We start from the raw sequence: 56,564 nt of genomic DNA, 5'->3' as shown, positions 1-56,564 counted from the left end.
ATCCGGTTTCCGGCCTGAAATGCTTGGGCCGGTTGTCCTGTTTCAGGGCGTGACCGCCAGCTGAGCCTGATGGCCCCTGCCGCTGCCGCTTCCTTTCGAGCGCGCGTCCCTGTCGGCCCCCGAGCGGGCAGGCACGCGCGGTCAGCGGCTCACCCTGACAGTTTTGACTTGCCTAGCAGGGTCCGCGCCCCCTAGCCTGCGCTCCGGACCGGAACATGGGCGCACCTTTTACGCCGCCTCGAAGGTGTGTCGGGGGCGACCCCGGGAATGAAGTAAAGCGGCAGGTCAGACCACATGGATATCGACTTTCTTCTCAACGGAGAGAGTGTCACGCTTCGAGGCGTGGAGCCCACGCGCACGCTGCTTGACTGGCTGCGCGAAGAGCGCGGGCTGCGCGGCACCAAGGAAGGCTGCAACGAAGGCGACTGCGGGGCCTGTACGGTCATGGTCACCGACGACCGTGGCGCGCGGGCGCTGAACGCCTGCATCCTGTTCATGCCGCAGCTTCAGGGCAAGGCGGTGCGCACCGTCGAGGGGATCGCCGGCCCGAAGGGCGAGCTGCACCCGGTGCAGCAGGCGATGATCGACCACCACGGATCGCAATGCGGGTTCTGCACGCCGGGCTTCGTGGTCTCGATGGCGGTGGCGCATCTGAACGGCGACACCGGGCACGACGACGCGCTGGCAGGCAACCTCTGCCGGTGCACCGGCTACGCGCCCATCGTGCGCGCGGCCGAGGCGGCGGCGGATCAGCCTGTGCCCGACTGGATGCGCGAGCTGCCCGAGGGGCTGATCGCCGATCCCCAGCACGCGCCCGAAAGCGCAGACGCGCTGGCCGAGCTTTACGAGGCGCGGCCCGAGGCCACGCTGGTGGCGGGCGCGACGGACGTGGGGCTTTGGGTGACGAAGCTCATGAAGGAGCTGCCGGATCTCATCTTCCTCAACCGCTGCAAGGACCTGCAGGAGATCGAGGAAACGGCGCTCGGCCTGCGCATCGGCGCGGGCGTGACCATGGACCGGGTGATGGAGGCGGTAAAGACCCGCTTTCCGAGCTACGCGGGCATGATCCGGCGCTACGGATCGGCACAGGTTCGCAACGCGGCCACCATCGGCGGCAACATCGCCAATGGATCGCCCATCGGGGACAACCCGCCCGCGCTGATCGCGCTCGACGCCACGCTGCACCTGCGCAAGGGCGATGCACGGCGCGAGATGCCCATCGGGGAGTTCTTCATCGACTACGGCAAGCAGGACCGGCAGCCCGGCGAATTCGTCGAGGCGGTGACGATCCCGGCGCAGGCGGACCGGCTGAAGGTCTACAAGCTGTCGAAACGCTTCGACCAGGACATCTCGGCCGTCTGCGGCGCCTTCCGGATCCGCGTTGAGGAGGGCCGCGTCAGCGAGGCGCGCATCGCCTTCGGCGGCATGGCGGCGGTGCCCAAGCGGGCCACGGCGGTCGAGCGCGCCATCACCGGAAAGCCCTGGACCGACGAGACAGTCATGGGCGCCTGGGATGCCTGGGAAAAGGACTTCGCGCCGCTTTCGGACATGCGCGCCAGCGCCGAATACCGGCTGGATGCCGCGCGCAACATGCTGTCGCGCTACCTGCTCGAGGACCTCGGCGCACCGTCGAACGTGCTGGAGGTGATGCCATGAGCGTGGCCAAGCCCCTGCCGCACGACGCGGCGAAACTGCACGTCACGGGCGCGGCGCGCTACGTGGACGACATGCCGGTGCCCGCCGACTGCCTGCACCTGGCCTTCGGGCTGTCGACGGTTGCGGCGGGGCGGATCACGTCGATCGACTTCGACCCGGTGCGCGACTATCCCGGCGTGGTAGGCGTCTGGCGGGCGAAGGACCTGCCCGGGCCCTGCGACTGTTCGCCCTCGAACCACGACGAGCCGCTGCTGGCGGGCAACACGATCCGCTACCTCGGCCAGCCGGTCTTTCTGGTGGCCGCGACCTCGCATCATGCGGCGCGCCACGCGGTGCGGGCGGTGAAGATGGAGGTGCAGAAGCGCGACGCCATCCTGACCGTGGACGAGGCCATGGCGGCCGAGAGCCGCTTCGAGGAAGGCCCCCGGATCTGGAAGCGTGGCGACGCGGGCGAGGCCATCGACGCGGCCCCGCACCGGATCGAGGGCCGCATCGAGATGGGCGGGCAGGAGCATTTCTACCTTGAGGGACAGGCGGCGCTGGCCTTCCCGCAGGAGGGCGGCGACATGGTGGTGCACAGTTCCACCCAGCACCCCAGCGAGATCCAGCACAAGGTGGCCGACGCGCTGGGGGTGCCGATGCATGCCGTGCGCGTCGAGACGCGGCGCATGGGCGGCGGCTTCGGCGGCAAGGAGAGCCAGGGCAACGCGCTGGCCATCGCCTGCGCCGTGGTGGCGCAGGCCACCGGGCGGCCGGTGAAGATGCGCTACGACCGCGACGACGACATGACCATCACCGGCAAGCGCCACGATTTCCGGATCGACTACTGCGCGGGCTTCGACGATGAGGGTCGGCTGCTGGGCGTGGAGTTTGAGCAGTTCACGCGCTGCGGCTGGGCGCAGGATCTGTCGCTGCCGGTAGCCGACCGGGCCATGCTGCACGCCGACAACGCCTATTACATCCCTGCCATGCGGGTGGAGAGCCACCGGCTGAAGACCAACACCCAGAGCGCCACCGCCTTTCGCGGTTTCGGCGGCCCGCAGGGGATGCTCGGCATCGAGCGGGTGCTGGACCACGTGGCCCATACCCTGGGGCGCGATCCGCTCGAGGTCCGGCGGCTCAACTACTATGCGCCCACGAAGGGGGGCGCTGCCCCCCGCCCGCCTGCGGCGGACTCCCCCCGGGATATTTTGGCCAAGAAGAAGGAACTGGAGGCGCATCCGGACGAGGATCTAACCTCGCGCGGGGCGCAGGACGTGACGCCCGACAGCAGCCCCGCGCCCACTGTGCCCGAGGGCGTGCAGACCACGCATTACGGCCAGCCGGTCGAGGATTTCATCCTGCACGAGATGACCGAGCGCCTGGCCGAGAGCTGCAACTACGCCGAGCGGCGGCGGGCGGTGGCGGCCTGGAATGCCGAGAACCCGGTGCTGAAGCGCGGGCTGGCGCTGACGCCGGTGAAGTTCGGGATCTCGTTCACGCTGACGCATCTCAACCAGGCGGGCGCGCTGGTGCATGTCTACCAGGACGGCTCGATCTCGATGAACCACGGCGGCACCGAGATGGGACAGGGCCTGTTCCAGAAGGTGGCGCAGGTGGCGGCGACATCCTTCGGCGTGCCGCTGGAGAGCGTGAAGATCACCGCGACCGACACCGGCAAGGTGCCCAACACGTCGGCCACGGCGGCGTCCTCGGGGTCGGACCTGAACGGCATGGCGGTAAAGGCCGCCTGCGACGAGATCCGCGAGCGGATGGCCGAGCACCTGGCCAAGCTGCACCAGGACAACCCGCGCGACGTGCGCTTCGAGGAGGGCATGGTGAAGGTCGGCGGGGAGCGCATCCCCTTCGCCGAGGCCGCACAGCTTTGCTACATGGGGCGGGTGAGCCTGTCGGCCACGGGCTTCTACAAGGTGCCTAAGCTGAACTGGGACCGGTTGAAGGGCCAGGGGCGGCCGTTCTTCTATTTCGCCTACGGCGCGGCATGTTCCGAGGTGGTCGTCGACACGCTGACCGGCGAGCACCGGACGCTGGCGACGCATATCCTGCATGACTGCGGCAGCTCGCTGAACCCGGCGATCGACCGCGGCCAGGTGGAGGGTGGCTTCGTGCAGGGTGCGGGGTGGCTGACCTCCGAGGAGCTGGTCTGGGACGAGACCGGGCGGCTGCGCACGCATGCGCCCTCGACCTACAAGATCCCGGCCTGTTCGGACCGGCCCGACGTCTTCGAGGTGGAGCTCTGGGACGGGCGCAACATCGAGGAGACGATCTATCGCTCCAAGGCGGTGGGCGAGCCGCCCTTCATGCTGGGGATCTCGGTGCTGATGGCGTTGTCGGACGCGGTGGCCGCCTGCGGCACGGGCTATCCCTCGCTCGATGCGCCGGCCACGCCGGAACGGGTGCTGGCGGCGGTGCGGAAGCTGCGCGATGGGGTTTGACCTTGCCGCCCTGCGCGCTGCCGTCGCCGCGCATGGCCGCGCCGCCCGGGTGGTCGTGGCCGCGGTCGCCGGCTCGGCCCCGCGCGAGGTGGGCGCGGCGATGCTTGTGTGGGAGGGCGGGCAGAGCGGCACCATCGGCGGCGGCGTTCTGGAGTATCGCGCGGCGGAACGGGCCCTGTCGGCGCCCGGCCTGACGCGGCACCCGCTGGGACCGGAACTGGGCCAGTGCTGCGGCGGGGCGGTGACGCTGCTGACCGAGGTCTTTGACACAGACACAGTGGCAGCGCTGGAAGGCCACGAGGTGATCGCGCGCGGCCCGGGCGAGATGCCGCTTTCGGTGAAGCGCCTGCTCGACGGCGCGCGCGCCCGGGGCGAGGCCCCTGCCCCGCAACTGGTGGACAACTGGATGGTGGAGCCGGTGGCGCGCCCCTCCAGGCCGCTCTGGATCTGGGGCGCGGGGCACGTGGGCCGGGCGCTGGTCTCGGTGCTGTCCCCCCTGCCCGAGATCGCGATCACCTGGGTCGACACCGCGCCCGACCGCTTTCCCGAGGCAGTGCCCGACGGCGTCACCGTGGTGCCCGCCGCCGATCCCGCGCGGCTGATGGCCCATGCCCCGCAAGACGCGGAACACTTGATCCTGACCTACAGCCACGAGCTTGACCTGCAGCTTTGCCACGCGGCACTGAGCCAAGGCTTTGCCTTCTGCGGGCTGATCGGGTCGGATACGAAGTGGGCGCGCTTCCGAAAACGGCTGGCGACGTTGGGTCATGGCGATGCGCAGATCGCGCGCATCTGCTGTCCGATTGGGCACAAAGCGCTCGGCAAAGATCCGCAGGCCATTGCCATCGGCGTTTCGGCCCAGCTACTCAATGTCCAAAACAGGGACAGAACCGCGTGGACAACACCCTCCTCAGCCTCCGGGGCCTGACCAAGACCTACCCGGGCGTGGTCGCCAACGACGATGTGTCCTTCGACATCGGCAGGGGCGAGATCCACGCGCTGCTGGGCGAGAACGGCGCGGGAAAATCCACGCTGGTCAAGATGATCTACGGGCTCGTGGCACCGGACAAGGGCGAGATGACGCTCGCCGGCGCGCCCTACCGGCCCGCGAAACCGTCGGAGGCGCGGCAGGCGGGCGTCGCCATGGTGTTCCAGCACTTCTCCCTCTTCGATGCGCTCGACGTGGCCGAGAACGTGGCGCTGGGGATGGAGGATCCGCCCAAGTCCCGCGACCTCGCGAAGCGCATCCGCGATGTCTCCGAAGCCTACGGGCTGCCGCTCGATCCCTCGCGCGTGGTGGGCACGCTGTCGGCGGGCGAACGCCAGCGGGTCGAGATCATCCGCTGCCTGCTGCAGGAACCGCGGCTTCTCATCATGGACGAGCCCACCAGCGTGCTGACGCCGCAGGAGGTCGAGATCCTCTTCGAGACGCTGCGCAAGCTGAAATCCGAGGGCACCTCGATCCTCTACATCTCGCACAAGCTCGAGGAGATCCGTGCGCTCTGCGACACGGCGACGATCCTCCGGCTGGGGCAGAAGGTCGACACGACCACGCCGTCCGAGACCACGGCACGCCAGCTGGCCGAGATGATGGTGGGGTCGAGCTTTGCCGCCCCCGAGGCGCGGCACACCGAAAAGGGCGATGTCGCGCTCGAGGTGCGGGGGCTGTCGCTGCCCGCGCCCGGCGCCTTCGGCACACCTCTGCGGGACCTATCCTTCGAGGTCCGCGCCGGCGAGGTGCTGGGCATCGGCGGCGTCGCGGGCAACGGGCAGGACGAACTTCTGGCGGCCCTCTCGGGTGAACGGACCTGCCCCGCCGGATCGGTCTGGCTCAAGGGCGCGGACGTGAGCCGGCAGGGCCCCACCGCGCGCCGCGCCGCGGGGCTGCTTTCGGCGCCCGAGGAACGGCTGGGCCACGCCGCCGCGCCGAACATGAGCCTCGTGGAAAACGCCGTGCTGACGGCGGGCAAGCGCAAGGCGCTGGTGAGGAACGGCATGATCGGCTGGTCCCGCGCGCGCGACTTCGCCGAGGAGGTCATCACCCGCTTCGACGTGCGCACCCCCGGCCCCCACGTGGCAGCGCGAGCGCTCTCGGGCGGCAACCTGCAGAAATACGTGGTCGGCCGCGAGATCCTGCAGGATCCAGAGGTGCTCATCATCAACCAGCCCACCTGGGGCGTCGACGCCGCCGCCGCCGCCGCGATCCGGCAGGCGCTGCTCGACCTCGCCGCGGGCGGTACCGCGCTCGTGGTCATCAGCCAGGACCTCGACGAACTGGTCGAGATCTCGGACCGTTTCGCCGCGCTCAACGAGGGACGGCTGTCGCCCGCCTACCCCGTGGCGGATCTCGACATGGAACGCATCGGCCTGATGATGGGCGGCGCCCACGACATGGAGGCCACCCATGCGCCCTGACGCCCCCGCTTCTTCTTGGTTCAAATATTCCGGGGGAGTCCCGCAGGGACGGGGGCAGAGCCCCCTCTCACGCACCACCGGGGCCACGCCATGATCCGGCTGGAACGACGCCCCGAACCCTCGAAGCTCTGGACGGCGGTCACGCCCGTCCTTGCCGTTCTGCTCACAATGGTCGTGGGCGGTATCCTCTTCGCCTTCCTCGGGGCCGATCCGGTGGGCGCGATCCGCACGATCTTCTGGGACCCGCTCTTCAACCCGCAGTTCGCGGGCTTCACCCGGCCGCAGCTGCTGGTCAAGGCCGGTCCGCTGATCCTCATCGCCATCGGCCTCTCGATCGGCTTCCGGGCCGGGATATGGAACATCGGGGCCGAGGGCCAGTACATCATGGGCGCCATCTGCGGCGCCGGCGCGGGCCTCGCCTTCTATCCCTCGGAAAGCGTCCTGATCTTCCCGCTGATGATCGTCGCGGGCGCGCTCGGGGGCTGGGCCTGGGCGATGATCCCGGCGGTGCTGAAAACCCGCTTCGGCACGAACGAGATCCTCGTCTCGCTCATGCTGGTCTACGTGGCCGAGAACATCCTCGCCTCGGTTTCCTCGGGCCTCTTGCGCAACCCCGAGGGCCGCGGCTTCCCGGGCTCGCGCAACCTGCGCCAGTGGGACGCGGCGGCCAACCTCGAGCTCATCCCCGACACCGGCATGCACTGGGGCGTGGTCTTCGCCTTCATCGCGGTGATCGGCGCCTACGTGCTTCTGACGCGCCACATCCAGGGCTTCAACATCCGCCTGACCGGCGAGGCGCCGCGCGCGGCGCGCTTCTCGGGCGTGATCCCGGCGCGGATCATCCTGCTCTGCCTCGGCATCTCGGGCGCGCTGGCGGGCCTCGCGGGCTTCTTCGAGGTCTCGGGACCGGCGGGCCAGATCAGCATCGACTTCAACTCGGGCTACGGCTTCACCGCCATCATCGTGGCCTTCCTCGGCCGGCTGCACCCGGTGGGCATCCTGCTGGCGGGCCTGCTCATGGCGCTGACCTATATCGGCGGCGAACTCGCCCAGCTCATGCTCAACCTGCCCGGCGCGTCGATCCAGCTGTTCCAGGGGATGCTGCTCTTCTTCCTGCTGGCGACCGACGTCTTCACCAACTTCCGCATCCGCATCGGCACGGGAGAGACGGCATGACCCCGCGCCGCGCCCCCGTTTCTTCTCGCCGAAAATACCTCGGGGGGGCCGCCGCAGGCGGCGGGGGCAGAGCCCCCGGCATCCACCGCCACAGGAGAGACGCCCGATGGACCTGAGCTCGATCTCCCCCACCCTTCTCGTGGCCTCGATCATGGTCTCGGCCACGCCCATCCTGCTCGCCGCCATCGGCGAGATGGTGGTCGAGAAATCCGGCGTGCTGAACCTCGGGGTCGAGGGCATGATGATCACCGGGGCCGTGGTGGGCTTTGCCGTCGCGGTCGAGACCGGCAGCCCCTCGATGGGCTTCGTGGTGGCCGCACTCGCCTCGGCGCTGCTGTCGATAGTCTTCGGCGTGCTGACGCAGCTCCTTCTGTCGAACCAGGTGGCCACGGGTCTGGGCCTGACGCTGGCGGGTCTGGGCCTTTCGGCGCTGATCGGCAAACCCTACGAGGGCATGCGCTCGCCCACCCTGCCCCGCATCGACATTCCGGGCCTGTCGGACATCCCCTTCTTCGGCCGGGTGCTCTTCGGGCATGACCCGATGGTCTACTTCGGCCTCGGCCTCGTGCTGGCCGTCTGGGCCTTCCTCAAGTTCACGCGCGCGGGCCTGATCCTGCGCGCCACCGGCGAAAGCCACGACAGCGCCCATGCCCTTGGCTACAAGGTGGTGCGCATCCGGCTGGCGGCGATCTTCTTCGGCGGCGCCTGCGCGGGGCTGGGCGGGGCCTACCTCAGCCTCGTGCGCGTGCCGCAATGGACCGAGGGCATGACGGCGGGCGCGGGCTGGATCGCGCTGGCCATCGTCGTCTTCGCCTCGTGGCGCGCGGGTCGCGTGCTGATCGGGGCTTACCTCTTCGGGGGCGTGACCGTGCTGCAGCTGAACCTGCAGGCCGCCGGCGTGCAGGTGCCGGTCGCGCTGCTCTCGGCCTCGCCCTACCTCGTGACGATCCTCGTGCTCGTCATCATCTCGGCCCGAGGCCAGCACGGGGCGCCCGCCTCGCTCGGCCGGCCGTTCCACGCATCCAACTAGGGAGAAAAAGAACATGTATCGCAGAACGCTTCTCGCCTCTGCCGCGGCGCTGGCCATGGCGGCCCCCGCCTACGCGCAGGACGAGCCGGTCACCGCCGGTTTCATCTACGTGGGCCCCGTCGGCGACGGCGGCTGGACCTACGAACACGACCAGGCGCGCCTTGCCGTGGAAGAACACTTCGGCGACCAGGTCGAGACCATCTACCAGGAGAACGTGCCCGAGGGTGCGGACGCCGAGCGCGCCATCACCCAGATGGCCCTGTCGGGCGCCGACATCATCTTCACCACCTCCTTCGGCTACATGGACCCCACCATCGCCGTGGCCGAGAAGTTCCCGGACGTGAAGTTCGAGCACGCCACCGGCTACAAGACCGCCGAGAACGTCGCGATCTACTCCTCGCGCTTCTACGAGGGCCGCGCTGTGCTGGGCACCATCGCGGGTGCGATGACCGAGACCAACCAGGTGGGCTACATCGGCTCCTTCCCGATCCCCGAGGTCATCCGCGGCATCAACTCGGCCTACATCCACGCCAAGAAGGTGAACCCGGATGTCGAGTTCAACGTGGTCTGGGCCTACACCTGGTTCGATCCGGCGAAAGAGGCCGACGCCGCCCGCGCGCTGATCGAGAACGGCAACGACGTGATCCTGCAGCACACCGACTCCACCGCGCCGCACTCGGCCGCGGAAGAGGCCGGTGACGTGGTGACCTTCGGGCAGGCGTCGGACATGTCCGAATACGCGCCCTTCCCGCGCGTCTCGTCCATCATCGACAACTGGGCGCCCTACTACATCGACCGCGTGCAGGCCGTCATCGACGGCACCTGGGAAAGCACCGACACCTGGGGCGGCATCGACAGCGGCATGGTCGGCATCGGCGAGATCACCGACGCCGTGCCCGAAGAGGTGCGCGCGCAAGCAACCGAGGTGATGGAAAGCATCGAGAGCGGCGAATACCACCCGTTCACCGGCCCGCTGAACAAGCAGGACGGTTCGGTCTGGCTCGAGGAAGGCGAGACCGCCTCGGACGAGGACCTGCTTGGCATGGACTTCTACGTCGAGGGCATGACGGGCGAAATCCCGAACTGATCCGCGAATCTTTCGCGGCACGGCAAGGCCCCGCTCCGGCGGGGTCTTTTCGTTCCGAAGCTGGGCAGAGCGTTGTTTTTTCCGTGACGGGCCGGTCGCGGCTCGACCCCGGCGGCAAGGCGGTCTAGGCGGGGGCCGTCGATGCCTCCGGAGCCCACATGATCACCATCACCTTCATCCTCGTCGCCGGGGCCGTTCGTTTTCTGTCGCTGGGGGTCTCGATCCGCAACGAGCGGCGGCTGAAGGCCGAGGGAGCGGTGGAACATGGTGCTGGCACCTCGGCGCTGCTCGCGGCAGTTCACGTGGTCTACTACCTCGCGGCCTATGCCGAGGGGCTGGTGCGGATGCCGCCGGTCGACTGGGTGACGCTGGCGGGCATGGCGGTCTGGGGCTTCTCGATCTGCGCGCTCTTCTGGGTCATCGGCGTTCTGGGACGGTTCTGGACGGTAAAGCTGATCGTCGCCAAGGATCACGCGCTGACCGAGAACCGGCTGTTCCGCTGGCTGCGGCACCCGAACTATTTCCTCAACATCCTGCCCGAACTGGTCGGGCTTGCGTTGGTGCTGCACGCATGGTGGACGCTGGCGATCGGATTTCCGGTCTACGTCGTGATCCTCGCCATGAGGATCCGGCAGGAGGAGCGCGTAATGGCGGAGACCTTCGAGAACTATTGAGTGCGACGCCAGCGACCTGCCCGTCGCGCTACGCCCTTCCCTCCCGGCCGGGACCGTGCAACGATCCGGAGCATGACACCTGATCTCCGAACCCTTTCGGGTCATTCCATCGGCCGGTTCTCCTTCGGCACAATGCAGTTCGGCGGGCGCGCCTCCGAGGACGAGAGCGCCGCCATGTACGATGCCTGCCGTGCCGCGGGCGTCGTGCATTTCGACACCGCGCATGCCTATACCGACGGCGCGTCCGAGCGCATGCTCGGACAGTTCGCCGCGTCGGAGCGCGAGCGGGTCTTCATCGCGACCAAGGTCTCGTTTCCCGGTGGCAACTCGGCGGGAAGTATCCGGTCGAGCGTCGACGAAAGCCGTCAGCGGCTGGGGATGGACGTGGTTGATCTGCTCTACCTGCACCGCTTCGATCCCGAGGTTCGGCTGGAGGAAAGCCTCGCCACGCTGGCCGAACTGCGCGAGGCGGGGCATATCCGGCATATCGGGGTGTCGAACTTCGCCGCGTGGCAAGTGATGAAGGCGCAGGCGATCGCGGCGGGGCTGGGCATCCGTATCGACGTGCTGCAGCCCATGTACAACCTCGTGAAGCGGCAGGCCGAGACCGAGATCCTGCCCATGTGCGACTCCGAGTCGATCCTTCCTTGCACCTATTCGCCGCTCGGTGGCGGGCTGCTCACGGGCAAATACGCCACGGGCGGCAGCGGGCGGTTGAACGAAGACGACCGCTATGCGCGGCGCTACAGGCAGGAGGCCATGCACGAGGCCGCACGCGGGCTTGCCAGCCTTGCAGCCGAACGCGAAGTGGACGCCGCGACGCTGGCGGTGGCCTGGGTGGCGCGCCGGGCAGTGCCGATCCTGTCGGCGCGCAACGCCGAACAGCTTGCCCCCTCGTTGGCGGCGATGGACTTCCCGCTGGACGATGCGCTCTATGCCAGGCTCTCAGCGCTCTACCCTGCGCCGCCGCCGGCGACGGACAGGCTGGAAGAGGCGGGCTGACGGAGGCTTGCGCCGGGGCGCGTTCTGTCTCAGACACGCGGAAATATCCATCAGATCTACGGGCCCCGCCATGTCAGACCGCAGCTTCATCCGTCACGTCGTCTTCTTCAGCGCGAAGGACAAGGCCGACGTCGCCCGCATCCGCGAGGGGCTTTCGATCCTTGGTGGCATTCCCCATGCCTCGCATTTCGAGGTCTGCGAGAACTCCCGCGCCGATGGCCTTTCGGGCGAGGTGGACGTCATCGTCTACGCCGAGTTCCCCGACCGCGCCGCGCTCGATGCCTACAAGGCCGATCCGATCTACCAGCAATCGATCGACCGCGTGCGCCCGCTGCGGGACATGCGCGTGGCCGCCGATTTCTGAGCCGCGATGGCGCGTGTTTCCTTTGACCGCGGCCCGCTAGGCAGCGGCACGCTCTTCGCAGATCCCGTCCGGCTGATCTCGGCCCAGACCGCGCGCGAGGTGCCCGCGGCCTTTGCCGCGCTCGAGGCGGCGCGGCGCGAGGGGCTGTGGCTGGCGGGGCTTGCCAGCTACGAGTTGGGTTACGCGCTGGACGCCAAGCTGGCCCCGCTCATGCCACCCCCGGGCGAGGTGCCGCTGATGCTGTTCGGCGCCTTCAAAGCCCCCCTACCCGCGCGGCCCGAGGCGCCGGGCCAAAGCCGCTTCACCGCGCCCCGTCCGCTCTGGGACGCCGCGCGCTATGCCGAGGCCTTCGGGGTGGTGCATGACTACATCTGCGCGGGCGACATCTATCAGGCGAACCTAACCTTCCCGATGGAGGCGCGTCACGAGGGCACCGCGCGTGCACTCTATGCCCGGCTGCGGGCGCGACAGGAGGTCCCCTACGGTGCGCTGGTGGATCTCGGCGGCCCGGCGATCCTGTCCCGGTCGCCCGAGCTGTTCTTTTCGCTCGATACGAAGGGCACGCTCACCACGCGGCCGATGAAGGGGACCGCCCCGCGCGGAGCGAACCCGGAGGCGGATGCCGCGCTGGCCGAGGGGCTGCGCCGGTCCGAGAAGAACCGCGCCGAGAACCTGATGATCGTCGACCTGCTGCGCAACGACATGAGCCGCGTGTCCCTGCCCGGCAGCGTGAAGGTGCCCGAGCTTTTCACCGTCGAGCGCTACGAGACACTGCACCAGATGACCTCGCGCATCACGTCACAGGTGCGGCCCGGCACCGGGGTGGCCGATCTCTTTGCCGCGCTCTTTCCCTGCGGGTCGATCACCGGCGCGCCCAAGATCCGCGCGATGGAGATCCTGCGCGATCTCGAGGAAGGCCCGCGCGGGGCCTATTGCGGCGCGGTGGGATGGATGGCGCCCGACGGGGCGATGACGTTCAACGTGGCGATCCGCACGCTGACCTGCTTCGCCGATGGGCGCGTGGACCTGAACGTGGGCGGCGGCGTGGTCTACGACAGCACCGCCGAGGAGGAATACGCCGAGGCGCTGCTGAAATCGCGCTTCGCGAACCTCGACTGAGCGCGCAACCCGTTTCACCTTTGTTCGCGGCGCACTATCTGGGGGGCATGTCCGTCCTGCCCCCTTCCCTGCAAGGCTGGTTCGATGCGCGCGGCTGGTCTATCCACCCGCACCAGCGTGCCATGCTCGACCGCGCCGAGGCGCCCGCCATGATGCTGATCGCCCCCACCGGCGGCGGCAAGACGCTGGCGGGCTTCCTGCCGACGCTGGCGGAACTGGCCAAGGCGCCGCGCGGGGGGCTGCACACGCTCTACATCAGCCCGCTCAAGGCGCTCGCCGCCGACATCCGGCGCAACCTGACGACGCCGATCTCGGAGGCGGGGCTGGACATCCGGGTCGAGGACCGCACCGGCGACACGCCGTCGAGCCGCAAGAAACGCCAGCGCGCCGACCCGCCGCAGATCCTGCTGACCACGCCCGAAAGCCTCGCCCTGCTGACCAGCTACGAGGATGCGCCGCGCATGTTCGCGGGGCTGCAACGGGTGGTGGTGGACGAGATCCACGCGCTGGCCGAATCCAAGCGCGGCGACCAGCTGATGCTGGCGCTGGCGCGGTTGCAGGCGCTTGCCCCGGGCATGCGCCGCGTCGGGCTGTCGGCCACGGTCGAGGATCCGGCAGGCATCGCCCGCCTGCTGGCCCGCCATCCCGACCCCTGCGAAATCATCGAGGCCGACCCCGGCCCCGATCCCGACATCGCCATGCTCGACACCGAAGCCGCGCCGCCCTGGTCGGGGGGCGGCGCGAAACACGCAATCCCCGAGGTGCTGGAGCAGGTGAAGCGGCACAAGACGACGCTGATCTTCCACAACACCCGCGCGCAGGCCGAGATCTTCTTTCACAACCTCTGGCTTGCCAACGAAGAGGCGCTACCCATCGGCATCCACCACGGCAGCCTCGACCGGGCACAGCGCGAAAAGGTCGAAGCCGCGATGGTGGCGGGGCAGCTGCGGGCCATCGTCTGCACCGGCTCGCTCGACCTCGGCATCGACTGGGGCGACGTGGACCTCGTGATCCAGGTGGGCGCGCCCAAGAACGTGAAGCGGCTGGTGCAGCGCATAGGGCGGGCCAACCACCGCTACAACGCGCCGTCGAAGGCGCTGCTGGTGCCCGCAAACCGCTTCGAGGTCGTGGAGTGTGTCGCAGCCCTGCAGGCGGTGCGCGAACGGGATCTGGACGGCGAGGGGCGCGGTCGGGGGCCGCGCGACGTGCTCTGCCAGCACATCCTGATCGCGGCCTGCGCAGGGCCCTTCGACGCGGGCGACATCTACGCCGAGATGACCACCGCAGGCGCCTACGCCGATCTCACGCGGGCCGAGTTCGACGATTGCCTCGATTTCGTGGCCACTGGCGGCTACGCGCTGCGCGCCTACGATCAGTGGCAGCGGCTGAAGCAACGCGCCGACGGGTTCTGGCAGCTGCGCGACCCACGCAGCGCCGCCCGCATCCGCCAGAACATAGGCACGATCCAGGACAGCGACACGCTCAAGGTGCGCTGGCGCGGGCGCGGCGGGTCGACCCTGGGCGAGGTCGAGGAAGGCTTTGCCGCCTCGCTCACCAAGGGCGACACCTTCCTGATCGGCGGGCAGATCGTGCGCTACGAAGGCCTGCGCGAACTGGTGGTCGAAGTGACTCGCGATCCCGGCCGCAAGCCCAAGATCGCCACCTTCATGGGCTCCAAGTTCTCGACCTCCACGCAGCTGTCGCAGCGCATCCTGCGCATGTTCGAACAGGAGCGCTGGCCGGAGCTACCGGGGCACACCGCCGAATGGCTGGCCCTGCAGCGCGAGGTGTCGCGCCTGCCGCAACCGGGGCGCCTTCTGGTCGAGACCTTTCCCCACGACGGGCGCCAGCAGATGGTCGTCTACGGCTTTGCCGGGCGCAATGCGCAGCAGACGCTCGGGCTCTTGCTGACCAAGCGGATGGAGGAGATGGGGCTTGCCCCCATGGGCTTTGTCGCGACCGACTATGCCACGCTGATCTGGGGGCTGGACCAGGTGGTGGACCCCGCGCCGCTTTTCGAGCTCGCCGCGCTCGAGGCGGGTTTGGACGACTGGCTCGCGGGCAACGCGGTGATGAAACGCACCTTCCGTGCCTCGGCTACCATCGCGGGGCTGATCGAGCGGCAGGTGGGCGGCCAGCGCAAGAGCGGGCGTCAGGCGACCATGTCCTCGGACATCCTCTATGACACGCTGCTGAAATACGACCCCGACCACCTGCTCATGCGCATCACCCGGGAAGAGGCCATGCGCGGGTTGGTGGATTTCGCCCGCATCCGCGAGATGAGCGCACGGGTGGGCGACCGGATCGACCACGTGGCGCTGTCGCGGATCACGCCGCTGGCCGCGCCGCTCTTCCTCGAACCGGGCCGTGTGCCGGTGAACGGCTCGGCGGACGAGCGCATCCTCGAGGAAGAGGTCACGCGGCTGCTGGACGAGTCGGGTCTGGCGCAGGTGGAACAGGGCCACGTCTGGCGCGTGCCGTGGTAGCGCTTGCCGGGACAGGACCGTGACCCGGCCAGAACCGCCATTTTGACGCAATGGTATGCCGAAAAACGATCCTTCCACAGATGTATCCACAGCGGGCGCGCCGCATCCTCCGCTTGATCCCGCCCCGCGCCTGCGGCAGGAACGGGGCATGAACACCCACGGCTTCACCTTCCACGGAGCGCGGCTCGCCGCCCTGCCCTCGGGCGCGCTGCACTGGTCCGACGAAGACATGCTCGTGGTCTCGGACCTGCACCTGGGCAAGGCCGCGCGGCTGAGTTCGCAGGGCGGCGCGCAACTGCCCCCCTACGAGGCGCAGGAGACGCTGTCGCGCCTCGAAGCCGACCTTGCCGCCACTGGCGCGCGCCGGGTGATCTGCCTTGGCGACAGCTTCGACACGCTTGAAATCGCGGCCGGATTCCCCGAGGCCGAGGCAGCCCGCATCACCGCGATGCAGGCCGGGCGCGACTGGACCTGGATCGAGGGCAACCACGATCCCGGCCCGCTGGAACTGGGCGGCACGCACCTGCGCGAAGCCCGCATCGACCCGCTTGTCTTCCGTCACATCGCCAGCGACGACAGCGCCGAAGTGTCGGGGCACTACCACCCCAAGGCGCGGTTGATCGCGCGCGGACGCAGCCTCAGCCGGCCCTGCTTTCTCGTTGATTCCCGGAAACTTGTGATGCCATCTTACGGCAGTTTCACCGGCGGGCTGCGCACCGACAGCCCCACGCTTTCGACCCTCATGGGCGAAGATGCGCAGGCCATTCTCACCGGGGCGCGGCCAGTCGCCATTCCCATGCCTCGCCGCACCACCGCCTGAGGGGATCCCTGTTTCGGAGCCGCCGTCGTCCGCCTGCCCGAAAGGACGGGGGCTGGCGGCGCGATGAAGGGAAATTGCCGAGGGGCCCCGCTCCGCGGGGAGACGGCCATTTCGCTTGAGCGGGACGGCTGGCCGCGTCTGGGCAGAAGGCGGGTAACGGGGGCTCCGGTACGGGGATCCCTGTTCTGGTGAGCCCGAAGCCTGCCCTGCCCGACACGCAAAAGGCGACGCGCCCGGGAATGACGCGTCGCCTGCGAGATGTCGGAATGAAAGCGCGCGGTAGCGCGCCGCTGGATCAGACGGCCAGCCCCTCGGGCTCGGGGAAGCCGTTGGCGCGGCAGCAGGCGGTGACCGTGTTGGCCAGAAGGCAGGCGATGGTCATGGGGCCGACGCCGCCCGGCACGGGCGTGATCGCGCCCGCCACCTCGGCACAGCTGTCGAAGTCAACGTCGCCGACGAGCCGCGTCTTGACGGTGCCGTCCTCGCGCAGGCCCTTCTCGGGGGCGTCGATGCGGTTGATGCCCACGTCGATCACCGTGGCACCCGGCTTGATCCAGTCGCCCGGCACCATCTTCGGACGTCCCACGGCAGCGACGACGATGTCGGCACCCCGCACCACCTCGGCCAGGTCCTTCGTGCGGGAATGCGCGATGGTCACCGTGCAGCTTTCGCCCAGCAGCAGCTGCGCCATGGGTTTACCCACGATGTTCGAGCGGCCGATCACCACGGCGTTGAGGCCCGACAGGCTGTCGTGAACGTCGCGCAACATTAGCAGGCAGCCAAGCGGGGTGCAGGGCACCATGCTTTTCTGCCCGGTCCCCAGAAGACCCACGTTGGAGATGTGGAAACCGTCCACATCCTTCGACGGGTCGATGGCGTTGATCACCAGGTCGCTGTCGAGGTGATCCGGCAACGGCAACTGCACGAGGATGCCGTGCACCTCCGGATCGGCGTTCAGCTGGTCGATGAGGCCCATGAGCTCCTGCTCGGTCGTGTCCTCGGCCAGCCGGTGCTCGAAGCTCTGCATGCCGGCCTCGACGGTCGCCTTGTGCTTGTTGCGCACGTAGACGTGGCTTGCCGGGTCGTCGCCCACCAGCACGACGGCAAGGCCCGGGGTCACGCCGAGACCGTCCTTGAGCCGTGTCACTTCCTGCGCGACGCGCCCCCGCAGCGTTTCGGCGAATGCCTTGCCGTCGATGATCCTTGCCGTCATGTCGAACCTCCTGGGCTGCGGGCGCTGCCCGCCTGCGTGTCTGTCGTCCCTGATCTGCCCGCCGATACCGCGCAGGGCAAGGGGACGGGATCGTGAATCCGACGCATGCACGCCCGATCCCGGCGCCTGTCCATCCGGTCAGGGGCACCGTGACGTGGATCGGAAACGCCGCTTTATGGAACAGTCCCCCCGGTGGGTGGTGTTGCAGGGGCACGAGACAAGGCGGACAGCCGCCGCCCCAACCCACCGAGACAGACCAGAGGAGGGCCTGTCATGCGTACCACCGCACTTGCCACCGGGATTCTTGCCCTGACCGCCACCCCGCTTTTCGCGCAGGAAAATGAGGGCAGCCTTGGGGCCGACCAGATGCAGGCAGATCTGTGCGAGATGGGCTATGCCCGCTACGACAGCAACGGCGACGGCCAGCTGTCGCCGTCTGAACTGTCCGAGGGCAGCACCGTGGCCTTCGGCCAGCTCGACGCCGATTCCAACAACGCGATCAGCCGCAGCGAATACGTCGATTGCGTGAACAAGATGGCGGGTACGCAGTCCGCCGGCGCCGACCGCAACGCCGACAACATGGGCACGATCGATGCGAACGGTGATGGCGCGCTGAGCCAGCAAGAGTTCATGCAGGCGACCTCGGCCTCCTACGAGGCGATGAAGCAGGGCGACGCGGAAGCCAATGGTGATTTCCGCCGTCTCGTCTTCGTGCCCGTCAGCGCTGGCCCCGAGGTCTACGACAGCATGACCATGGAAGACGCGGCAGCCCGGAGTGCGATCCTGTTCATGGCGCTGGACACGGACCAGAGCGACAGCGTCAGTGCGTCGGAATGGGAGGAGAGCACGCCGGAAGCCCGGAATCGTTCCGAGGCGGCAGGGGCCGAGTTCGACGCGGCCGACACCGACGGTTCTGGCGATCTGAGTGCCGCCGAATACGAGCGCATGTCGCTGGAGAACGCCAAGAGCGCGATGGAGGACGTACAGCGCGACGCGGGCGACAACGAGCAGAGCGCCTCGAACCAGAATTCGCAGGAGGGAGGCAACGTGAGCCCCGACGTGCCCGTGGTCTACTACACCTACGACAGCATGATGTGAGGGCCTCCCTGCCCCGGCAGACCATCGCCCCGGCCTTCGTCGGGGCGTTTTCATGTCAGGGCTGCCAGGCCCGCTGGCCGGGAATGTGCAGACGCAGAGTATCGCCGAGCTTGACCACGCCCTCCCGCGCGACCGAGGCGGTCACCCCACGCCGCCCTTCCGCCGCGCGCTTGAAGGCCTTGCCGTGACCAGGGCTCACATGTTCGATGCTGCGTGCGGGCAACTGGCAGGGCTGATTTTCCATGTCCACGGTCACGGTCGCACCCGAGGGCGCCTGCAGGCGTGCCGAGGGCGGAACGTGGCTGAAATCCGGGATGCCCTCGATCACGATCGAAGCGCCGAGCCGCGCGGGATCGAGGCTTTCGACCCCCATGATGCGCGCGATCTCGGCCAGTTCCTCGACGCTGATGATGCTGAGCTGGCGTTCGTTCCGGATCTCGGTGCCCTTGGGATACTGCGACACCACGCGCGAGCAGGAGGGCCGCGTGGCACCGCCGTGCACCGATCCCGCGATCCCCTCGAAGCGCAGCTCCAGCATCTCGCGCGCTTCGGCCAGAAGCTCCTTGCGATCGGGGCTGGTGACGGTGCCAAGCCAGGTGACGGTGGCGGTATAGTCGGTGGGGATCAGCGCGGGCATGTGTCTCTCCTTTCAGGGCATCTTGCGCGGCCGGAACCGCCCTGCAACCCGAAACAGGATCAGTCCGCGCGCCTGAGCGTGAAGAAGAGACGCCGCAGCGGAAATAGCACGCTGCCGTCCCGTGCTGCCGGATAGGCGCTGCCAATGACGCTGTCGTAGGCCGCCACGAGCCGCTCGCGCTCGGTCGGGTCCAGGATGCCGAGGATCGGGCGCGCGAAGGCGGCCTCGGTGAAGTGCCGCACGGGGTGGCCGGGCCCCTCGGCGGGCAGTTCCTGATAGTAGTCCGTTTCCCATAGCGAAAGCTCGCCCAGCGGCGCCAGCAGGCGGTGGTAGGCCGCGGCATCAAGTGCGCCGGGCAGGGTGTGATGATCGAGACGACCGGGGAAGAGCTCATCGCAGAGCTGGACCCAGAGCCTGTGCGAGGGCGCATTGTTCTGGTGCGGCATCTGCACCGCCAGCACCCCGCGGGGCACCGGCATCGCGGCGAGACGCGGCAACAGCGTCGCGTGGTCGGGCAGCCAGTGCAGTGCTGCATTGGAGTAGATCAGCGCGGGCGCGACGTGCGGCTCCCAGTGGCCGATGTCGCTATTCATAAGCGCATCGTAGACGCCGGCCTCGTCCGCCACGGCGAGCATCGTGGCACTGTTGTCGACGCCGACGAGCGGGTGACCAAGCCGCTTGAGTGCCGCCCCCGCGGCGCCGTTGCCGCAGCCGAGATCCACCAACGGTCCGTCGGGTATCTCGGGCAGCGCGCGGATCAAATCGAGCGCGGGCCGAAGACGATGACCCCGGAACCTGTCGTAGGTCCCGGGGTCCCAATCGGTCATGCCTTGAGGTGTCGCGCTCATGCGCTTGGTTCAGGCTCCATGCCGCCCTCGCCCGAGGTCTTGCCCTTGGGTTTGGTCTTCGGAATGGCGGTGACGCTTGGTGTGTCGTCTTTCTCGGGCGAGGCTCCGTCATTGTCACCCGAATGGGGCGGTTCACCACGGATCACGCGCTTGATCTCTTCACCCGTCAGCGTCTCGTACTCGAGCAGCCCCTGTGCGAGACGCTCCCACTCGTCCTTGCGGTCGGTGAGGATCTGGTAGGCGCGATCGTAGGCTTCGTGGATGAACCGGCGCACCTCGTCCTCGATCAGCTCCTTCGTGTGGGCACTGACCGAAAGGCCGGCTGTGTTGCCCTGATAGCCCTCATGCGCCTCGGCGTAGTCGATATTGCCGATCTTTTCGGACATGCCCCAGCGCAGGACCATGGCACGGGCCAGTGCGCTGGCCTGCTGGATGTCGCCGGCGGGGCCGTTCGACACCATGCCGTCACCGTACTTGATGATCTCGGCCGCCTTGCCCGCCATGGTCATGGCCAGCTTTTCCTCGCATTCGGACTTGTGCCAGTTCAGGCGGTCGATCTCGGGCAGCGAGACGACCATGCCGAGCGCCCCTCCGCGCGGGATGATGGTGGCCTTGTAGACCGGGTCGCACTGCGGAAGCGTCAGGCCGACGATGGCGTGACCGGCCTCGTGGTAGGCGGTCTTTTCCTTCTGCTCGTCGGTCAGGACCATGCTGCGGCGCTCGGCGCCCATCATGACCTTGTCCTTGGCGTTCTCGAAGTCCTCCATCGTGACGAAGCGGCGTCCGACACGGGCGGCCATGAGCGCGGCCTCGTTCACGAGGTTGGCAAGATCCGCCCCCGAGAAGCCGGGCGTGCCGCGCGCGATGATGCGCAGGTCGACGTCGGGGCCGAGTGGCGTCTTGCGGGCGTGCACGCCGAGGATCTTCTCGCGGCCCTTGATGTCGGGGTTCGGCACCGTGACCTGACGGTCGAAGCGGCCCGGACGCAGCAGCGCGGGGTCGAGCACGTCACGACGGTTGGTCGCCGCCACGATGATGACGCCCTCGTTCGATTCGAACCCGTCCATCTCGACCAGCAGCTGGTTCAGCGTCTGCTCGCGCTCGTCGTTGCCGCCGCCGTAGCCCTGGCCACGCGCGCGGCCCACGGCGTCGATCTCGTCGATGAAGACGATGCAGGGCGCGTTCTTCTTGGCTTGCTCGAACATGTCGCGGACACGGCTGGCGCCGACACCCACGAACATCTCGACGAAGTCGGAACCCGAGATGGTGAAGAATGGCACGCCCGCCTCGCCCGCGATGGCGCGCGCAAGCAGCGTCTTACCGGTGCCCGGAGGACCAACAAGCAGCGCACCCTTGGGGATCTTGCCGCCGAGGCGCGAGAACTTCTGCGGGTTGCGCAGGAATTCCACGATCTCCTCGAGCTCCTCCTTGGCCTCGTCGATGCCGGCGACATCGTCGAAGGTTACTCTACCATGCTTTTCGGTCAGCAGCTTGGCCTTGGACTTGCCAAAGCCCATGGCGCCGCCTTTGCCACCACCCTGCATGCGGTTCATGAAGTAGATCCAGACCCCGATCAGCAGGAGGAACGGCAGCAGGCTCAGCAGGAAGGCCTGGAAGCCCGACTGTTCCTGTTGCTCGGCCCGCACGGGGATGTTGTTGTCGATCAGCATCTGCGTGATCTCGGCATCCTCGGGCTTGACCGTGACGTAGTCCTGCCCGTCGTTCGACCGGTAGCGGATCTGCTCACCGTCGATGGTGGCAGAGCTGACCGACTGGTCCTCGACCGCCCGGACGAATTCGGAATAGCTGATTTCACGGCTTTGCAGCGTGGAGCCGCCGCCGGAGAAGAGGTTGAACAGCGCCAGGATCAGAAGAAACAGCACGACCCAGAATGCGATGTTGCGCGCGTTGCCCAAGGCGGAACTCCTTTGAATGCGTGCGTGCGCCCGTGAAAGGCGCTGGACTGTAACATAGAGATTGCCCGGCGCGGTTCAATGCGAAAGCAGAAAGCTCTCAAGGTTGTCGGCGCGTCCCGGCGCAAGTGTCGCGGTGGGGGCATGACCGACCCGAAGCGCATCGCAGGCCACCAGCCTGTCGCCCCTCCAAAGCGACGGCAGACTGCGAGCGGCATGGAAGGGCGGCGCCCCCTCGGGGCGTTCCGGCACCTGGCGCCAGCCCGTCTCCCCCAGCGGCGCGACCGTCAGGTCCAGCTCGGGCGGCGTGATCCGCCAGCGGGTGTCCCAGGTCCCGAGATCGGCAGACGCAGGGGCCAGTGCCGCGCATTCCCGGAAGAGGCGCAGGTGGTCGCGTTCGACGCGCAACTCGCAGCCGTGGAGCGTTCCGCCGCCGCCGGACAGCACGCGGTCCAACAGTGCCTCGAGCGGCTCGGACCGCGGGCGATAGGCGGCGGAGGCCACGTATTGCAGCCCCCCGGCAAGAATCCGAAGCTGGGTGTCGCGCTCGACAGCCGCAAAGCCGTCGCGTGCGATGAGGATATCGCCTGTCGCCCGGTTCTCCTGCCCGATCTCGCGCCAGACCTGGGCCGCCCGGGCCCGCAGCGCCTCTCGGGCGCGCGCCATGCGCTGCGCCGTGCCGGCCAGCGCCTCGGTCCCCATGCCCTCCTCCGAAAGCAGCCCACGCAGACGGCGGATGCGGGCCCGGTCGTAGTGTGGGTCCTCGTTGGTCGGGTCCTCGACCCAACGGCCCTTCAGGGTGCGCAGGTAGTGGCGCAGCTCCTCCCGCCCCATGTCCAGGCAGGGGCGCAGCAGGCGCATGGGGGCATGGCCCGGCAGCACTCGTGCCGGCTGCATGGCCGAAAGCCCCTCGACCCCCGATCCCCGGCGAAGGCGCATGAGAAAGGTCTCGGCCACATCGTCGCGGGTGTGGGCGAGAAGGACATCACGGATCTCGCCGCGCCAGCGGTCGATCACCTCGATCCGCCCGCGCCGCGCCGCGTCCATGACGTTGCCCTGCCCCTTCCATTTCCAGCTCAGCGTCGCGTGCGGCCAGCCGAGCAGCGCGCATTCCTCCGCCACCATGGCGGCCTCCTCCGCGGACTCGGGCCGAAGACCGTGATCGACGGTCACCACGTGCAGCCGCACGCCCCAGTGGCGGGTCCAGTTGTGGGCCAGGGTCAGCATGGCCATGCTGTCGCCCCCGCCCGAGACGGCAAGGGCGATATCGCGGGGAAAATCGGGACCGAGCAGCTGGCCCATCGCCTCGGCGAAGCGCTGGTCGAGGCTCGTCACGGGCACACCGTGGTCAGGTATCGAGCGCGCCCGGGGCTTCTTCTTGGCCCAAATACTCCCGGGGGGACGGCCGAAGGCCGTGGGGGCAGAGCCCCCCTCTGCCCGCCGGCCATCGCAGGTCTCACTGCTGGCAGTTGAGGTCGCCCATGCTCGAACGGGCCTCGTTCACGTAGCTCGATTGCGGGTAGCGCTCGCCAACCTCGGCCAGGGTCACGCAGGCCTCGGCGACGCTGCCGAGCTCCGCCAGAGAGGTGCCCAGCCGCCAGAGCGACTCGGGCGCGACCTGGGCCTCGGGGTAGCCCGAGTAGACGTCGAGATAGCGGCGCGCGGCACCGCGCAGATCACCGGTCCCCTCGAGCGCGAGCCCCTCGCCCACCAGCGCCTCGGGCTCCAGCGGTCCCTGCGGATAATCCGCACGGAAGGTGGCAAAGAGCTCCGCCGCGCGGCGGAACTCGTTGTTTTCAAGCGCCTGCTGCGCCGCGCGGTAGTCCTCTTCCTCGCTCACGGCAAGCTGCGCGCCGCCGGCAAGCGGCCCGCCGGTGCCCGATGCGGATCCCGAAGACATGCCGGAGCCGCCACGGCTGCTGCCCTGCTCAGGCACGGCATCGCCGCCGAGCCGGGGCGTGTCGCCGAGGCTGCCGATATCGCAGTTCGGCTCCAGCTCGCAGAGACGGAAGTCGAGATCCCCCAGACGGTTGGTGCCGTCGTTGACCACCTGCTCGATCCGGAACTCAAGCTCCTCGGCCTTGCCGGTCACGCGCTGCAGCTCGGCCTCGATCGTGTTGATCCGGTCGAGCGCGCTGCCCGAGATCTGCATGTCGCTGAGCCCGGTGGTGTTCAGCTCCTGCCGGAGGCGCTGGAGCTGGGTGTAGAGCACCGACATGTCCTGCTTGATGTCGGCCAGGGTCTGGCTGTCCTGCGCCGAAGCGGCGGCAGGGGCCATCAGGAGAGCAAGGCAGAGCGTGAGCGCGCGGCGCATGGTGTTATCCCGTAAGCGCGGAGGAGGAGATGATGGTCACGGCGCGGCGGTTGCGCGAATAGCAGCTCTCGTCCGAGCAGACCGCGACGGGGCGTTCCTTGCCGTAGCTGACAAAGTCGAGCCGGCTCGGCGCGATGCCCTGCGAGGTGAGGTATTCCATCACGGCGTTGGCGCGGCGCGCGCCGAGCGCGACGTTGTATTCGCGGGTGCCCTGCTCGTCCGCGTGGCCCTCGATCACCGCCTGGTAGTCGGTGTTGCGCATCAGCCAGTCGGCCTGAGCGTCGAGCGTGGCGCGTGCCTCGGGGCTGAGCGTCGACTGGTCGACGGCAAAGAAGACGCGGTCGCCGATGCTCTCGCGGAAGTAGGCGGGCGATTGGGGGTCGCTGGCGCTGCCGGGCACGACACCGCCGGCTCCGGCGCCCGCGCCGGCACCGCCGTCCATGCCGCCGCCGGGGCCGAACCGCGAGGGGTTCGCACAGGCGGCCAGCCCGAGTGCCGCGACGATCAGAAGGGCCTTGGAGATATGGGTCATTGTCCTGTCCTGCTCTTGTCTTGACGCGACGCTATCACACGCGCCGGGGAAGGGAAATCGAGGGTCTTACTGAAGGGGGCCCCAGCTCGGGTCCGAGCCCCCCGAGGGCGTGCGCACGCGCTGGAGGTTCCGCCCCGAGATGTCGACGGAATAGAGCGAGGAGGAGCCCTGCGCACCCTGCGTCTCGCGCGAGAACATGATGACACGGCCGTTGGGCGCCCAAGTCGGGCCCTCGTCGAGGAAGGAGGCGGTCAGCAGGCGCTCCTCGCTGCCGTCGGTGCGCATGACACCGATGTGGAAGCGGCCCGCGTTCTGCTTGGTGAAGGCGATCATGTCGCCGCGCGGCGACCAGACCGGCGTGCCGTAGCGGCCCTGGCCAAAGCTGATGCGCTGCGCCTCGCCGCCCGAGGCCGGCATGACGTAAAGCTGCTGCGTGCCCGAGCGGTCGCTCTCGAAGACGATGCGGCTGCCGTCGGGGCTGAAGCTGGGTGCCGTCTCGATCGAGGGCGTGCTGGTCAGGCGCCGCGACTGGCCGGTGGCTATGTCCATGGCGAAGATGTCGGTGTTCGAGCCTTCGGACTGGGAATAGACCACGGTCTGTCCATTGGGCGAGAAGCGCGGCGAGAAGGTCATGCCCTGGCCCACCTGAAGGTTGCGGCTGCCGCCGTCGCCGACGCTGAGCACGCGGATGCTGGGCGAGCCGCTCTCGTAGCTGGTGTAGAGCACCCGGTCGCCGGTGGGCGAGAAGCGCGGCGCCAGCACGATGGCGTTGCCGTCGGTCAGGTAGCGCACGTTGGCGCCATCGTAATCCATGATGGCCAGCCGCTTGGAGCGGTTGTCCTTGGGCCCGGTCTCGGACACGAAGACGACGCGGCTGTCGAAGTAGGGATCTTCGCCCGTGATGCGGGTGTAGACCTGGTCGGCCACCTTGTGCGCGAGGCGACGCAGGCCGTCGGTGCCGGCCGAGAACTGCAGCCCCTGCCCCAGTTCCTGTCCTGCGAAGACGTCCCAGATGCGGAACTTGACCACGACGCGGCCGGAGCCATCGGACGAGACCTCGCCGGTGATGAGCGCCTGAGCGTTGATCGCGCGCCAGTCCGAGAACTGCACGGGGCTTCCGAAGCTGCTGATCTGGCTGATGTGCGAGCTGCGGGGGATCTCGCGGAAGAGCCCGGTGCCGGTCAGGTCCTGGGAAATCACCTGGGTGATCTGCTCGGCATATTGCTGCGCCTCGGCGCCCTGCGCCACGAAGGCCGGCAGCGCGAAGGGCAGCGGTTCGACCACGCCCTCGGTGATTTCGATCCGAAGGGGACCGTCCTGGGCTGCCGCCATGCCGGTCAGCATCGCCAGCCCGACGAGAAACGCGGTCACAGACCGCACAAGATACCGTACCATGCGCCCACTCCAGTGTTCACCCCGTTCGCGCCCTGCATACATGGGTTCCACGCCGGTCAAAACCGCTGCGTTGGCCCCTGCGGGCAGGATCTCGCCGTTTTGAAAGGTCGGTGTCATCTGCGACGCATCTCCTCGGGGTTGAAGGTCATTTCGATCTCGCGCCACTGCGCGTATTTGTCGACGGGAAGGTCGTAGCCATCCGCGCCACACCGCAGGATCGCCCGGCGCGCGGACTGGAAGGCCACCTCGGCCGCCTGGGCGCTGCCGCCGCTGGACCCCAGCATGCGCAGGCTGCCCGAGACGACGGTCCCGTCGCGGTTCATTTCCATGTAGACCGTGACGGTCACGTTCGAGGCCTCGCTGCCCACGTCGACGACCCAGCATTCCTGCACGGCCAGCCGCAGCCCCTCGCGCTCGCCGGGCGTGAGCGGCGGGCCCGAGACGTCGGGCTCGGGGTTGGAGCCGGAATTGCCAAGCACCTCGGCCAGGGCGTCGTCGACGGTTGTACCCGTTTCCGGTTCGGGCGCCGGCTCCGGTTCAGGTTCAGGTTCGGGCGCCTCGGCGGTCCGTGTCTCCTCCGGCTCCGGTTCGGGCTCGGGGGTGGGCTCCGGTTCGGGTTCGGGCTCCGGACGCTGGGCAGGCTGCTGCGGGCGGCTTCGAGGCCGCGGCGAGCTGTCGGGCGCACGGGCGGGCTCTTCCGCCTCGGTCACGATCTCGGTCGCGGTCTCGGGCGGGGCCGTGGCCTCCTGCTCCTCTTCGGCGACATCGGGGCTTTCGGCCTCCGCCTCGGCGGCCTGCTGCTGTTCGGGGGCCTGCTGGGCCTGCGGTTCCGGTTCGGGCTGCGCGGTGTCGGCGACGCGCGGTGCCGGACGCGGCACCGGGCGGTCCGCTTCGGTGGGCGCCTGCACCTGCGGGGCCGGCGCCGGTTCCGGCGCGGGGGCCGGTTCGGGGACGGGCTCCGGCTCGGGCGCAGGTTCCGGAGCGGGCGCGGGTTCGGGCACCGGCTCCGGTTCGGGCTCGGATTCCGGGACCGGTGTCGGCTCAGGTTCGGGAACGGGTTCGGGCGCCGGAGGCTCGGGGGCCTGCGGCTGTTCGGTCTCGGCCTCGGGTGACCCGCGCGAGGCGGTCAGCGCGGCGAAGTCCTCTTCGCTCAGCACGGTGACGTCCGCCACCTCCATCTCGGGCGCTTCCCCGCGGAAAACCGGCCCGATCAGCAGATAGAGGATGAGTCCCACATGCGCGACGGCGGATATGGTGGTGCCCCTGGACAATCGCGCGCCTCAGCCATCCGGCCCGTCGAAGGCCGGCCCGTTCACGTCCGTCACCAGACCGATGGAAGAAAATCCGCCGCGATTGAGCGCGCCCATGACCTGGGCCACCGTCTCGTAGCTGACGGCACCGTCGGCGCGCAGGAAGACACGGTCGCCCTCACGCTCGGCCGCGATCGCGCGGAGACGGTTCACCAGGTCCTCGCGCGGGACCTCGGTGGTCTGGATCATGATCTCGCCGCCGGCCCCGATGGTGATGGTCAGCGGCTCCTCGGTTTCGGAGGGCAGCGCCGTGGCCGCAGTCCTGGGCAGTTCCACCGGCACCCCGACCGTCATCAGAGGGGCGGCCACCATGAAGATGATGAGCAGCACCAGCATCACGTCGACGAAGGGCGTGACGTTGATCTCGGCCATGGGCTGAACGCCGCCCCTGCGGCCGCGGCGCCGGCGGCTACCACCGCCGCCGCCAGATTGTTTCAGCTGCGCGCCCATGGGTCAGGAATCCAGCTGGCGGGACAGGATCGTGGAGAATTCGTCGGCAAAGGATTCGTAGCCGCCGACGATCCCGTCCGCGTCCGAGGACAGCTTGTTGTAGAAGATAACCGCCGGGATGGCCGCCAGCAGGCCCAGCGCGGTGGCCAGCAGCGCCTCGGCGATACCGGGGGCCACGACCACGAGCGAGGTGTTCTGCGCTTCGGCGATGCCGATGAAGGCGTGCATGATGCCCCAGACGGTGCCGAAGAGGCCGATGAAGGGCGCGGTCGAGCCGACCGTGGCCAGCACGGCGAGCCCCTTCTGAAGGCCCTGCGCCTCTTTCTGGATGGCCACATCCATGCTGCGGTCGATGCGCGCCTGAGCGCCGGGGATCAGCGCCCCGTCGTCGCGGTGGCTGCGCTGCCATTCGACCATGCCGGCGGCGAAGACCCGTTGCATCCGTCCGTCAGGTTCGGGACCGAGCTGGGCGAAAAGCTCGTCCAGCGGCTCGCCGGACCAGAAGGCCTCGTCGAAATCGCGGGCCTCGCGCCGGGCGCGCCGGAAGGTGATGGCCTTGTCGATGATGATGCCCCACGACCATATCGAGGCGAGCACAAGCACCAGCATGACCAGTTTGACCATGAGTGTGGCGCGCGCGAACAGCCCCCACATGGAGAAATCCACCCCCGAGGCGAGGGCTAGCGTCTCAGCTTCCATCTAACCTGCTCTTTCCACCGTACGGCCCCTGTTTCGGGGCTCTCCTTACCGCGACGTCTACAGCAATTGCAGGGCAAGCGCCAACACATTGGCGTCAGACAGCCGGCTCGGGCGCGCATTTTGGCATGTTGCCGCCGTGAGGCGCGGGTTTCAGACCGGCTTGATCTGCTGGAAAGCGTCGCGGAGCGCGTTGGACCAGTCCTGGCTCATGCGGGCAAAGCCTTCGTCCGTGGCCTCGATCCGGTGGGTTTCGCCCACGCGCATCGTGTCGGCCTCGATCACGGCCATGTCGAGCGGCATGCCCACGCTGAGGTTCGAGCGCAGGGTGGAGTCCATCGAGAGCAGCACCGCCTTCTTGGCGTCCTCGAGCGAGGTATCGGGCTGTATCACCCGGTCGAGGATCGGCTTGCCGTACTTGTGTTCGCCGATCTGGAGGTAGGGCGTGTCCGCCGTCGCCTCGATGAAGTTGCCCTCGGGGTAGACGAGGAAGAGCCGCATGTCGCCGCCCTTGCGCTGACCGGCCACCAGAAGCGAGGCGCTCGCCCCCTGTTTCATGCGGTCCATCTTGGCCGAGACCTCGGCCGAGACGTCCGAGAGCAGCTTTCCGATGAGCGTCGCGACCTGAAGCATGGTCGGCGCCCGCAGGATCGATTCGGGGTTCTCGGGGTCGGCGTTGGCCTCTTCCAGACGGGCAATGACGGTCTGCGTCACCGAAAGTGATCCGGCCGTGCAGATGGCAATGACCCGTTCGCCGGGCTCTTCGAACAGGAACATCTTGCGATAGGTCGCGATGTTGTCGAGCCCCGCGTTGGTGCGCGTGTCGGAAAGAAGGACCATGCCGGCATCCAGCAAAAGTCCCACGCAATAGGTCATGGGTTCCCCCGGTTCATACCGCAAGCGGTTTAACGCGTGAGCGTAGCGGGGACCAGTGAGAGATTGGTGAAGGCGGCGCGGAAGTGAACGGGTTGAACGTGGCGGGATGGGCCTCTAGCAGATTGTTACGTTATAACGTAACTGATTCTCAAGTTTCACGAAGAGGACCCCAAATGCCCCAAACCCTTTCGACCTGCCTTGGCGCTGTCGTGCTCGTCTCGCTTCTGACCGCGACGCCCGCCCTTTCCGAGCAAGGCGACCATGCGCACGATCATGACCATGATCACGCCGGGGAAAGCCATGCCGAGCACGGCCATGACCACGGGTCGGACGCGATCTACAACGGCTATTTCGAGGACAGCCAGATCGAGGACCGCACCCTCGCCGACTGGCAGGGGGACTGGCAATCGGTCTATCCCTACCTGATGGACGGCACGCTTGCGCCCGTCATGGCGCACAAGGCCGAAACCGGCGCCATGAGTGCCGAGGAGTACCGCGCATACTACGAAACCGGCTATGCCACCGACGTGGACCGGATCGTCATCGACGGCGACAGTTTCACCTTCTTCGAGGAGGGTGCGGACTACGGCGGCACCTACGCCTACGACGGATACGAGGTGCTGACCTACGAAAAGGGCAACCGTGGCGTGCGCTACATCTTCGCCAAGGACGAGGGCGATCCCGAGGCTCCCGATTTCGTCCAGTTCAGCGATCACGCGATCGCACCGACGGATGCCGGGCACTACCACCTCTACTGGGGCGATGACCGGGCGGCGCTGCTCGAGGAAGTCACCAACTGGCCAACCTACTATCCCTCGGACATGAGCGACCGCGAGATCGTCGACGAGATGATCGCCCACTAAACCGGTCGCGGGGCGTGCAGGATCACGCCCCGCGGTCGCGCCGCCACGGGCCCGGCCCCTTGCCGAACATCTGGCTGAAGCGGCGGCTGAAGGCAGGAAGCGAGGCATAGCCGCTACGTTCCGCTACCTCCTCGACCGTGAGCGCACTGTCCGAGAGCATCCGGCGGGCCAGGATCATCCGCCAGAGGGTGAGGTAGCCCACCGGTGGCATGCCCACCTTCGCGGTGAAACGCTCGGAAAGGATCGAACGCGACAGCTTTGCTTCGCGGGCCAGTGCGGCGACGGTCCAGTCCTGCCCGGGGGCGCGGTGGATCGCGGCGAGGCATCGTGCCAGCGCCGGATCGTCCAGCGCCGCCAGAAAGCCAGCCCCCTCGTCCAGAGCCAGTTGCCTGAGGCATCGGATCAGCAGGATCTCGGCGGTTCTGTGCAGCACGAATTCCGCCCCCGCCCCGCACCTCGCCTCTTCGCGCATGAGGCGCAGTCCCGCGACAAAGGCGACATCGTCGTGGCGCAGGGTCAGCATCGCGGGCAGATCAGACAGTAGCGGATGCCGGATGGCCGGGTCGAACTCCAGGTATCCCGACAGGAGACGAGCCGCCGCCGGGCTGCCGAGACGGATCACCCCGTCCGCCGGCGAGTTGGCGGCCAGCAATGCGGAAACGGGCAACGGCGTCCCCGCCCCCGGCCCCGACATGAGCCCGTGCGCCGCGCCCTCGGTCACCAGGACCATGTCCCCGGGTGCGATCACGCGGGTCCAGTGGCCGGACAGGCTCAGGTGAAGCTCCCCCTCGAGAAGCAGGTGAAAGCGGATTCGCCGCGCTTCCTGCGGCAGCCCGACCGAGAAGGGTGCGGCCAGTTCGGCTGAGAAATGCATGCCCGCGCGCAGCCGCAGATTCGCGCAGACATCGGTGAGGACGTCCATGCCATATGAATGCCGCAATCTGCAGGTGAGCCCAAAGCGAATTCGACCGTGGCGGTCACTGGCAATTCAGCCTTTTTCACGCTTTCGCGAGCGGACACCTGTCCGCGCGCCTTGCGGCAAAGGGGATCGGCAGAACCCGGCCTATTGCTGGCTTTGCTCCGTCTCCTGGACGACGACCTCGACGGTCATCTCCTCGTCGGTGTTGTTGCCGAGCACGAGGCCGCGGATCGGAGCTGCATCCACCGAATCGAAGCCGGACCCGAGGCGCACGTAGCGATCGTCCGGGCAGCAGCCGTTTGCGGGATCGAAGCCAACCCAGCCCAGCCCCTCGACGAAGATTTCGGCCCAGGCGTGCCCCGCCTCACTCATCGCCACGGCGTCCTCTTCGGTCGCCATGAGATAGCCCGAAACGTAGCGCGCCGGCAGGTCGGAGGCGATGGCCACGGCGATGAGGGCGTGGGCATGGTCCTGGCAGACCCCTGCCCCACCGGCGAGCGCTTCTGCCGCTGTCGTATGGGCCAGGGTTTCGCCCGGAACGTAGGAGATCGCGTCTGCGACCGCTTCGCAAAGGGCGTGGGCAAGTGACAACGTCCCTTCCCCCGCGGCTTTGGCGGCGTCAGCGGCAAGCACCTTCAGCGAGGCGTCTGGATCGGTCCGGTGCGAGCTGCGCAGATAGCTCGAGGGGCGGATCTTCTCGCGGTGATTGCGCAGCACGCCAGACGTGTCGGTGGTGCTGACGATGCCCTCGACCAAGACGTCGACCTGGCTGACCGGCCCGCGCACCGAAACCGTCTCGAACCAGTCGCCGGCCCCGTCCCGGTGCCCGGCCCCGTAGACCGAGTCGGTGGTCGAGACGGTCCAGCTCACGATCTGCTGGCTTGCGGTTTCCGACGGCCAGAGGCGTTGCACCTGGATCAACTGCCGGACCGGTGTTTCGAAGGTGTATCGGGTGTTGTGACGGACAGAGAGTCTCATGCCGGGATCCCCCGGAGGTAGCAGTCCTGCACCCGCTGAGCGACTTCGCCGTTGCGGTACATGAACCGGTTGAGGAATTCGTGCAGCCCCTCGTCGAAGATGTCGTCCACGCGCAGCTCGGCCAGTTCGCCCAGAAGCGACCGGGCGGCGGCCTGCGCCTGCGTCGCGTGCCCGTAGATGCGCGCGATCTCGTCGAGGTGGTCGTTGGTCCACTGCACGGCCGACAGCAGCGAGCGCGGGAACTGGCGGTTCAGGATCAGGAAGTCTGCGATCTTGGAAGAGGTCAACTCGCCCGTGTAGCTCCAGTTAACCGACCGGTCGGCGGACATGGCCTGCAGCAGCGTGATCCATTGCGACTGGTCGAGCCCCGATCCCACGTAGGACAGGCTCGGCAGCAGGACGAAGTACTTCACGTCCAGAAGCCGCGCGGTATTGTCGGCCCGCTCGATCGAGGTGCCGACGCCCATGAAATTATAGCCGTCGTTGCGCAACTGGGTGGCCGACACCGCCCCCCGCACGAGGAAACAGGCCCGCATGGTCCATTCCGAGAGGTCCGAAATGGAGAGCGTGCTACGCTCCATCCGCTGCATGCCCCGCAGCTCCTGGTAGGCGGTGTTGAGCGCGTCCCAGGCCGCCGAGGTCAGCGCCGTCCGCACGACGCGGGCGTTCTCACGCGCCGCCGCGATACAGGACAGGACCGACGAAGGATTGGATTCATCGAAGAAGAGAAAGGTCTCGATGTTGCGCTGCTTGGTCTCGCCGTACTTTGAGAGGAAGTCCTCGTAGCCGCCCGAGGCCTGAAGCACGGCCTCCCAGTCGTTGCGGTAGCCGCCCGACACATCGGGCATCAGCGCGCTGCGGGCACCCACTTCGAGAAGTCGGGCGGTGGTCTCCGCTCGTTCGAGATAGCGCATCATCCAGAAAAGATGGTCTGCCGTCCGGCTCAGCATGCAATCACTCCGCCAGTACCCATGTGTCCTTGACCCCGCCGCCCTGCGACGAGTTCACGACGAGCGAGCCCTCGTTCAGCGCCACGCGCGTCAGCCCGCCCGGCACCAGCTCGATGCTGTCGCCCACGAGACAGTAGGGCCGCAGGTCGACGTGGCGCGGCGCGATACCCTCGTCCACGAAGGTCGGCGTCGCCGAAAGCGCCAGCGTGGGCTGGGCGATGTAGTTCTGCGGCTTCGCGCGGATCTTCGCGGCGAAGGCCTCGATGCTCGACTTGTCGGCCTTGGGGCCCACCAGCATGCCGTAGCCGCCCGAGCCGTGCACCTCCTTCACGACAAGCTCGTGAAGGTTCTCGAGCACGTACTTGCAGTCGTCGGGATTGGCGCATTGCCAGGTGGGCACGTTCTCGAGGATCGGCGCCTCGCCAAGGTAGAAACGGATCATCTCGGGCACGTAGACGTAGATCGCCTTGTCGTCCGCCACGCCGGCGCCGGGCGCCGAGCAGATCGAGACGCCGCCCGAGCGGTAGACCGACATGAGCCCCGGCACGCCCAGCATGGAGTCGGGCCGGAAGCAGAGCGGATCGATGAAGGCATCGTCCACGCGGCGGTAGATCACGTCCACCTTCCGCGGCCCCTCGGTGGTCCGCATGTAGCAGAAGTCGCCCTCGACGAAGAGATCCTTGCCCTCCACCAACTCGACCCCCATCAAGTCGGCGAGGAAGGAATGTTCGTAATAGGCCGAATTGAACTGGCCGGGCGTGAGGATCACGACCGTCGGCTCGCCGTCGCATTTCTGCGGTGCGACCGAGGCCAGCGTCTTGCGCAGCAGCCGCGGATACCCGTCGACCGGCGCGATGCGGTTCTCGAGGAAGAGCTGCGGGAACATCCGCATCATGATCTCGCGGTTCTGCAGCATGTAGCTGACACCCGAGGGCGTGCGGCAGTTGTCTTCGAGCACGTAGAACTGGTCGGGCCCTGTGCGGACAAGATCGACCCCCACGATGTGGGAATAGACTCCCTTGGGTGGGCGGAACCCGACGGCGGCCTTCTCGTAGGCCTCGTTGTTGGTCACGAGGTGTTCGGGGATGCGCCCGGCGCGGATGATCTCGCCTCGGTCGTAGACATCGGCGAGGAAGGCATTCAGTGCCGCGGCGCGCTGGCGGATGCCGCGGTCGAGCTTACGCCATTCCTCGTGCGTGAAGACGCGGGGAAACATGTCGAAGGGGATGAGCCGTTCCGGGTCGCCGCCCTCGCCGTAGACCGCGAAGGTGATGCCAACCCGCCGGAAGAGCTGTTCGGCCTCGTGCTGTTTGAGACTGCGGAGTTCGTCCGGCATGTCCCTGTGCCATCGTTCCAGGCTTCGGTAGGCGGCCCGCACGTCGGAGCCGTTAAGCATCTCGTTGAAAAAGCTCTGGCCGGTTTGGCTCATAGATCCCTGTCCTTTCCAGCCCGCACTCGTGCACCCCATGACATAAAAGAGAAGAGCGGGGCGCTCGGTTTCGCATCATACCGATTTTATCTGCGCAGCAAATGGGCGTCGCGCCTGGTCAGAGACCGATGTCAGCGGGACAAAGTCACCCGCACCACCGCCCGGGCGGCACCAGCCCCGCCAAATCGCCTATTTTTTGAACTGCATCCCCGATACCCGCCCACCAAATAGGCGATCCAGCCAATCACAGGGCGCCGAAGCACCTCCGCGGCACGGTCTCACCTCAGACCGGCTAGTGTGCAGACGTGTCCAAGAGGGCACATAAAAGCAGCCTTGCACGGATCCGCGGACCTTTTCCCTTCGGACCGGAGCGGGCGGAACCAACAGGGAAACTCTGCGGCGGAGACCGCGACGGGATCATATTACCGGCCGCCATCGGCCGCCGTCGACGCTGCCGCAAGTGAGGGAAACAAGAGATGATGATGAAAAAGCTCTTTCTTGCCGGGACAGCTGCCGCGGCACTGACCACCGGTGCCGCACAGGCACAGGATGTCGACTGCCCGATCAAGGTGGGTGTGCTGCACTCGCTCTCCGGCACGATGGCCATTTCCGAGACGACACTGAAAGACGTGATGCTGATGCTCATCGAGCAGCAGAACGAAGCGGGCGGTCTGCTGGGCTGCGAGCTCGAGGCCGTGGTGAAGGACCCCGCCTCCGACTGGCCGCTTTTTGCTGAAAAGGCGCGCGAACTGCTGACCACCGACGACGTGGACATCATCTTCGGCTCCTGGACCTCTGCCAGCCGCAAGGCGGCCCTGCCCGTGCTCGAGGAGCTCAACGGCCTGATGTTCTACCCGGTGCAGTACGAGGGCGAGGAAAGCTCCAAGAACGTGTTCTACACCGGCGCCGCGCCCAACCAGCAGGCGATCCCGGCGGTAGACTACTTCCTCGAGGAACTGGGCATCGAGAAGTTCGCCCTGCTCGGCACCGACTACGTCTACCCGCGCACCACCAACCGCATCCTCGAGCAGTACCTCAAGGACAACGGCATCGCGGAGGAGGACATCTTCGTCAACTACACGCCCTTCGGTCATTCCGACTGGTCCACCATCGTCGCCGACGTGCAGGAACTGGCCTCCGACGGCAGCTTTGTGGGCGTGGTCTCGACCATCAACGGCGACGCCAACGTCGGCTTCTACAAGGAACTCGCCGCCGCCGGCGTCGATGCCGCCGACATCCCCGTCGTCGCCTTCTCGGTCGGCGAGGAGGAGCTTTCGGGCTTCGACACCTCGAACCTCGTCGGTCACCTGGCGGCGTGGAACTACTTCATGTCCGCCGAATCCGAGGCCAACGACGAATTCATCGCCGCCTGGCACGAGTTCATCGGCGACGACGGCCGCGTGACCAACGACCCCATGGAAGCCCATTACATTGGCTTCAACATGTGGGTGAACGCGGTCGAGGACGCCGGCACCACCGACGTCGATGCCGTGCGCGAGGCCATGTGGGGTCAGGAATATCCTAACCTGACCGGCGGCACCGCGGTGATGAACACCAATCACCACCTGTCCAAGCCCGTCCTGATCGGCGAGATCCGCGAGGACGGCCAGTTCGACATCATCAGCCAGACCGAAGAGGTCCCCGGCGATGCCTGGACCGACTTCCTTCCCGACTCGGCCGTTCTGACCTCCGACTGGCAGGAGCTCGAATGCGGAATGTACAACACCGAGACCGAGACCTGCGTCCAGATCCAGTCCAACTACTGATCTGACGCTCGGCGGATGCGTGCCCTCCCTCGCGCATCCGCCGCCTTTCTTCACTGACCATCTACCTCTTATCCGGGCTGCCGTCTCATGTTCCGTGCGCTCTTCCTCGCCTGCATCCTCCTGCTCGGCCTGCCCGCCCGCACGGCCCTGGCCCAGGATCTACAGCCGATCCTCCAGGACAACGCCGAAGAAGTGGCCTCGCCCAGCCGCAGCAGCGTCGAGGCCCTGATCGAGGAACTGGTTGCCACCGGAAGCCCCGAGGTGCCCGACTTCCTCGCCGCCTGGCAGGACCGTGGCGTTGTCCGGCGCGATGGCGACGGGCTGTTCTTCTACGGCGACCGCGAGGGCGGCAGCTGGCAGCTCACCGACATCGACACGGGCGCCGACGCCGGCACCACCGAGAACGCCGCGGAGATCCGCCCCAACGGCGGCGTGCGCCGCGTGATCGCCTCGGCCCTCGTGCAGTTCCAGCTTTCCGATCCGAACATCGCCGCCCGCCGCGAGGCGCTGGAGTCGATCGCCCGCCGCCCGCAGGCCGACCAGCTGCAACCCTTGCGCAACAGCATCGAGGGCGAAGAGGACCCTGCACTGCGCGCCGCCAAGGAACGTCTCGCAAATCGCCTTGCGGCCTCCTTCGGCGCGACCACCGAGGTGCGGGTCGAGGCGATCGAGGCCATGTCCGGCGCCATGGACATCGACACCCGCGCCGCCCTCTCGCAGATGCTGACCACCGAGGACCGCATCGCCGACGAGCTGCCCGAGGACGCCAACATTGCCCGCGTGCTCGAGGTCGGGGACGATCTGACCGAGGCCGAAGCCTACCTGCGCCTCGTCGACGAAGGCCTCGCCCCTGCCCCCCTCACCAACGACGCCATCCGCGCCGCGCTCGAAGCCAATATCGACAACGGCCGCGTCGGCGGCGTTCCCGTAGGCCAGCTCGACGATCCCGCGCGCCGCGAAGAGGCCTACGCCGCGCTCGCCGCCGATGGGGCTGTGCCGCCGCTGGTCACCGCCAAAGACCGACAGGAGGCCCTCTCCTCCCACGTCTTCTTCCTGGAATACGACGAACCGGACAGCGCCGTCACCGACGCCGCCCGCGAAGCTCTCGACGGGATCGAAGCGCGTGTCGGCGTCTACCAGGTCTTCGACGTGGGCCTCGACGCGCTCTCTCTCGCATCAATCTACTTCCTCGCCGCCATCGGCCTCGCCATCACCTTCGGTGTCATGGGCGTCATCAACATGGCCCACGGCGAATTCATCATGATGGGCGCCTACACCGGCTACGTGGTCCAGCAGGTGATCCCGAACTACACCGCCTCGCTGATCGTCGCCCTGCCGCTGGCCTTCGCGGTCACCTTCGGCGCGGGCGTGGCGCTGGAACGGCTGGTGATCCGCTGGCTCTACCACCGCCCGCTGGAAACCCTGCTGGCCACCTTCGGCATCTCCATCGCGCTGCAGCAGCTCGCCAAGAACATCTTCGGCACGCAGGCCCGCCCGCTCACCTCGCCCTCCTGGCTCGACGGGGCCTGGGTCATCAACGACGTTGTACAGATCGCCAACATCCGCATCGCTATCTTCGTGCTGGCGCTGGTCTTCCTCGCCCTCATCCTCTGGGTGCTGAACCGCACCCGCCTCGGGCTCGAGGTGCGCGCCGTCACCCAGAACCCCGGCATGGCGGGCTCCATGGGCATCAACCCCGACCGGATCAACATGCTCACCTTCGGCCTCGGCTCGGGCATCGCCGGCATCGCGGGCGTGGCCATCGGCCTCTACGCGCAGGTCACATCCGAGATGGGCTCCAACTACATCGTCCAGAGCTTCATGACCGTGGTCGTGGGCGGCGTCGGCAACGTCTGGGGCACGCTCGCGGGCGCGGCGCTCATCGGCATCCTCCAGAAGGGGATCGAGTGGTTCAACCCCTCCAACACGCTGGCGGCCCAGACCTACATGATCCTCTTCATCATCCTCTTTATCCAGTTCCGGCCCAAGGGCATCGTCGCCCTCAAGGGCCGCGCCGCGGGGGACTGAGACCATGACCCGCCTCCCCGTCCTCACCCTGTCTCTTCTTCTCGCCGGAAATACCTCGGGGGTGAACCGGCCGCAGGCCGGGAGGGGGCAGAGCCCCCTCGGCCGGGATGCCGAAGGTAGCCCGGCCCCCCGGCGACGCGCGAAGGCGCGGCGCAACCTCTCGGAGACGGCCCAGACCGGAGCGCAGACATGAAGAACCGCAGCTTCCTCGCCCAAAACCCCTCGATCCTGTGGTTCATCGCCGCCATCGCCATCTTCACCCTCGGCGCCACGCTCATGTCCGAGGCCGCGGGCACTGGCCTCATCTCGACCTCCTTCGTCAAGACGCTGGGCAAGACGCTCTGCCTGATGCTGGTCGCCATCGCCATGGACGTGGTCTGGGGCTATTGCGGCATCCTCTCGCTGGGCCACATGGCCTTCTTCGGACTCGGCGGCTACGCCATCGGCATGTGGCTGATGTACGCCCGGACCGAAATCATCGTCGCCGAAAGCCTCGCCGCCGCGACCATCCCCCCCACCCCGCAAGAGGTCTCCGACGCCATCGCAAGCCAGATCTTCGGCGTGGTGGGCACCAACAAGTTCCCCTGGATCTGGACCTTCGCCGACAGCCTGTTTTTGCAGCTCCTTATGGTCGTGCTCGTCCCCGGGCTGCTGGCGTTGGTCTTCGGCTGGCTCGCCTTCCGCTCGCGGGTGACGGGCGTCTACCTGTCGATCCTGACGCAGGCGATGACACTGGCGCTCTCGCTCTACCTCTTCCAGAACGACAGCGGGCTGCGCGGCAACAACGGGCTTTCCGGGCTGCAGAACCTGCCGGGCCTCGACGGGGTGCCGCAGGCCACCGTCTCCATCGCATTCCTATGGGCCTCGGCGCTGGCGCTCGCGCTCGGCTACGTGCTCTTCGCCTGGGTCGTCTCGGGCAAGATGGGCAGCGTCATCCGCGGCGTGCGCGACAACGAGGCGCGCGTGCGCTTCCTCGGCTACCACGTGGAAAGCTACAAGCTCTTCGTCTTCACCATCACCGCGGTCGTCGCGGGCATCGCCGGCGCGCTCTATTACCCGCAGGCGGGCATCATCAACCCGGCCGAGGTGGCGCCCATCGCCTCGATCTATCTTGCCGTCTGGGTGGCCATAGGCGGACGCGGGCGGCTTTACGGCGCGGCCATCGGCGCGGCGGTGGTCTCGCTGCTGTCGAGCTGGTTCACCAGCGGCGGCGCGCCCAACATCGATCTCGGCATCTACGTCATCAACTGGACCGACTGGTGGCTCGTGCTGCTGGGCGTCAGCTTTGTGGCGGTCACGCTCTTCTTCCCCAAGGGGATCGGCGGGCTCTTCGATCTCTTCATCCGCAACGACAAGCGCGCCCCCGACGCGGTCGAGGCACGGCGCCGGGAGGCCGCGGAATGAGCACGCTTCTCGAACTCTCGGGCGTCTCGGTCAGTTTCGACGGCTTCCGCGCCATCAATAACCTCAGCTTCCAGATCGGCGAGCCCGAGCTGCGCGCCATCATCGGGCCCAACGGCGCCGGCAAGACCACCTTCATGGACATCGTCACCGGCAAGACACGGCCCGACGAGGGCACCGTGATCTGGGGCGAGAAATCCGTCTCTCTGCTGCGCATGTCGGAAAGCCACATCGCCCGCGCCGGCATCGGGCGGAAGTTCCAGAAGCCCACGGTCTTCGAATCCCAGACCGTGCGCGAGAACCTCGCCATGGCGCTCAAGAACCCGCGCGGGCCCTTCGACGTGCTCCTCTACCGCAAGAGCGCGCAGGGCGCGGCCCGGATCGAGGAGATCGCCGCCGAGGTCGGGCTGCTCGACCACCTGCCTCGCATGGCGGGCGAACTCAGCCACGGGCAGAAGCAGTGGCTCGAGATCGGGATGCTGCTCGCGCAGGAGCCGCGGCTCTTGCTCGTGGACGAACCCGCCGCCGGCATGACGCCCGCCGAGCGCGAGCATACCACCGACCTGCTGAAGCGCCTCGCCCGCAAGCACGCGGTCGTCGTGGTCGAACACGACATGGAATTCGTGCGCAGGCTCGACTGCAAGGTGACCGTGCTGCACGAGGGATCGGTCCTGGCCGAAGGCTCGCTCGACCATGTCGTGAAGAACAAGGAAGTCATCGATGTCTACCTGGGGCGCTAGAACATGCTGATCGTCGACGACCTCACGCTCCACTACGGGCAGAGCCAAATCCTGCATGGGCTTTCCCTGACCGCCGAGGCGGGCAAGGTCTCGGCCGTGATGGGGACCAACGGGGTGGGCAAGACCTCGCTCCTGAAGGCCATCGCCGGGCGGCACCCCTACTCGGGCGGGACCATCACGCTCGACGGCAAGCCGCTCGATCACCCCACCGCCTTCCAGGCGGCGCGGGCGGGGATCGCCTACGTGCCGCAGGGTCGTGAGATCTTTCCGCTGATGACCGTGCAGGAGAACCTCGAGGCGGGGTTTGCATGCCTCGACCGTACGGAACGCGGCGTGCCCGAGCATATCTTCGAGCTCTTCCCGATCCTGAAGGAGTTCCTGAACCGGCGCGGCGGGGACCTGTCGGGCGGGCAGCAGCAGCAGCTCGCCATCGCCCGTGCGCTCATCACCCGGCCACGGGTGCTGCTTCTCGACGAACCGACCGAGGGCATCCAGCCCAACATCATCCAGCAGATTGGCCGCGTCATCGCCCAGCTGCGGGACCAGGGCGAGATGGCGATCGTGCTGGTGGAGCAGTATTTCGACTTCACCTGGGGGCTGGCCGACAGTTTTACAGCCGTCACCCGGGGCGAGGTGTCGCTCTCGGGCAAGGCCGGGGAGATCGACCGCGAGGCGCTGCTTTCCAAAGTCTCGATCTGAACCGTCCCGACATGTCCCGGGCCGGGACATTATTCAGCCATTGCGATTTCAAAGATTTACCAAGCGGCATTCATAAAATGTTAGGACGGCCCCAAGGTGTCAGGCCGCGTGATCATCCGGCGCCGAGCTTTTCTGAGCCTTCTGAGGCGGTCCGTCTCGGAAGCATAAGTCGAACAAAATGTGGCCTCGACCATCCAGGCAGTGCAGGATCATTTGCAATTCCACCTCCGCGGTGAAATGGTCAACTGGTAGTTGAATCGGACGCTTTAAGTTCCATTTCTATTCCAACGCTGTGGTGGAATCCTCGGATGACTGATCGTCGCGACTCCGACTCGTGCAACGAGCGCGAGGGATATGAGGAAGAGGTCGACCGTCTTTTCGAGGCGGCTGACGCCCTCATGGCGAGTGACGAAAAGAACGAAACCACCGAGCAGATCTCGTCCGAGCCCTCCCCGGAAAAGCAACGCTTCCGCGATGTGTTCCGGCGCGTGGCGACCATCTCGCAGTTGCTCCGGATCCTCGAGGAATACCGTCACGAGCAGGACGGCGTCGAGACCCAGCACAAGGAAGACAAGCGGGGCACCGACGATACTGCGGCGTCGGGGGATGCCGATCCGGCCAGCGAAGAAGAGTCGGAAGAAGAAGGCGATCTTTGCCCCGACGACGATCACACCCCACTAGCGCTGAAGTCCGGCGGCCGGCGCTGAGCGCCCAAGCGCTCATCCCCGCAGCCCTTCCCCCCTTTCGACTCCTCCCCTCGGAGGGTGACCAGGCGCGCCGGAATCGCATTTAGCAACCGCTTGGAACATCCCCGACAGCCCACTGTTGGGGCACCAGCTTCTCCAAGGGCAAATTCCCGCGAGCGAGTCGTCCCTGAGCCCGGTGGCCACCCCTCCGGGACCGGAGAAGTTGCGCACGTTTAAAAGGGAAGGACGCAGAATGTTCCATCATTCCTCCAAGCTGCAATACGAAGTCCGCGTGGACAACCCGGATCCGCAGTTCGCCAAATACCTTCAGCAGGCAATCGGTGGCGTCGAGGGCGAGATCCGCGTCGCCATGCAGTACATGTTCCAGGCCATGGGCGCGCGAGGCGATGCCAAGTACCGCGACATGCTCATGATGACGGCCACGGAAGAGCTCAGCCACATCGAGTTCCTCGGCCACGCGGTGGCGCTGAACCTCGAAGGTGCGCCGCTGACGGTCCAGGAAGAGGCGACGCGGGACCCGGTCGTCAAGGCGATCATGGGCGGCGCCAATCCGCGGCACATCCTGTCCTCGGGACTTTCGGCCATGCCCGTCAATTCCAATGGTGTGCCCTTCGACATGAGCCACATCTACGCCACGGGGAACATCGCGGCGGATATGATGGCGAATGCGATGGCCGAATCCGGCGGCCGCGTGCTGGCCTCGCGGCTTTACAACATGACCGACGATGCCGGCATGAAGGACATGCTGTCCTTCCTCATCGCGCGGGACACCTATCACCAGCAGCAATGGCTGGCCGTGATCGAGGAACTGGGCGGCTGGGAAAAGGCCCTGCCGGTGCCGAACTCCACCCCCGAAGAGCACGAGGCCATGGAGCATTCCTACTACTTCCTGAACACCTCGCTGGACGAGCCGACGCCTGAAGGGCGCTGGACCTCGGGACCTTCGCTTGACGGACGCTCCGAATTCTCGGTTCGGGACGAGGTGAAGCCCGAAGGGCAGAAACCCGATCTCGGCAAGGCGCGCCCGCATTCGGCGACGCAGGTCGAGCAGCAGTAAGCCCGCGCAAAAGAAAAGGGCCGCCCCGGCGGGACGGCCCGAAACGATCGCTGCCAAGGCAGCGGGAGCGTCAGCTGTTGACGCTGTCCTTCAGGGCCTTCGCCACGGTCACCTTGACCTGCTTGTCGGCTTCCTTCTGGATCTGCTGTCCGGTCGCGGGGTTGCGAACCATGCGCTCGGGGCGCTCGCGGCAGTAGAACTTGCCGACGCCCGGAAGCGTCACGGCGCCGCCTTCGGCCACCTCGGACGTGATGATGTCGGTCAGCGCGTCGAGCGCTGCGCCGGCGGTTTTCTTGTCCGCGTCCATCTTCTCGGCCAGGGCGGCCACAAGCTGGGTCTTGGTCATCGGTTTGGCCATTTTCTGGTCTCCTTCACTGCCCGTTCCGCTGGGCCATTATCCGCGGCATTAAAACCGCAAGCATTCGGAAAACACAACAATCGCTGGGGCGTTTGAGCGAAAAACCGTGCTTTGAGAACATCTTTTCCTTGCGTCACCCCACCTCAGAGAAACGCCGTCTCCTCGAAGCTTCGCAGCTTGCGGCTGTGGATGCGCTCCAGCGGCATTTCCCGCAGCGCCTCCATCGCACGGATTCCGATCATCAGGTGTCGCGCGACCTGCGTGCGGTAGAAATCGCTCGCCATGCCCGGCAGCTTCAGCTCGCCGTGCAGCGGCTTGTCGCTGACGCAGAGCAGCGTGCCGTAGGGCACCCGGAAGCGAAAGCCGTTGGCGGCGATGGTGGCGCTTTCCATGTCGAGCGCGACAGCGCGCGACTGGCTGAGCCGCTGCACCGGGCCGGTGTGATCGCGCAGTTCCCAGTTGCGGTTGTCGACGCTGGCCACGGTGCCGGTGCGCATGATGCGCTTGAGGTCGTAGCCCGAAAGCTGCGTCTCCTCGGCCACGGCATCCTCGAGCGCGACCTGGATCTCGGCCAGGGCCGGGATCGGCACCCAGACCGGCAGGTCGTCGTCGAGCACCTTGTCCTCGCGCACGTAGCCGTGGGCGAGGACAAAATCGCCCAGCGCCTGCGTGTTGCGCAACCCGGCGCAGTGGCCGACCATGACCCAGGCATGCGGACGCAGCACGGCGATGTGGTCCGTGGCGGTCTTGGCGTTCGAGGGCCCCACCCCGATGTTGACCAGCGTGATACCCGCGCCGTTCTTGCGCTTGAGATGGTAGGTGGGCATCTGCGGCGTCTTGGGGGTCTGCGGGATCGTGTCGTCGGGGCCCGTGATCTCGACATTCCCGGTCGATACGAAGCTCGTGTAGCCGCTGTCGGGATCGGCGAGCTGCCCGCGGGCGTAGGCCTCGAACTCGCTCACGTAGAACTGGTAGTTGGTGAAGAGCACGTGGTTCTGGAAATGCGCCGGGTCCGTCGCCGTGTAGTGGGCCAGCCGCGCCAGCGAATAATCCACGCGCTGCGCGGTGAAGGGGGCGAGCGGCTGGGCGCCGTCGGCATCGGGGCGGTGCACGCCGTTGACGATGTCGTCGTTGGTCACGCTCAGGTCCGGCACGTCGAAGATGTCGCGCAGCACGAAATCGGCGGCGCCCTCCTGCGGGACCGTGATCTCGGGATAGTTGGCGACGGCGAAATGCACCGGCATGGGCACGTCCGACAGGCCGATCCGCACCGGCACGCCGTGGTTTTCCAGGAGCAGGTCGATCTGCTGCAGGAGGTAGTGCCGGTACATGTCGGGCCGCGTGATCGTCGTGGCATAGGTACCGGGCGCGGCCACGTGGCCAAAGCTGAGCCGGCTGTCGACCTGCGCGTAGGTCGTCGTGGTGATCGAGATCTGGGGGTAGAAGGCCCGGTAGCGCACGCCCGGGTGGCCGTTGGACAGGGCCGCGAGGAAGCGGTCCTTCAGGAAGCCTGCCGCCTGCTCGTAGAGCTCGATCAGGCGGTCGACGGCCGCGCCCGCGTCATCGAAGGTTTCGGGGTCCGGAGCCTCCGGCGTTTCGACTTTGAGATCCAGCCAACGGTCCTGCATTCCCGCCCCCCTTGCATGTGTTCGGGGCAAACTGACAGCTTGCCGCGCGGGGTTCAAGCTGGCCCCGGCGGCATCGGTTTGACTTCGCGGCTGCCCGGGGGTCCTATCCGCGCCGAAAGGAGACCCCCAATGAACGCCCCCCAGAGCATCCCGAACCTCGACCACATGCAGGCCCGCACGGATCTTGCCGCCGTCTTTCGCTGGACCGCGCGGCTGAACATGCACGAAGGCGTGGCCAACCACTTCAGCCTCGCCGTGAACGAGAGCGGGACCAAGTTCCTCATCAACCCCAACGGCATGCATTTCTCGCGCATCAAGGCGTCCGACATCCTCGAACTCGATGCCGAGGATCCCGAGACGCTGAACCGCCCCGGTGCACCCGACCCGACCGCCTGGGGCCTGCACGCGCCGCTGCACCGAAAAGTGCCGCACGCGCGCTGCGCGCTGCACGTGCATTCGGTCCATGCCACGGTGCTGGCCTGCCTCAAGGACAAGCGCCTGCCGCCGATCGACCAGACCTCGGCGGGTTTCTTCGACCGCGTCGTCATCGACGAGGGGTACGGCGGCCTGGCATTCGAGGAAGAGGGCGAGCGCTGCGCCGAGATGTTCTCGGACCCGAAGAACAAGGTCATGGTGATGGGCCATCACGGCGTCATGGTCATCGGCGAGACCGTGGCCGAGACCTTCGACAAGCTCTACTACTTCGAGCGGGCGGCCGAGACCTACATCCGGGCGCTGCAGACCGGGCGCGAGCTTGCCGTGCTGTCGGACGAGGTGGCCGAGAAGACCGCCCGCGAGATGGAGAACTATCCCGACCAGGGCGAACGCCACCTCGCTGAACTGAAGGCGATCCTCGACGAGGAAGGCTCGAACTACGCGAGCTGAGCACGACCTGACATGGCCGGACGAACAGAGGGCACGACCGTAAAGGTTCGCGCCCCCGTCATGTCGAAGGTGCCGGGTCAGGCGCCGCGCGCTCAGCGCAGGCCGGTTTCCTCGAGCAGGCCCTTTTTCTTGGCTTCGTAATAGTATCCGCGCGCGTACCACTTGATCGCGTCGTCGGGGTCCTCGTCGGCGACGAGATAGGCCCCGCGCAGGTACTTCAGCGCGTATTGAAGATTTGTGTCCGCATCGAGCAGGTCCTGCGAGGAGCCCTGGAAGCCCATGCTCCGGGCGGTCGCGGGCAGGATTTGCAGAAGGCCCCAGTACGGGCCGTTGCGAGCCCAGGGGCGGTGGGTGCTCTCGCGGATGGCGAGGCGGTGGACCAGCGAGCGCGGCAGCTCGTAGTGGTCGGCCCACTTGTTGATCGAGGCCCGCAGCTCGGGCGTCTCGTTCGGGTAGAGCGGCACGGACTGGGCCGCGAAATGGGGGGCGTCGGCCTCGAGCTTGGCGAGATCCGGGCCCTGCGCACAGGCGGCAAGCGCGAGCGGCAAGATAAGCAGGCAGGCAAGGCGTGGCAGGGGCATGGCGGTAAGCTATCGCAGTTGATCCTGAGTCAGCTTCGTAGGCCAGCAGGCCGCCCCCTGCCAAGCACGCGGTTAACCGTCGGCGGGGGACCGCCTAGCCGATGGGTGTCTGCTGGTGATGCGCCAGCCGCCAGCCCTCGGCGTCCTCGCGCCAGAGCGACGAGCAGAGGGCCCGATAGCGATCGTCGCCGCGCCGTGCCTCGGCCTCGTAGCTGAGCATCACCACGCCCTCGGAAACTCTGGTGCTGTAGATCGCGCCAAGATCCAGGGCGTCCCATCGCGCCCCCTTCATGATCGCGCGCACGGTTTCCGCGCGGTCGTGTATGCCCTCTTCCATCGGCATGATGGCGATGGCGTCGGCGGAAAGAAGCTCTTCAAAGGCCCCGGCCCCTTCGAGCCAGAGGCGGCGTTCGAGATCGACAAGTTCCTGCATGTTACAACCTTTCGCATTCGCTTCGGGTCTGTGCCGCAAACGCGCGGAGTGCGTCCGACGTTTCCGCACTGCCGCATTCCGCGCGGCTTTCCACCGAAGCGTGCTTGCAATCGACCGCTCGCACACTCAGTTTCACGCAATGACACGCACGCTTCTCACACTCGGCCACGGCTATTGCGCGCAGGCGCTGGCCCACCGCCTGATGCCCCTAGGCTGGACCGTCATGGGCACCACACGCTCGGCCGAAAAGGCCGAAGAGATCGCGGAAACCGGCGTGCGGCCGGTGATGTGGGAAGAGATCACGCTGCGCGCCGCGCTGGCAGAGGCGACCCACGTTCTCGTCTCGGCCTCGCCGCGCGACGGAGAGGACCCTTCCATCGCGGTGCTTGGCGACGCGCTGCGCGAGCGCGCGCCGGCGCTCGACTGGGTGGGCTACCTGTCCACCACCGGGGTCTACGGCGACCACGACGGCGGCTGGGTGGACGAAAGCACACCGCTGGAGCCTTCGACCGAACGCGGCCAGCTCCGTGTGATGGCCGAGCGCGAGTGGCAGTCCATTCCCGGTCTGCCGCTTCACATCTTCCGCATCGCGGGCATCTACGGCCCGGGCCGCGGCCCCTTCGCGAAGGTCCGCCGCGGTACGGCGCGGCGGCTGATCAAGCCGGGACAGGTGTTCTCGCGCATCCACGTCGAGGACATCGCGCAGGTTCTTCATGCCTCCATCGAGCATCCGAACCCCGGCGCGGCCTACAATGTCTGCGACGACGATCCCGCCCCGCCGCAGGACGTGATCGCGCTGGCCGCCGACCTGCTGGGCGTCGAGCGCCCGCCCGAGGTGCCGCTGGAGGAGGCCGACATGAGCCCTATGGCGCGCAGCTTCTATGCCGAGAACAAGCGTGTCTCCAACGCCCGCATCAAGGACGAGCTGGGCGTGGGCCTGAAATACCCCGACTACCGCGTGGGGCTGCGGGCACTGCTGGAGGCCGAGGGCGACTGAGACCCCGCCTTTCGGCGGCGTCTTGCGCCCCGCGTTTCAATCGTGCCGAATAATCTTGCATTTCCCGGGGGGATACCACACTTCCACCTCTCGCCGGGCGTCTCGCTGCGGACGGGAAACAGGATTGCGCAGATGGGGCAGGAGCCCGCCTCTCTCACGGAACTGATCGATGCGATCGACCCCGATCCGGGCGCCGAACGCGTCACCGTGGCCGAGATCATGGCCAAGGTGGGGGGCCGATCCTTTGCCTCGGTCATCCTGGTGCCCGCGCTGATCCTCGTCTCCCCACTGTCGGCCATTCCAGGGTCGCCCACGCTGGGCATGCTGATCATCGTGACCGTGACGGTGCAGGCGCTGATCGGGCGGCAGCATCTCTGGCTGCCCCGGGTGCTCATGCGCCGGTCGGTGGCAGCAGCACGCATGCGGCGGGCGATGAACTGGCTTCGGGGCCCGGCGGCCTGGGTCGACCGGCACAGCCGCGACCGCTGGCATTTCCTGACCGTGCCGCCGCTGGCGCGGCTGGCGCAAGTGGCGATCCTGCTGACCGCCCTGCCCTGGCCACTGCTGGAGCCGCTGCCCATGGTGACCTCGATCGGGGCCACGGGCGTGTCGCTGCTGGCGCTTGGCCTCATGGTGCGCGACGGGGTGATCGTGGTGATGGGCTACGTGTTCCTCGGCGGGCTGCTGACGCTGCTGGTCAGCATCTGGCAGGGACTGGTCTGAGGGGAAGAGCCGGGCGGGCGTCGAAGCCGCGCATCGCAGCCGCGCGCGGTGGCGATCCGGACCTCTGAGCTTCTCGGTTTATCCCGGCAAATCCGGACGACCCTGACACGAAGAACCAAGCCTCTGCCAAATCGCCGCCGCGTGGGGGCGCGGTCATGCCGAAGGCATGCTTTCAGCATGACGATGCGCGGCGGGCTGACGCCCCTTGATTCCGCTCTGGGGCGTATCTGTGCCCCCCTGCCCTCAGGCCCGCTTTTCCAGCACGTCAACGCCCAGCACCGACAACACCTTGGCCTCGATCTGCTCGGCGTTAAGGCCCGCGGCCTCGTACATGTCGCGGGGGCTGGCCTGGTCGATGAAGATGTCGGGCAGCACCATCGAGCGGAACTTCAGCCCGTGGTCGAAGACGCCCTCGTCGGACAGAAGCTGCGCCACGTGGCTGCCGAACCCGCCCACGGCGCCCTCCTCGATGGTGATCAGCGCCTCATGATCGCGGGCAAGGGTCAGGATCAGATCGCGGTCCAGCGGCTTGGCGAAACGCGCGTCGGCCACGGTCGGCGTGATGCCGCGCGCCTCGAGCGCCTCGCAGGCGCGCAGGGTCTCGCCCAGGCGGGTGCCGAAGGACAGGATCGCCACGCGGCCGCCCTCGCGGATCATCCGGCCCTTGCCGATTTCCAGCGGGACGCCCTTTTCGGGCATGGTCACGCCCTCGCCTTCGCCGCGCGGGTAGCGGAAGGCGATGGGGCCGTCGTCATGCGCGGCGGCGGTGGCGACCATGTGAACAAGCTCGGCCTCGTCGGCGGCGGCCATGACGGTGAAGCCCGGCAGGTTCGACAGGTACGCCACGTCGTAGCTGCCTGCGTGGGTGGCGCCGTCAGCGCCCACGAGCCCCGCGCGGTCGATGGCGAAGCGCACGGGCAGACGCTGGATCGCCACGTCGTGCACGATCTGGTCGTAGCCACGCTGCAGGAAGGTGGAATACATGGCGCAGAAGGGCCGCATGCCGCCCGCCGCGAGGCCAGCGCAGAAGGTCACGCCGTGCTGTTCAGCGATGCCCACGTCGAAGGTGCGGGCGGGGAATTTCTCGGCAAAGAGGTCGAGCCCGGTGCCGTCGGGCATGGCGGCGGTCACGGCGCAGATGCGCGGATCGCCCTCGGCCTGATCCATCAGCGCGCGGGCGAAGACCTTGGTATAGGCGGGCGCGTTGGAGGGCGCCTTCTTCTGCTCGCCGGTGGCCACGTCGAACTTGGACCGCGCGTGGCCCTTGTCGGGGGCGTGCTCGGCCGGGTGGTAGCCCTTGCCCTTCTTGGTGATCGCATGGATCAGGATCGGCCCCTTGGCGCGCGTCTTGACCGTGCGCAGGATCGGCAGGAGCTGGTCGAGGTCGTGCCCGTCGATGGGGCCGAGGTAGCTGAAGCCGAGTTCCTCGAAAAGCGTGCCGCCCATGGTCATGCCCTTGAGCAGGTCCTTGGCGCGGCGTGCGCCCTCCTGGAAGGGCGGGGGCAGCAGGCTCACGGCGTGCTTGGCCGCGCTTTTCAGGTCCTGGAAAGGCGCCTCGGCGTAAAGCCGCGACAGGTAGGACGACATGGCGCCGGTTGGGGGCGCGATGGACATCTCGTTGTCGTTGAGGATGACGATCATCCGCTTGCCCATGTGGCCCGCGTTGTTGAGCGCCTCGTAGGCCATGCCGGCGCTGAGCGCGCCGTCGCCGATCACCGCGATGCTGTCGCCGTGGCCGGTGTCGCAGGCCCCGCCCAAGTCGCGCGCGGCGGCAAAGCCCAGCGCCGCGCTGATCGAGGTGGAGCTGTGGGCCGCGCCGAAGGGATCGAAGGGGCTTTCGCTGCGCTTGGTGAAGCCGCTCAGCCCGTCCTTCTGGCGCAGGGTGCGGATGCGGTCGCGGCGCCCGGTCAGGATCTTGTGCGGGTAGGTCTGGTGCGACACGTCCCAGACGATCTTGTCGCGCGGGGCGTCGAAGACCGCATGCAGCGCGACGGTCAGTTCGACCACGCCAAGACCTGCGCCGAGGTGCCCGCCGGTCACGGATACCGCCGAGATCGTCTCCTCGCGCAGCTCGTCGGCCAGCTGTCGTAGCTGGGCATCGTCGAAACGCTTGAGATCGGCAGGTGTCGCCACCGTGTCGAGAAGCGGGGTGGCGGGACGATCCGACATGACTGTACCTCGGTTGTCAGTTCCGGCGGGAAATAACGAAACGGGCGGCCTGTCGCAAGTTCTCGCCCTCCTCGCCGTAGGGATCGAGCGCGGTGCAGGCCTCGTCCACCAGAAGGGTGGCCCGCTTTTTCGCGCCGTCCAGCCCCAGCAGCGACACGAAGGTCGCCTTGCCGCGTCCGGCGTCCTTGCCCACCGCCTTGCCGACGGCGTCGGGATCGCCCTCGACGTCGAGGATGTCGTCCGCGATCTGGAAGGCGAGGCCCAGCTTCTCGGCGTAGAGCGTGAGCGGTGCCACGTCACCGCCGCCCATCCGCGCGCCCGCCTCGGCCGACCAGCGGATCAGGGCGCCGGTCTTGCCGGCCTGCAGCGCGGTGATCTCCGACAAGCCCAGTGGCGTGTCGGTGGCCTCGGCCGCCATGTCGAGCGCCTGCCCCAGCACCATGCCGCGTGCCCCCGCCGCGCGGGCCAGGGTCAGCGCGAGTTCCGCGCGCACCGCCGGGTCCGGATGGCACTGGGGGTTGGCGACAAGTTCGAAGCCCAGCGTCTGCAGGGCATCCCCCGCAAGAACCGCGGTCGGTTCATCCCAGCGGCGGTGCACCGTCGGCTGACCACGGCGCAGGTCGTCGTCGTCCATGCTGGGCAGATCGTCGTGCACGAGGCTGTAGGCATGCACCGCCTCGATGCCGGTGGCTGGCCAGATGGCCTGCGCCTCGTCCACGCCGTGCATGCGGGCGCTTTCCAGCACGAGGTAGCCGCGCAGGCGCTTGCCGCCGGCGCTGGCATAGCGCATGGCCTCGGCCACGGGCACCGCGGGCAGCCCGTCCATGACCTGCTTCATGTGCTGCCGGATGGCGGCGGCGGCGGTGCGCAGCCCTTCCTCGAACATGGGCGTCAGAGCCCTTCGACGGGCTTGGTGCCGGCGGGGTTGCCCTCGGCGTCGAGCGTGATCTGGGCGACCTTCTCTTCGGCTTCCTTGAGCTTCTTCTCGCAACGCTTGCGCAGCAGCGCGCCGCGTTCATAGAGCTTGATCGATTCCTCGAGCGGGACCTCGCCGCGTTCGAGCTGCGTGACCACCTGCTCCAGCTCGGCCATGGCCGCCTCGAAGCTCATTTCGTCGACATCGGATTCGCTCACGATCCCGCCTCCAACAGTACCTCCACATGGGCGCGCACGCCCTCGCTCAGTGCTTCAAGATCATAGCCGCCCTCCAGAGTCGAGACGACACGGCCCCCGTTGCTGCGCTGCGCCATGGCGCAGAGCGCGCGGGTGATCCAGCGGTAATCCTCGGTCACCCAGTTGAGGTTGGCCAGCGGATCGTCCTGATGGGCGTCGAAGCCGGCCGAGATGATCAGCAGCTCGGGCGCCCAGGCCTCGATCCGGCGGATGGCGGCCTCCCAGGCGCTGCGCATCTCGGCGCTGCCGCTGCCCGGGGCCAGCGGCAGGTTCAGCACGTTGTCATGCGCGCCGCGTTCGGTCGCGGCGCCAGTGCCGGGCCAGAGCGGCATCTGCTGCGAGGACACGAAGAGCGTGCGCGCCTCGTCCCAGAGCAGGTTCTGCGTGCCGTTGCCGTGGTGCACGTCGAAATCGACCACCGCCACGCGTTTCAGCCCGTGGGTCTCGAGCGCGTATTTCGCCGCGATGGCCGCGTTGCCGAAGAGGCAAAAGCCCATGGGCGTCTCGAGCTCGGCATGGTGGCCGGGCGGGCGCATGGCGACGAAGGCGTTCTTGACCTCGCCCTTCAGCACCATGTCCACGGCCTGAAGCCCGCCGCCCGCGCCGCGCCGCGCGGCATACATCGAGCCGGGCGACAGCCAGGTATCGGCGTCGAGCTGCCGCGTACCGCTGGAGGGGATCGCCCCGCGGATGCGGTCGACATAGCGCTGCGGATGGCAGAGCCTCAGCTCCTCGTCGGATGCCTCGGGGGCGCTCACGCGCTCAAGTGGCAGATCCTGGATCGCGTGCAGCGCGTGTTCCATCCGTGCAACGCGTTCGGGGTGGCCCTCGGGCGTCACGTGCCCGAGCGCATCGGCATGGGTGATCAGTGCCGTGCTCATGGTGCCCGCCTCCTGTGATTTGTGGGGACGTCCCTTTTCGGGATCAGTCCGGTGCCAGCATGTAACCGGCCCCGCGCACCGTCTGCAAATAGCGCGGCTGCTTGGGGTCCGTTTCAAGCTTGCGGCGCAGGCGGGTGATCTGCACGTCGACGGCGCGTTCCTGGCTCTGGCCACGGTCGCGGCCCAGATCCTCGACCAGCTGCGCGCGGCTGATCGGCTCTCCGGGGCGGCCCGAGAAGATCTTCATCAGCGCGCTTTCGGTGGCGGTCAGGCGGACGAGCTGCTCGCCGCGCCACATCTCGCCCCGCTCGATGTCATAGCGGCAAGGCCCGAGCGTCAGCAGCTTGGGCGCGACGCTCTCATCGGGGGCCTCTGGCACGCGGCGCAGGATGGCGTTGATCCGCAGCAGCAGTTCCTTGGGCTCGAAGGGCTTGGTCAGGTAGTCGTCGGCCCCTGCCTCCAATCCCTTGATGCGGTCCTCGGTCTCGGACCTGGCCGTCAGCAGCAGGATCGGCGTGTCGCGGGTCTCGCGGATCGAACGGGTCAGGCTGACGCCGTCCTCGCCCGGCATCATCACGTCGAGCACCAGCAGGTCGAAATCCAGCCCCGACAGGATCCGGCGGGCATGGGCCGCGTCCCGCGCGGCGGTGACAAGAAAGCCGGCACGCATGAGATATTTCTGCAAGAGTCCCCTGATGCGTTCGTCGTCATCGACGATCAGCAGGTGCGGTTCCGGTGCGCTCATCCTCGGCCCTCCCGCAGAGCCTTGTACTGTCGGCGCTGCTCTGGGTCCATCATTGCCTCGAGCACCTTCCGGAAACCGGCGACGGCCTCGGGCCCGGCCTGGCGGTAGGCGGTGCGCATGCGAGCGCGCTGCACGTCGGTCAGCTCCTGTTCGAGCGCGCGACCGGCCTCGGTCAGGTGAAGGTGGCGTTCGCGCTTGTCGTCGCGACCGACGCGCGACTCGACCAGCCCGTCGGCGATCAGCGTGCGCAGGACGCGGTTCAGGGACTGCTTGGTGACGCCTAGGATCGAGAGCAGGTTGTTGACCGTGGTGCCCGGCGCGCCGTGAATGAAATGCAACGCCCGGTGGTGCGCCCGCCCGTAGCTGAGGCCCGCAAGGATGCGGTCGGGATCGGCCGTAAACCCCCGATACGCAAAGAACATCGCCTCCGCGCCCTGACGCAGCTGTTCGTCCGTCAGGTAGAGCAGGGTCTCGCCGCTGGCCTGTCCGCCCGGTGCCTCGGTCATGTCGCCTCCGTCTTTTGGCGCACTTTAAGTCAGCGTTGTTGACACTCCAACCCGGAATTGGTAGCGATCCCCAGTTTTCACGCAACATTACGTCCGATCCGGACGCAAATTGCGCAACAATCGCAAAAAAGAGCGAAGATGAAGGAGAAAGGCCATGGCTGACGGAGCCTACGACGACCGCGACGGCAAGATCTGGATGGACGGCAAGCTGATCGATTGGCGGGCGGCGCAGGTACACGTGCTGACCCATGCGCTGCACTACGCCAGTTCCGTCTTCGAGGGCGAGCGCGCCTACAACGGCAAGATCTTCCTGTCGCGCAAGCACTCCGAGCGGCTGCATTATTCCGCGGGCGAGCTGGACTTCGAGATCCCCTTCTCGGTCGACGAGATCGAGGCCGCCAAGGCCCAGGTGCTCGAGGCGAACGGCCTGACCGACGGCTACGTCCGGGCGGTGGCCTGGCGCGGCGCGGGCGAGGACATGGGCGTCGCTTCGGCGCGCAACCCCGTCCGGCTGGCGATCGCCGCCTGGGGCTGGGGCAACTACTACGGCGACGCCAAGATGAAGGGCGCCAAGCTCGACATCGCCAAGTGGAAGCGGCCGAGCCCCGAGACCATCCCGGTGCATGCCAAGGCGGCGGGTCTCTACATGATCTGCACCACCTCCAAGCACGCGGCCGAGGCCAAGGGCTGCTCGGACGCGCTCTTCATGGACTATCGCGGCTACGTGGCCGAGGCGACGGGCGCCAACATCTTCTTCGTCAAGGACGGTGAGGTGCACACCCCCCTGCCCGACTGCTTCCTGAACGGTCTGACGCGGCAGACCGTGATCGAGATGCTGAAGGAGCGCGGCGTGACGGTGCACGAGCGCCACATCATGCCCGAAGAGCTGGAAGGCTTCGAACAGTGCTGGCTGACCGGCACCGCCGCCGAGGTCACGCCCGTCGGGCAGATCGGCGACTACACCTTCGAGGTCGGTGCCATGACCCGCGACATCGCGCAGGACTACGAGGATTTCGTGCGCAGCTGAGCCGCGGCTTTCGCGTGAAATCAAAAAGGGCCGCATCCAGCTGGATGCGGCCCTTTTCCGTCCCGTTCCGTGAGTAGTGACGGGTCAGTCGCTTGCCCGCAGCATGGCGGTGTTGTTCTGGATCACGGTGTTGTGCTCGACGATCCGGGCAAGGCGCGCCTCGATCTCATCCTGGCAGTTGTCGAGCTGGTCGACGATACCGACGAGTGCGTTGCCAGACCCCGAGAGCGTCGCACTCTCGATCTTGCACATCATCCGCGTGGAACTGAGCCCGGTCACGTAGCGCTTCATGTCCAGCACGCTGCGGCTCAGCCGCGCGGCCTCGGTCTCGACCACCTTGAGCGATTGCGCCGCGACCTTCTTGAAATTCGCGGCCTCGTCGACGAGCAGCTTGCGGTCGTGGTCAAGGTGCTCGGTATTGGCCGCACCCTTCAGATCCTCCTCGAAGAGGTTCGACATCTCTTCCTGCAGCGCCGCGGCATTAACCACCAGTTGCCCATGCTCGATCGAGTGGTAGATGCGCGAAAAGGTGCTCTTGTCGCCATCGACGAATTCACGGACCCACATGGCCATCTCGTCCAGCATCTGGCCGTAGTTCACCGAGATCGCGCTGATCGGCCCGCCCGCATTCTCGAGCCGCGAGGCGATGATGCGCATGTTCATGGGCACTGTGCGGATGGCCTTGAAGATCTCGGTCATCTCGTCGGTTTCCTTGCGGATGCGCAGGATGGTCTCGTGCATCTCGAGGAAGCGGCTCTGCAACTGGGTCACCGGCACGCCGATAAGATCGGCGCGCGACTTCAGCTCGGCCGCGAGCGCGGCAGCCATGAAGGAATCGTAGGATTGGAAGCCGAGCTTGGCGATTTCCTCCTGCAGACGGGCAGCGCTGCGTTCGGGGGAAAGGCCCTGGTCCTCTTCCTCGCGGAGCACCCGGTAGATGTCGCGGACCTTGTCGAAGAGCTCGGAATGGGGCTTGGCCCGGATGGCTATGTAGCCGCCCTCGATGTTCCAGGCGAGCGCTATCACCCAGTAGAGCCGCCCGTCCTTGGCACGGTTCTTGACGTAGGCGACGACCGATTTCCCGGCCTTGAGCCGCTGCCAGTAGAGGTGGAACAGCCCCTTGGGCGAATCCGGGTGGCGGATGATCTTGTGTGGCGCGCCCTTGAGCTCGGACCAGCCGTAGCCCGAGATCCGGCGGAAGATCCCGTTGCCCTCGATGATGACGCCCCGTTCGTCGGTACGCGAATAGAACAGGTCGGCGGGGTCGAAGGGCACCTCGCCCGAGGCCGTACTGCCGGACTGAGCGGCGAGGGTTTGATCGTGATGCGTCATGTCGGGATCCTGTGGGCCTAGACACAGGGAACATGGCGGCAAG

Annotated in this window: 53 protein-coding genes; 26 read left to right on the top strand and 27 right to left on the bottom strand. The window is 67.4% G+C overall.

Annotation, left to right across the window (positions count from 1 at the left end; genetic code table 11):
- Positions 1-294 precede the first annotated feature (294 nt).
- From xdhA to pdeM, 13 genes are all read left to right on the top strand, one after another.
- On the top strand, positions 295-1,656 hold the full coding sequence (xdhA, locus tag C8N44_RS00805; protein WP_107974255.1) for a xanthine dehydrogenase small subunit: 1,362 nt from the start codon (positions 295-297) through the stop codon (positions 1,654-1,656).
- Positions 1,653-4,091, top strand: a complete 2,439-nt coding sequence (xdhB, locus tag C8N44_RS00800; RefSeq protein ID WP_107974254.1) for a xanthine dehydrogenase molybdopterin binding subunit — start codon at positions 1,653-1,655, stop codon at positions 4,089-4,091. The genes xdhA and xdhB overlap by 4 nt, the downstream gene beginning before the upstream one ends.
- Positions 4,081-5,019, top strand: a complete 939-nt coding sequence (gene xdhC, locus C8N44_RS00795) for a xanthine dehydrogenase accessory protein XdhC (protein ID WP_107974253.1) — start codon at positions 4,081-4,083, stop codon at positions 5,017-5,019. The genes xdhB and xdhC overlap by 11 nt, the downstream gene beginning before the upstream one ends.
- On the top strand, positions 4,986-6,506 hold the full coding sequence (locus C8N44_RS00790) for an ABC transporter ATP-binding protein (RefSeq protein ID WP_107974252.1): 1,521 nt from the start codon (positions 4,986-4,988) through the stop codon (positions 6,504-6,506). The genes xdhC and C8N44_RS00790 overlap by 34 nt, the downstream gene beginning before the upstream one ends.
- 90 nt (positions 6,507-6,596) lie before the next feature.
- The gene (locus C8N44_RS00785) at positions 6,597-7,682 is read left to right on the top strand and encodes an ABC transporter permease (protein ID WP_107974251.1); all 1,086 of its coding nucleotides are present in this window, start codon (positions 6,597-6,599) and stop codon (positions 7,680-7,682) included.
- Positions 7,683-7,788: 106 nt separating this feature from the next.
- Entirely contained in the window at positions 7,789-8,712 is a 924-nt protein-coding gene (locus C8N44_RS00780) for an ABC transporter permease (RefSeq protein ID WP_188758611.1), read from the top strand.
- A gap of 13 nt (positions 8,713-8,725) precedes the next feature.
- Entirely contained in the window at positions 8,726-9,799 is a 1,074-nt protein-coding gene (locus tag C8N44_RS00775; protein WP_107974250.1) for a BMP family ABC transporter substrate-binding protein, read from the top strand.
- A gap of 158 nt (positions 9,800-9,957) precedes the next feature.
- Complete coding sequence (locus C8N44_RS00770) at positions 9,958-10,473, top strand: isoprenylcysteine carboxyl methyltransferase family protein (RefSeq protein ID WP_107974249.1); 516 nt, start codon at positions 9,958-9,960, stop codon at positions 10,471-10,473.
- A gap of 72 nt (positions 10,474-10,545) precedes the next feature.
- Positions 10,546-11,475 (top strand): aldo/keto reductase, encoded by a 930-nt coding sequence (locus tag C8N44_RS00765; protein WP_107974248.1) that lies wholly within the window; start codon positions 10,546-10,548, stop codon positions 11,473-11,475.
- A 70-nt stretch (positions 11,476-11,545) separates the two neighbouring features.
- Complete coding sequence (locus C8N44_RS00760) at positions 11,546-11,839, top strand: Dabb family protein (protein ID WP_107974247.1); 294 nt, start codon at positions 11,546-11,548, stop codon at positions 11,837-11,839.
- 6 nt (positions 11,840-11,845) lie between these two features.
- Positions 11,846-12,958: an aminodeoxychorismate synthase component I gene (locus C8N44_RS00755; RefSeq protein ID WP_107974246.1), complete on the top strand. Its 1,113-nt coding sequence runs from the start codon at positions 11,846-11,848 to the stop codon at positions 12,956-12,958.
- Positions 12,959-13,005: 47 nt separating this feature from the next.
- Complete coding sequence (locus tag C8N44_RS00750; protein WP_107974424.1) at positions 13,006-15,444, top strand: ligase-associated DNA damage response DEXH box helicase; 2,439 nt, start codon at positions 13,006-13,008, stop codon at positions 15,442-15,444.
- Positions 15,445-15,592: 148 nt separating this feature from the next.
- Entirely contained in the window at positions 15,593-16,264 is a 672-nt protein-coding gene (pdeM, locus tag C8N44_RS00745) for a ligase-associated DNA damage response endonuclease PdeM (RefSeq protein ID WP_107974245.1), read from the top strand.
- Between the two features lie 295 nt (positions 16,265-16,559).
- Here the strand turns inward: pdeM and folD are convergent, their stop codons facing one another.
- Complete coding sequence (folD, locus tag C8N44_RS00740) at positions 16,560-17,477, bottom strand: bifunctional methylenetetrahydrofolate dehydrogenase/methenyltetrahydrofolate cyclohydrolase FolD (protein ID WP_107974244.1); 918 nt, start codon at positions 17,475-17,477, stop codon at positions 16,560-16,562.
- 273 nt (positions 17,478-17,750) lie between these two features.
- Here folD and C8N44_RS00735 point away from each other — a divergent pair, with 273 nt between their 5' ends.
- Positions 17,751-18,575 (top strand): EF-hand domain-containing protein, encoded by an 825-nt coding sequence (locus C8N44_RS00735; RefSeq protein WP_107974243.1) that lies wholly within the window; start codon positions 17,751-17,753, stop codon positions 18,573-18,575.
- 55 nt (positions 18,576-18,630) lie between these two features.
- On the opposite strand, the gene C8N44_RS00730 is transcribed toward C8N44_RS00735, so the two are convergent.
- The 11 genes from C8N44_RS00730 to C8N44_RS00680 form a co-directional block, all read right to left on the bottom strand.
- On the bottom strand, positions 18,631-19,212 hold the full coding sequence (locus C8N44_RS00730) for an MOSC domain-containing protein (RefSeq protein ID WP_107974242.1): 582 nt from the start codon (positions 19,210-19,212) through the stop codon (positions 18,631-18,633).
- Positions 19,213-19,271: 59 nt separating this feature from the next.
- Positions 19,272-20,039, bottom strand: a complete 768-nt coding sequence (locus C8N44_RS00725; RefSeq protein WP_245412984.1) for a methyltransferase domain-containing protein — start codon at positions 20,037-20,039, stop codon at positions 19,272-19,274.
- 17 nt (positions 20,040-20,056) lie between these two features.
- Positions 20,057-21,976, bottom strand: coding sequence for an ATP-dependent zinc metalloprotease FtsH (gene ftsH / locus C8N44_RS00720; protein WP_107974240.1), 1,920 nt, complete (start codon positions 21,974-21,976; stop codon positions 20,057-20,059).
- A gap of 75 nt (positions 21,977-22,051) precedes the next feature.
- Complete coding sequence (gene tilS, locus C8N44_RS00715; RefSeq protein ID WP_244640938.1) at positions 22,052-23,308, bottom strand: tRNA lysidine(34) synthetase TilS; 1,257 nt, start codon at positions 23,306-23,308, stop codon at positions 22,052-22,054.
- Between the two features lie 121 nt (positions 23,309-23,429).
- A complete protein-coding gene (ybgF, locus tag C8N44_RS00710) occupies positions 23,430-24,287 on the bottom strand; it encodes a tol-pal system protein YbgF (RefSeq protein ID WP_107974239.1) in 858 nt (285 codons plus the stop codon).
- Positions 24,288-24,291: 4 nt separating this feature from the next.
- Complete coding sequence (pal, locus tag C8N44_RS00705) at positions 24,292-24,819, bottom strand: peptidoglycan-associated lipoprotein Pal (RefSeq protein ID WP_107974238.1); 528 nt, start codon at positions 24,817-24,819, stop codon at positions 24,292-24,294.
- Positions 24,820-24,885: 66 nt separating this feature from the next.
- Entirely contained in the window at positions 24,886-26,214 is a 1,329-nt protein-coding gene (gene tolB, locus C8N44_RS00700; RefSeq protein WP_107974422.1) for a Tol-Pal system beta propeller repeat protein TolB, read from the bottom strand.
- Between the two features lie 113 nt (positions 26,215-26,327).
- Positions 26,328-27,485 carry a cell envelope biogenesis protein TolA gene (locus C8N44_RS00695; protein WP_107974237.1) on the bottom strand — a complete coding sequence of 386 codons (1,158 nt, stop codon included), beginning with the start codon at positions 27,483-27,485 and terminating at the stop codon, positions 26,328-26,330.
- 9 nt (positions 27,486-27,494) lie between these two features.
- Entirely contained in the window at positions 27,495-27,974 is a 480-nt protein-coding gene (gene tolR / locus C8N44_RS00690) for a protein TolR (protein WP_107974236.1), read from the bottom strand.
- Positions 27,975-27,977: 3 nt separating this feature from the next.
- Positions 27,978-28,673: a protein TolQ gene (tolQ, locus tag C8N44_RS00685; RefSeq protein ID WP_107974235.1), complete on the bottom strand. Its 696-nt coding sequence runs from the start codon at positions 28,671-28,673 to the stop codon at positions 27,978-27,980.
- Between the two features lie 150 nt (positions 28,674-28,823).
- Positions 28,824-29,546: a proteasome-type protease gene (locus C8N44_RS00680; protein ID WP_107974234.1), complete on the bottom strand. Its 723-nt coding sequence runs from the start codon at positions 29,544-29,546 to the stop codon at positions 28,824-28,826.
- A gap of 173 nt (positions 29,547-29,719) precedes the next feature.
- Between C8N44_RS00680 and C8N44_RS00675 the strand changes: the two genes are divergently transcribed.
- On the top strand, positions 29,720-30,409 hold the full coding sequence (locus C8N44_RS00675) for a ZinT family metal-binding protein (protein WP_107974233.1): 690 nt from the start codon (positions 29,720-29,722) through the stop codon (positions 30,407-30,409).
- 22 nt (positions 30,410-30,431) lie between these two features.
- Here C8N44_RS00675 and C8N44_RS00670 read toward each other — a convergent pair whose 3' ends face one another.
- From C8N44_RS00670 to C8N44_RS00655, 4 genes are all read right to left on the bottom strand, one after another.
- Positions 30,432-31,331, bottom strand: a complete 900-nt coding sequence (locus C8N44_RS00670; protein WP_107974232.1) for an AraC family transcriptional regulator — start codon at positions 31,329-31,331, stop codon at positions 30,432-30,434.
- Between the two features lie 141 nt (positions 31,332-31,472).
- A complete protein-coding gene (locus C8N44_RS00665) occupies positions 31,473-32,306 on the bottom strand; it encodes a transglutaminase family protein (RefSeq protein WP_107974231.1) in 834 nt (277 codons plus the stop codon).
- Entirely contained in the window at positions 32,303-33,256 is a 954-nt protein-coding gene (locus C8N44_RS00660) for an alpha-E domain-containing protein (RefSeq protein ID WP_107974230.1), read from the bottom strand. Before C8N44_RS00660 ends, C8N44_RS00665 begins: the two co-directional genes overlap by 4 nt.
- A 4-nt stretch (positions 33,257-33,260) precedes the next feature.
- Positions 33,261-34,685, bottom strand: coding sequence for a circularly permuted type 2 ATP-grasp protein (locus C8N44_RS00655; RefSeq protein ID WP_107974229.1), 1,425 nt, complete (start codon positions 34,683-34,685; stop codon positions 33,261-33,263).
- A gap of 479 nt (positions 34,686-35,164) precedes the next feature.
- Between C8N44_RS00655 and urtA the strand changes: the two genes are divergently transcribed.
- The 7 genes from urtA (at position 35,165) to C8N44_RS00620 (ending at position 43,083) form a co-directional block, all read left to right on the top strand.
- On the top strand, positions 35,165-36,451 hold the full coding sequence (urtA, locus tag C8N44_RS00650) for an urea ABC transporter substrate-binding protein (RefSeq protein ID WP_107974421.1): 1,287 nt from the start codon (positions 35,165-35,167) through the stop codon (positions 36,449-36,451).
- A gap of 87 nt (positions 36,452-36,538) precedes the next feature.
- Complete coding sequence (gene urtB, locus C8N44_RS00645; RefSeq protein ID WP_107974228.1) at positions 36,539-38,479, top strand: urea ABC transporter permease subunit UrtB; 1,941 nt, start codon at positions 36,539-36,541, stop codon at positions 38,477-38,479.
- 189 nt (positions 38,480-38,668) lie between these two features.
- Positions 38,669-39,883 (top strand): urea ABC transporter permease subunit UrtC, encoded by a 1,215-nt coding sequence (gene urtC, locus C8N44_RS00640; RefSeq protein WP_107974227.1) that lies wholly within the window; start codon positions 38,669-38,671, stop codon positions 39,881-39,883.
- Positions 39,880-40,620, top strand: coding sequence for an urea ABC transporter ATP-binding protein UrtD (gene urtD / locus C8N44_RS00635; protein ID WP_107974226.1), 741 nt, complete (start codon positions 39,880-39,882; stop codon positions 40,618-40,620). Before urtC ends, urtD begins: the two co-directional genes overlap by 4 nt.
- A 3-nt stretch (positions 40,621-40,623) precedes the next feature.
- Positions 40,624-41,319 carry an urea ABC transporter ATP-binding subunit UrtE gene (urtE, locus tag C8N44_RS00630; RefSeq protein WP_107974225.1) on the top strand — a complete coding sequence of 232 codons (696 nt, stop codon included), beginning with the start codon at positions 40,624-40,626 and terminating at the stop codon, positions 41,317-41,319.
- Between the two features lie 308 nt (positions 41,320-41,627).
- Positions 41,628-42,026, top strand: coding sequence for a hypothetical protein (locus C8N44_RS00625; RefSeq protein ID WP_107974224.1), 399 nt, complete (start codon positions 41,628-41,630; stop codon positions 42,024-42,026).
- Positions 42,027-42,258: 232 nt separating this feature from the next.
- On the top strand, positions 42,259-43,083 hold the full coding sequence (locus C8N44_RS00620; protein ID WP_107974223.1) for a manganese catalase family protein: 825 nt from the start codon (positions 42,259-42,261) through the stop codon (positions 43,081-43,083).
- A 70-nt stretch (positions 43,084-43,153) separates the two neighbouring features.
- Here C8N44_RS00620 and C8N44_RS00615 read toward each other — a convergent pair whose 3' ends face one another.
- Both C8N44_RS00615 and C8N44_RS00610 read right to left on the bottom strand, forming a co-directional pair.
- The gene (locus tag C8N44_RS00615) at positions 43,154-43,441 is read right to left on the bottom strand and encodes an HU family DNA-binding protein (RefSeq protein WP_107974222.1); all 288 of its coding nucleotides are present in this window, start codon (positions 43,439-43,441) and stop codon (positions 43,154-43,156) included.
- A gap of 143 nt (positions 43,442-43,584) precedes the next feature.
- Positions 43,585-45,069 carry an AMP nucleosidase gene (locus C8N44_RS00610; protein ID WP_107974221.1) on the bottom strand — a complete coding sequence of 495 codons (1,485 nt, stop codon included), beginning with the start codon at positions 45,067-45,069 and terminating at the stop codon, positions 43,585-43,587.
- A 129-nt stretch (positions 45,070-45,198) separates the two neighbouring features.
- On the opposite strand from C8N44_RS00610, the gene C8N44_RS00605 reads away from it, so the two are divergent.
- A complete protein-coding gene (locus C8N44_RS00605; RefSeq protein ID WP_107974220.1) occupies positions 45,199-45,954 on the top strand; it encodes a class II aldolase and adducin N-terminal domain-containing protein in 756 nt (251 codons plus the stop codon).
- Positions 45,955-46,046: 92 nt separating this feature from the next.
- Here C8N44_RS00605 and C8N44_RS00600 read toward each other — a convergent pair whose 3' ends face one another.
- Positions 46,047-46,535, bottom strand: a complete 489-nt coding sequence (locus C8N44_RS00600; protein WP_107974219.1) for a transglycosylase SLT domain-containing protein — start codon at positions 46,533-46,535, stop codon at positions 46,047-46,049.
- Positions 46,536-46,629: 94 nt separating this feature from the next.
- Positions 46,630-46,968 carry a DUF4440 domain-containing protein gene (locus tag C8N44_RS00595; RefSeq protein WP_107974218.1) on the bottom strand — a complete coding sequence of 113 codons (339 nt, stop codon included), beginning with the start codon at positions 46,966-46,968 and terminating at the stop codon, positions 46,630-46,632.
- A gap of 139 nt (positions 46,969-47,107) precedes the next feature.
- On the opposite strand from C8N44_RS00595, the gene C8N44_RS00590 reads away from it, so the two are divergent.
- Together C8N44_RS00590 and C8N44_RS00585 are read left to right on the top strand one after the other, a co-directional pair.
- A complete protein-coding gene (locus C8N44_RS00590) occupies positions 47,108-47,965 on the top strand; it encodes an SDR family oxidoreductase (protein WP_107974217.1) in 858 nt (285 codons plus the stop codon).
- A 132-nt stretch (positions 47,966-48,097) separates the two neighbouring features.
- Entirely contained in the window at positions 48,098-48,688 is a 591-nt protein-coding gene (locus C8N44_RS00585; RefSeq protein ID WP_107974216.1) for an exopolysaccharide biosynthesis protein, read from the top strand.
- Between the two features lie 243 nt (positions 48,689-48,931).
- On the opposite strand, the gene dxs is transcribed toward C8N44_RS00585, so the two are convergent.
- The 6 genes from dxs to C8N44_RS00555 are packed head-to-tail and all read right to left on the bottom strand — an operon-like array spanning position 48,932 to position 54,162.
- Positions 48,932-50,857, bottom strand: a complete 1,926-nt coding sequence (dxs, locus tag C8N44_RS00580) for a 1-deoxy-D-xylulose-5-phosphate synthase (protein ID WP_107974215.1) — start codon at positions 50,855-50,857, stop codon at positions 48,932-48,934.
- 16 nt (positions 50,858-50,873) lie between these two features.
- Entirely contained in the window at positions 50,874-51,743 is an 870-nt protein-coding gene (locus C8N44_RS00575; RefSeq protein ID WP_107974214.1) for a polyprenyl synthetase family protein, read from the bottom strand.
- A 5-nt stretch (positions 51,744-51,748) separates the two neighbouring features.
- On the bottom strand, positions 51,749-51,991 hold the full coding sequence (locus C8N44_RS00570; protein WP_107974213.1) for an exodeoxyribonuclease VII small subunit: 243 nt from the start codon (positions 51,989-51,991) through the stop codon (positions 51,749-51,751).
- Complete coding sequence (locus tag C8N44_RS00565; protein WP_107974212.1) at positions 51,988-52,911, bottom strand: histone deacetylase family protein; 924 nt, start codon at positions 52,909-52,911, stop codon at positions 51,988-51,990. The genes C8N44_RS00570 and C8N44_RS00565 overlap by 4 nt, the downstream gene beginning before the upstream one ends.
- Before the next feature lie 43 nt (positions 52,912-52,954).
- Complete coding sequence (locus C8N44_RS00560; protein ID WP_107974211.1) at positions 52,955-53,656, bottom strand: response regulator; 702 nt, start codon at positions 53,654-53,656, stop codon at positions 52,955-52,957.
- Positions 53,653-54,162 carry a MarR family winged helix-turn-helix transcriptional regulator gene (locus C8N44_RS00555; RefSeq protein WP_107974210.1) on the bottom strand — a complete coding sequence of 170 codons (510 nt, stop codon included), beginning with the start codon at positions 54,160-54,162 and terminating at the stop codon, positions 53,653-53,655. The genes C8N44_RS00560 and C8N44_RS00555 overlap by 4 nt, the downstream gene beginning before the upstream one ends.
- A gap of 154 nt (positions 54,163-54,316) precedes the next feature.
- On the opposite strand from C8N44_RS00555, the gene C8N44_RS00550 reads away from it, so the two are divergent.
- On the top strand, positions 54,317-55,189 hold the full coding sequence (locus C8N44_RS00550; protein WP_107974209.1) for a branched-chain amino acid aminotransferase: 873 nt from the start codon (positions 54,317-54,319) through the stop codon (positions 55,187-55,189).
- A gap of 84 nt (positions 55,190-55,273) precedes the next feature.
- On the opposite strand, the gene C8N44_RS00545 is transcribed toward C8N44_RS00550, so the two are convergent.
- Positions 55,274-56,521 carry a PAS domain-containing protein gene (locus C8N44_RS00545; RefSeq protein WP_107974208.1) on the bottom strand — a complete coding sequence of 416 codons (1,248 nt, stop codon included), beginning with the start codon at positions 56,519-56,521 and terminating at the stop codon, positions 55,274-55,276.
- Positions 56,522-56,564: the final 43 nt, after the last annotated feature.

Origin of the sequence: Allosediminivita pacifica (assembly GCF_003054175.1) — a bacterium.
GTDB classification, from domain to species: Bacteria; Pseudomonadota; Alphaproteobacteria; order Rhodobacterales; family Rhodobacteraceae; genus Allosediminivita; species Allosediminivita pacifica.
This window is presented reverse-complemented; position numbering and strand designations above follow the sequence as displayed.

Coding starts and splice junctions, on each gene's coding strand:
- xdhA (WP_107974255.1), top strand. CDS start 295: ATGGATATCGACTTTCTTCTCAACGGAGAGAGTGTCACGCTTCGAGGC.
- xdhB (WP_107974254.1), top strand. CDS start 1,653: ATGAGCGTGGCCAAGCCCCTGCCGCACGACGCGGCGAAACTGCACGTC.
- xdhC (WP_107974253.1), top strand. CDS start 4,081: ATGGGGTTTGACCTTGCCGCCCTGCGCGCTGCCGTCGCCGCGCATGGC.
- C8N44_RS00785 (WP_107974251.1), top strand. CDS start 6,597: ATGATCCGGCTGGAACGACGCCCCGAACCCTCGAAGCTCTGGACGGCG.
- C8N44_RS00780 (WP_188758611.1), top strand. CDS start 7,789: ATGGACCTGAGCTCGATCTCCCCCACCCTTCTCGTGGCCTCGATCATG.
- C8N44_RS00775 (WP_107974250.1), top strand. CDS start 8,726: ATGTATCGCAGAACGCTTCTCGCCTCTGCCGCGGCGCTGGCCATGGCG.
- C8N44_RS00770 (WP_107974249.1), top strand. CDS start 9,958: ATGATCACCATCACCTTCATCCTCGTCGCCGGGGCCGTTCGTTTTCTG.
- C8N44_RS00765 (WP_107974248.1), top strand. CDS start 10,546: ATGACACCTGATCTCCGAACCCTTTCGGGTCATTCCATCGGCCGGTTC.
- C8N44_RS00760 (WP_107974247.1), top strand. CDS start 11,546: ATGTCAGACCGCAGCTTCATCCGTCACGTCGTCTTCTTCAGCGCGAAG.
- C8N44_RS00755 (WP_107974246.1), top strand. CDS start 11,846: ATGGCGCGTGTTTCCTTTGACCGCGGCCCGCTAGGCAGCGGCACGCTC.
- C8N44_RS00750 (WP_107974424.1), top strand. CDS start 13,006: ATGTCCGTCCTGCCCCCTTCCCTGCAAGGCTGGTTCGATGCGCGCGGC.
- pdeM (WP_107974245.1), top strand. CDS start 15,593: ATGAACACCCACGGCTTCACCTTCCACGGAGCGCGGCTCGCCGCCCTG.
- folD (WP_107974244.1), bottom strand. CDS start 17,477: ATGACGGCAAGGATCATCGACGGCAAGGCATTCGCCGAAACGCTGCGG.
- C8N44_RS00735 (WP_107974243.1), top strand. CDS start 17,751: ATGCGTACCACCGCACTTGCCACCGGGATTCTTGCCCTGACCGCCACC.
- C8N44_RS00730 (WP_107974242.1), bottom strand. CDS start 19,212: ATGCCCGCGCTGATCCCCACCGACTATACCGCCACCGTCACCTGGCTT.
- C8N44_RS00725 (WP_245412984.1), bottom strand. CDS start 20,039: ATGACCGATTGGGACCCCGGGACCTACGACAGGTTCCGGGGTCATCGT.
- ybgF (WP_107974239.1), bottom strand. CDS start 24,287: ATGCGCCGCGCGCTCACGCTCTGCCTTGCTCTCCTGATGGCCCCTGCC.
- pal (WP_107974238.1), bottom strand. CDS start 24,819: ATGACCCATATCTCCAAGGCCCTTCTGATCGTCGCGGCACTCGGGCTG.
- tolB (WP_107974422.1), bottom strand. CDS start 26,214: ATGGTACGGTATCTTGTGCGGTCTGTGACCGCGTTTCTCGTCGGGCTG.
- tolR (WP_107974236.1), bottom strand. CDS start 27,974: ATGGGCGCGCAGCTGAAACAATCTGGCGGCGGCGGTGGTAGCCGCCGG.
- tolQ (WP_107974235.1), bottom strand. CDS start 28,673: ATGGAAGCTGAGACGCTAGCCCTCGCCTCGGGGGTGGATTTCTCCATG.
- C8N44_RS00680 (WP_107974234.1), bottom strand. CDS start 29,546: ATGACCTATTGCGTGGGACTTTTGCTGGATGCCGGCATGGTCCTTCTT.
- C8N44_RS00675 (WP_107974233.1), top strand. CDS start 29,720: ATGCCCCAAACCCTTTCGACCTGCCTTGGCGCTGTCGTGCTCGTCTCG.
- C8N44_RS00670 (WP_107974232.1), bottom strand. CDS start 31,331: ATGGACGTCCTCACCGATGTCTGCGCGAATCTGCGGCTGCGCGCGGGC.
- C8N44_RS00665 (WP_107974231.1), bottom strand. CDS start 32,306: ATGAGACTCTCTGTCCGTCACAACACCCGATACACCTTCGAAACACCG.
- C8N44_RS00660 (WP_107974230.1), bottom strand. CDS start 33,256: ATGCTGAGCCGGACGGCAGACCATCTTTTCTGGATGATGCGCTATCTC.
- C8N44_RS00655 (WP_107974229.1), bottom strand. CDS start 34,685: ATGAGCCAAACCGGCCAGAGCTTTTTCAACGAGATGCTTAACGGCTCC.
- urtA (WP_107974421.1), top strand. CDS start 35,165: ATGATGAAAAAGCTCTTTCTTGCCGGGACAGCTGCCGCGGCACTGACC.
- urtB (WP_107974228.1), top strand. CDS start 36,539: ATGTTCCGTGCGCTCTTCCTCGCCTGCATCCTCCTGCTCGGCCTGCCC.
- urtC (WP_107974227.1), top strand. CDS start 38,669: ATGAAGAACCGCAGCTTCCTCGCCCAAAACCCCTCGATCCTGTGGTTC.
- urtD (WP_107974226.1), top strand. CDS start 39,880: ATGAGCACGCTTCTCGAACTCTCGGGCGTCTCGGTCAGTTTCGACGGC.
- urtE (WP_107974225.1), top strand. CDS start 40,624: ATGCTGATCGTCGACGACCTCACGCTCCACTACGGGCAGAGCCAAATC.
- C8N44_RS00625 (WP_107974224.1), top strand. CDS start 41,628: ATGACTGATCGTCGCGACTCCGACTCGTGCAACGAGCGCGAGGGATAT.
- C8N44_RS00620 (WP_107974223.1), top strand. CDS start 42,259: ATGTTCCATCATTCCTCCAAGCTGCAATACGAAGTCCGCGTGGACAAC.
- C8N44_RS00615 (WP_107974222.1), bottom strand. CDS start 43,441: ATGGCCAAACCGATGACCAAGACCCAGCTTGTGGCCGCCCTGGCCGAG.
- C8N44_RS00610 (WP_107974221.1), bottom strand. CDS start 45,069: ATGCAGGACCGTTGGCTGGATCTCAAAGTCGAAACGCCGGAGGCTCCG.
- C8N44_RS00605 (WP_107974220.1), top strand. CDS start 45,199: ATGAACGCCCCCCAGAGCATCCCGAACCTCGACCACATGCAGGCCCGC.
- C8N44_RS00600 (WP_107974219.1), bottom strand. CDS start 46,535: ATGCCCCTGCCACGCCTTGCCTGCCTGCTTATCTTGCCGCTCGCGCTT.
- C8N44_RS00595 (WP_107974218.1), bottom strand. CDS start 46,968: ATGCAGGAACTTGTCGATCTCGAACGCCGCCTCTGGCTCGAAGGGGCC.
- C8N44_RS00590 (WP_107974217.1), top strand. CDS start 47,108: ATGACACGCACGCTTCTCACACTCGGCCACGGCTATTGCGCGCAGGCG.
- C8N44_RS00585 (WP_107974216.1), top strand. CDS start 48,098: ATGGGGCAGGAGCCCGCCTCTCTCACGGAACTGATCGATGCGATCGAC.
- dxs (WP_107974215.1), bottom strand. CDS start 50,857: ATGTCGGATCGTCCCGCCACCCCGCTTCTCGACACGGTGGCGACACCT.
- C8N44_RS00575 (WP_107974214.1), bottom strand. CDS start 51,743: ATGTTCGAGGAAGGGCTGCGCACCGCCGCCGCCGCCATCCGGCAGCAC.
- C8N44_RS00565 (WP_107974212.1), bottom strand. CDS start 52,911: ATGAGCACGGCACTGATCACCCATGCCGATGCGCTCGGGCACGTGACG.
- C8N44_RS00560 (WP_107974211.1), bottom strand. CDS start 53,656: ATGAGCGCACCGGAACCGCACCTGCTGATCGTCGATGACGACGAACGC.
- C8N44_RS00555 (WP_107974210.1), bottom strand. CDS start 54,162: ATGACCGAGGCACCGGGCGGACAGGCCAGCGGCGAGACCCTGCTCTAC.
- C8N44_RS00550 (WP_107974209.1), top strand. CDS start 54,317: ATGGCTGACGGAGCCTACGACGACCGCGACGGCAAGATCTGGATGGAC.
- C8N44_RS00545 (WP_107974208.1), bottom strand. CDS start 56,521: ATGACGCATCACGATCAAACCCTCGCCGCTCAGTCCGGCAGTACGGCC.